The organism is Halopseudomonas sabulinigri, assembly GCF_900105255.1.
GTDB classification, from domain to species: Bacteria; Pseudomonadota; Gammaproteobacteria; order Pseudomonadales; family Pseudomonadaceae; genus Halopseudomonas; species Halopseudomonas sabulinigri.
The window spans coordinates 3,355,685-3,411,112 of record NZ_LT629763.1; the positions used below are offsets into that span (position 1 = coordinate 3,355,685).

The following is a 55,428-nucleotide window of genomic DNA, read 5'->3' on the forward strand; positions in this document are numbered from 1 at the left end:
GGGTAGTCGCCATGCGGCCAGACCTTGGTCAGGTCGAAGGGGTTGAAGCGATAGTTCTCAGCGTCGGCGAACGGCATGATCTGCACGTGCAACGTCCAGCTGGGGTGCTCGCCCTTTTTCAGCGCTTCATAGAGGTCGCGGGTATGGTAGTCGGCGTCTTCCCCGGCCAGCTTGTCGGCTTCTGCCTGGGTCAGGCATTCAATGCCCTGATCGGTCTTGAAGTGGTACTTGACCCAAAACTTCTCGCCCTGGGCGTTAACCCACATGTAGGTGTGGCTGCTGTAGCCATTCATGTGCCGCCAGGTTTTGGGTATACCGCGGTCGCCCATCAACCAGGTCACCTGATGCGCCGATTCCGGAGAAAGCGACCAGAAGTCCCACTGCATGTCATGGTCACGCAGATTGGTGTCGGCACGGCGCTTCTGCGAGCGAATGAAGTGCTGGAACTTCATCGGGTCGCGGATAAAGAACACTGGCGTGTTGTTGCCGACCATGTCGTAGTTGCCCTCGGTGGTGTAGAACTTCACCGCAAAGCCACGGGGGTCACGCCAGGTATCGGGGCTGCCGCGCTCACCCGCGACGGTGGAAAAACGCATTAGCACATCGGTTTTGGTCCCGGGCTGGAAGACGGCCGCCTTGGTGTACGCGCTGATATCGTGGGTTACCTGAAAGTGACCAAAACCTCCGCCTCCCTTGGCGTGAGGTTGGCGTTCGGGGATACGTTCGCGGTTGAACTGAGCCATCTGCTCGATCAGGTAATGGTCGTGCAGCAGAATCGGCCCGTTCGGGCCAACGGTGAGGGAGTGCTCATCACTGGATACCGGTATTCCGGCGTCGGTGGTGGTCGGTTTTACCTTGTTGTCGGTCATCATCAGGTCTCCATTGTCGTTGTGGCGGCGTGCGGGCCGCAGACAGGGTTTGCTCGTGGCCGCTGCAGCGACCGGCAAGCATCAGTTGCGCGGAGGTGCGCGAGAACGTGCAGGTACTTCCTTATTGGATGAGTCTGGTGAGGATAGTTCAGTGCTCATGTGTTGGTTAGGCTGCGCTGATTGAGTTTCCCTATCAGGGCGATTGATAATCCGCACCTATCAACGTGGCGGGCGGATCACAGGTATGTGGTTTTAGCGGCCAGGCTATTGCATTAACATGCAAGCGGTCCGCCGGTTTGGCGCGCGCATTTCCCGCGAGGAGGCTGAAATGAAAGTACAGAGCATGGAGCAACTACGCAGCGTACTGGGTGAGCCGCACCCGCTCACGGCGAGCAAGATTTACGATCACCTGAACCCGAGCATGTGTGAGTTTATTGCGCAGTCGCCGCTATTGATGATGTCGACCGTCGACCGCAATGGCTTTCCCACGGTTTCACCCAAGGGCGATGACCCTGGCTTCGTGATGGTCGACGATGATCTGCAGCTGCTGATCCCTGAGCGCAAGGGCAACAAGATGGCGCTCTCCTTTGCGAATATCCTTGCCGGTTCGCGTTTGGGCTTGCTCTTTCTGGTGCCGGGTGTGAGCGAGGTGCTGCGGGTGCAGGGCGAGGCGGAGATCCTGATTGATCCGGTGTTGAATGCGCGACTGTCGTCAAAAGGGCGCGAAGCGCTACTGGTTACGCGCCTGCGCGTAAGCGAGGCCTATTTCCATTGTGGCAAGGCGTTGCTGCGCAGCCGGTTGTGGGCCGAGGATCTGCAGCATTCTGGTCTGAGAATTTCATTTGGTGAACAGATTGCCGGCAATACAAGTTTGCGCGACAGCGAGGTACCGGCGTTTGATGCGGCCGTTCAGCAGCGCTACGACGTCGACGTATAGGGCGTTCGTTAATCCAATAAGCAGAGACGGTTCAAACCGTTCAGCCAGCAAGATGCCCGTGCAAGGCCTGACCGATCAATAAGGTCAGTATAAGGAAGAATAAGTTGACGATGAATTTGACACTGTTGGGCCAACTGGTCGCCTTTGTGTATATACCGCTTTGTGTGTTGCTGCCAGCGGTAGTGGGCTATTGGCTAGCGAGGAGCAAGTTTCGACGCCCAGGCCTTCTGGCGGCGAGCTGTTTGCTGCTGGGGTTGGTTTTCCCGCTGAATATTGTGTTGCTGCTGTTGGCCTGGTTCAAGGCGCCAGACCCAACTTTTTCAGCACGCTGACGCCAGCCCGGCCCTGCCTATAGAGGCAGGGCCGGAGGAGTGTCAGGCTGGTTTTTCCTCGTCCGTGACGGACTCTTCTTTCTCACTCTTCGCGACGCCGGCGGCGCTGGAAGTGGTGCTGCTCTGGCTGCTGCCTTGCAGGTTGTTCACGCGCTCCTTGCTGTCATCGGCCTGAGCAATCGGGCTGGAGGCCAGAAAGGATGCAACTATCAATGCAGAAAGATTTCTCATGGTGCTCTCCTAAGGTGTAAAGCAACCCCCTGGTAACACTGGACACAGGCTTGAAATATTATGAAACTGTTTCCTTTGCAAATGATTCGCATGGAGCCGGTCTCGCTTCTCAAGCAGCGTTTAATAAGGGGCTGATGTCCACTATAGGCAGCGTCAAAGTGTCGCAGTAGCACTCTGTTTTGCTACACAGAGTTTCATAATTGGAAACAAAGTGCCCGAGCCCGCATCAACTGCTGGTGTGTTCGCGGCCGGCGACGGCGTGTTGCTCTTGCTGTGAGCTATCAACGTTGCTGGTTTGGCTGCTCACGCGTTCGAGCATCTGGTTGTAACGATCACTGCCATCTTCTGCCTGTGCGAGGGGGGTGGCAGCGACAAAGGACGCAATGATCAAAGCGGATAAGTTTCTCATGATGTTCTCCTGTTGGGTGAAAGGCGGATCAGAGCAGCTGGTCTCAATCTACTGTTTCCAATAAGCCTTGACTGGGTGCGGAGTGAGTTTCTCTCGCAGGCTTATTTAATCGGCCTTTGGTTGTTATTTTATTTGTTCAATTCAGGTTTCTGTAGGCTAATATTTCCCTACTCATCGTTTCTTGATGGGAAACAAAAGGAGGTGTAATGCAGGACTTGAATGATCTGATCTGCTTCGCCCGGGTGGTGCGGTTTGGTGGCTTCGCCGCCGCAGAGCGGGCCACCGGTGAACGTAAATCCAAGCTCAGCAAGCGTGTTACCCGGTTGGAGCAGTATTTCGGCACGCGTTTGATTGAGCGCTCTACCCGCAGTTTCCGCGTGACCGATATGGGCCGCGAGGTGTATCGCCAGTGCGAAGCGATTGTCGACCGGCTGGAAGCGACAGAAGCGTTGGCAATGACCGCCAAGGACGAGGTGCGCGGTACGGTGCGGGTGAGCTGTTCTTCCGGGATGATGGAGTATCTCGGTCGCGATGCCTTGGTGGACTTCATGCGACGTTATCCGCAGGTGCGGTTGCAATTGCTGCTGTCCAGCCAGCGGGTCGACTTGATCAACGAACGCATAGATGTCGCCTTTCGGGTCGCCACCCGTTTTGATACCGACCAGTCACTGGCCATGCGCTCGCTCGGAGTGAGCGCGCGCATTCTGGTAGCCAGCCCGGAGCTGTTGGCCGCGCAGGGCGGCGAGCCGCTGCAGCTCGAGCAGTTGGCGGCGTTTCCGACCCTGTCGGTGGGCGAGTTGCTGGAGCGTGACCGCTGGGAGTTTGCCAACGACAGTGGTGAAACCCGCGCCCACGCGCACGTGCCGCATTTCAGCTGTGGCGACATGCAGTTGTTGTGTGAGTCGGCAGTTGCCGGCATGGGCGTGGTGCTGCTGCCGGAGCACGTCTGTGGGCCGGAATTGAAGCGTGGCAGGCTAGTGCACATTTTGCCGGAATGGCACGCGGTGGAAGGCAATATCCATATGGTATTCACCACGCCCAAAGGTATGCTGCCGCCAGTGCGGGCCTTTATCGACCACTGCGTCGAGGTGTTTGCCGAGCGGCGCTGACGCCTATTACAGCGCTGGCTGGCAGCAGCTCAGGTTGGCGCGAGGCCAGCGTAACGAAACCACGAAGCTGAACGGGAGCACACGCATGCAAGCAACACTACCCTGGATGCGCTGTACATTGCGCTATATGGGCGTTTATCTGCTGGTGGCATTGGTTATTGGCGCCGTTCAGGTGTTTTTCGACCTGAATCTGGGTAGTGGCGCCACCGCCGCCACGTTTGCGGCGGCGACTATTTATGCCGCTACCTGGGTAGTCCGCGAGCGGCAACAGGCGCTTGGTGGGGGCGAGGCCTTGGTGTTGTCGCTCTGCGCCATGCTAGCGACCCTGGCCTTCGCAGGCTTGGTGGTTGGCGGTTTACTGCTGGCGTTCATGGAGCAGGTGCGTGAATTCATGGCGCTGCTCGATCCCGACACCCTGCACTATGTTGCGCAGCTACTGGCGGCTTACCTGGTATTGCTGTTGCTACTGCAGTGGGCGCTGTATTACGGGTTTGCGCGATTGCAGTACCGTGCTTTGCGCAAGCAGCAGGTCGCCATATCCAAAGGAGAAAATGCATGAACTGGCTGCACGAAGTGGAGTTACATACCGAGCTGGTGCAGCTGCGACCCTTGCGGGCAGCGGACAAGCCGGCGCTGCTTGACGCCGCATCCGACGGACGGCTCTGGGAGCTGTGGTACACCCAGGTTCCCGGTGTCGACACCCTGGATGCCTACGTCGATTATGCGCTCAGCGAGCAGGCGGCGGGCCGGGCCCTGGCATTTGCCGTGATAGAGAAATCCACCGGCAAGGTGATAGGCACCACACGCTATTGCAACGCCGACACGGTCAATCGCCGCCTGGAGATTGGCTACACCTGGTACGCCAGCCGGGTGCAGCGCAGCGCCATCAACACCCAGTGCAAACTGGCGTTGTTGCAGCATGCCTTTGAGCAATTGGGCGCAATCGCCGTCGAGTTACGCACCCATTGGCACAACCAGGCGTCGCGCGCCGCTATTGCCCGGCTGGGCGCCAAGCAGGACGGCGTACTGCGCAACCATCGGCTGGAGCCGGACGGCGCGCGCCGCGATACCGTGGTGTTCTCCATCCTCGATAGTGAGTGGCCCTCAGTGCGCAAGTCGCTGCAGTTCAAGCTGGACCGCCGCGCCGCTGATTAATCGGCCGCTACCGCGTCCTGCTGCTTGACCACCTTGTGCTGGTCTTCGCTGCTGCCGAGTTTCCAGTAGCTTGAAATATACAGATCGCCACGCTCCACCTGGCGCTCCTCACGGAAGTAGCGGCGCAGCGCGCGCATGCCACTGAATTCGCAGGCGGCCCAGACACTGGGTCGGCCTTCCAGCCAGGGCAGTGGCTGTAAACGTTCAACCAGCAGGTCAGGCTGTTCACCCGGATGCGGGTTGACCAGCCAGATCAGTTCGACATTGGCCGGTACCTTGAGCGGCTGGATATCGGCCTCACTGATAACCTCCAGTACCGCATAACCGCGCGCTTGATCGGGCAGTTGCTCCAGGTTGACGCTGATGGCCGGCAGGGCTGTCATGTCGCCGGCAATCAGATACCAGTCGGCTTCCGGGTTCAGCGGCTTCTTGGGGCCTGGGCCGCCAATCAGGATGCTGTCACCCGGCTGCGCGTGCTGCGCCCAGGTCGCAGCGGGGCCACCGTCGTGGTGCAGGACAAAGTCGACGTCCATTTCCAGCTCACGCTGATGGCGAACGGTGTAAGTGCGCACGATGCCCTTGCCTTCGCCTTGCGGCGGGAACATCAGTTTGATGTAAGCGCCGTCCTGTTCGGCGGGAAAGGTGCTCATGCCGTTGCCGCCCAGGGTCACGCGCAACATGTTGGGGGTGACAGCGGCGCTGCGGATTACTTGCAGCAGACGGGATTCGGGTCGTTTCATGCGGATACCTCCAGCACAGTCAGTGGTCGGACGCGGGTGCGTCCAGATTGTCTGCCATGCGCCCGGCCAGGCGTATGAACAGGGCCACCTCATCGGCATTCATCTCACGGGTCATGCGTGCCAGAGTCTGCTGCTCCAGCTGTTTTATACGCTGCATCATCGCCATGCCGGCGGCACTGGGTTCCAGCAGTTGGCTGCGGCGGTCGGCGGGGTTGTCGCGTTTAGAGATCAACCCGCTGGTCAATAGTTCATTCAGTACGCGGGTGATTTGCGCCTTGTCGCGGCGCAGGCGCTGGGCTATTCGCTGTGCGGTGCAGTCAGGCAAATGGCTCACTGCCTTCAGTACGCGTACGTGGGTCACCGGCAATGGCACCTCGGCCTCGCGAATGGCGCTGGCCATGGCCGAACGGTAAGCATGGGTAACCCGTTGCAGGGCTTCATTGAGGGCGGTAGCTGGCATGATCGGAGCGGCGCTTTATGTTGACAGTGTCAACCTTATGCTTAATGGTTGACACTGTCAATCAGGTTGCCGCGCCAGAGGTTATCATCAGGCGGGTTGATAGCCGCCTACCTCGGGTGCGAAGCCCACACCAAAGCGATTCCAGGCATTGATGGCGGCGATGGCCAAAGTCAGGTCGCTGAGTTCACGGTCGCTGAAGCAGGCGCGTACCTGCTCGAATAGCGCCTCGGTCACCCGATTATCCGTGAGTTGGGTCAAGGCCTCGGTCCAGCTCAGTGCTGCGCGCTCGCGAGCATCGAAGAAGGGTGTCTCGCGCCAGGCATTGAGCGCGTAAATGCGTTGTTCGGTCTCGCCGGCGGCGCGAGCGTCCTTGGTGTGCATGTCCAGGCAATAAGCGCAGTGGTTGAGCTGCGAGGCGCGGATTTTGACCAGTTCAAGCAGCCGCTTGGGCAGTTTGTCGTCGCCCACCGCTTCCTTGTTCAAATAGCCCTCCAAGCCCAGCATGGCGCGGGCGACGCCGGGTGCCGCGGTAAAATAGTCGACTCGCATGGTGTTGCTCCTTCAGGTGAATGAGAGCCCAAACTAGCCGCGCTGGCGCCGGCGGTATTGTAGATTTCCGACATGCGCCGCACGGCGCTTTGCTATGCTGCGGGCATGACTTCGACCCTGGCTCAGTTCCCGCAGCAGGCTGCCTGGCAACGCAATCTGGCGCCCTTTGGTTACCGGCAGATATTGCCGGCGCGGGCGCTGGCGCCCTATGTGCAGCATTACTGGGAACTGGCGCTGCCCGCCGCGCAGCAGTCGCCGCACAGCGAGCTGTTGCACCACGATGGCGGCAGCTCGCTGCTGTTTCAGTTGGCGGGGGAGCTGAATATCAACGGAGTCCGCGCGCACCAGGGCGTGCTGTTCAGTCCGACCGCGGCGCACTCCGCGCAGCTCTCCCTGGCGGCGGGAGTGCAGGTGTTCGCTGTGCGCTTTCGTCCCGGTATGGGAGCCGCGTTCTGGCGCTGCGCGGCCAGTGAGTTTGCCGGTGAGGTGTTGGGGCTGGACGGCGCGCACTACCTGCGCTTTGACTTGCCAGCCGTGACTGAACAGCTGCAGGCGGCGCCGGATCTGCCCAGTCGCGTCGCCTTGCTGGAAGCCGCGTTGTGCGGTGCCTTGGCCGGGAGCGCAGGTATCGCCAGCACGTTACCGCAAACGCTTGCCCTGTTACGCGCGTCGCGCGGCCAACAGCCACTCACTCAGATAGTGGCGCAGAGCGGGTTGGGGCAACGTCAGCTGGAGCGATTGTGCAATCGTTATCTGGGCCTCACGGCCAAGCAGTTCAGTCGCCTGCACCGGGTGGCCTACAGCCGCGAGTTACTCAAGCAAGTGCAGCCTGAACCGCTGGCTGATGTGGCCTATGGGGCGGGCTACAGCGATCAGGCGCACTTCAGTCACGACTTCAAGTCAGTCGTGGGGCTCACGCCCGGGCAGTATCTGCGCCGGGTGCGGGCGCGCTATCACGACGTTGAGCAGGCCGATGCCGCGACTGTTCATCGGCCTTGAATTGCCCGCCGCACAGGCCCAGGCACTGGTCCCTCTGGCCGAGCCTGGCCCCGGCCTGCGCTGGCAAACCCCGGCGCAACTTCATCTGACGTTGCGCTTTCTCGGCGAGTTGAGCGCTGCGCAAACCAACGGAGTGCAACAGGCATTGGCGGCCTTGCGCTGGGACGGCTTCCGATTGCAAATAAATGGGGTGGGTTATTTCGGCTCACCCACCCGGCCCAGCATTCTCTGGGCTGGCCTTGCCGATACCGCTGCGCTGCAAAGGTTACGCGACAGACTTGATGCCCGGCTGGCCACTGAGTTGGCGCCCGACCCGCAGCGCTTCGTGCCGCATGTCACACTGGCACGCTGCAGCAGCGGAGCCGGTAGCCCGGCCGAATTCCTGGCCCGCCACCGTCAGCTGCAGTTGCCCGCCTGGGCGGTCACGGAGCTGTGTTTGTTCACCAGTGAGGCAAGCGATAACGGCTCGCGCTATCGAGTACTCGCTCGCTATCCATGCGTCTTGCCTTGGGGAGATACCGATTGTGCTACCGCTGATCAAACGCCTGGAGCCGGGCACTGAATACTACTTTGAAGAAGGTTGTTTTATCACCGAGCTGTCCAACAGCGAGCAGGACCCGGCTGTCTCGGTGGCCCGTGCGCGGGTGCCGGTGGGGGGAACGACCCGCTGGCATGCGCTCGGAGGGGTGGTAGAGCGTTATCTGATCGAGGCCGGGCAGGGCGACGTGGAACTCGGGGAGCTGCTACCGCAAAAGGTATCGCCGGGCGACATGGTGTTGATCCCTGCCGGTTGTGCCCAGCGCATTCGCAACATCGGCTCGGAGCCGCTGGTGTTTTTGGCGATCTGCTCGCCGCGCTTCCAGCCGGACTGCTATCAGGACCTGGAGGCCGAGGCTGGCTGATCGACCGAGGCGATTTCGGCTGCGGTAAGGGCGCGATACTGGCCCGGTAGCAATGCCTGATCGAGCACTATGTCGCCCATACTCTCGCGGTGTAGCGCCGCCACTTGATTCCCCACGGCGTGAAACATCCGCTTGATCTGGTGATAGCGCCCTTCATAGATGGTCAATCGGGCCTCGCAGGGGCCCAGTTGCTGCAGTTGAGCAGGTGAGGTGGTGAGCTGTTCGGTGGTCATGTAGATACCTACGGCAAAGCGCTCGGCGGTCTCGGCGCTGATCGGCCGCAGGGTGGTGACGTGGTAGGTCTTGGGTAGTTTGATGCCCGGCTCGGTCAGGCGCCGTGACCACAAGCCATCGTTGGTCAGGATCAGCAGGCCGGAGCTGCCGCGATCCAGTCGTCCGCCAATGTGCAGCTGCTCGCCCAGGGCCGCCGGCAGCAGCTCCATCACCGTGGGGTGCTGCGGGTCGCGGGTGGCGCTGAGATAGCCGACCGGCTTGTGCAGCATCAGAAAGTGCGCCTCGCGTGCCTGCAGCAACTGGCCGTCCAGGCTGATGGCCACAAACTGATCGACCTCATGCCGCGGATCGTGGGTGACCCGGCCGCCAACCTGCACGCGGCCGCTGGCAATCAGCAGGCGCGCGGCCTGCCGACTGTGTGCGGTGCGGTTGCTGATGAAGCGATCGAGTTTCATGGCCGGCGATTATACCCGCGGTGCCTAGGCGGCGGGTCAGTCGTCGCCGCGCTGCCATTCCGGCGGGCGCCAGAGGTGCCGTAGGCGCTGACGCAGCGGACCTGGTTTGCGCATGTCCCGCGCCAGATCGCGGTACTCGTGCAGCCAGTGCATCCACAGGCGATTGTTGTGCTGCGGCGGGCGGGTAATGCCGTATTCGATGGGCTGATCCGCCCGTTCGCAGGTGAAGGTGCCAAACAGCCGGTCGAAGACAATGAACACACCGCCGTAGTTGGTATCCACGTAATCCGCGTTGCGCGCATGATGCACACGGTGGTGATTGGGCGTGTTGAACACGAACTCGATGGCCGGGTGCAAGCGGCCGACGAGAGTGGTGTGGATAAAAAACTGGTAGACCAGCGAGAGGGCGTAGCACACGCCGATCCATACCGGATTGAAACCGATCAGCGCCAGCGGGACGTAAAACAGCCAGCCGCCATTGAAGATGTTGGTCGCATTCTGCCGCATGGCGGTCGAGAAATTCATCCGCTCCGAGGAATGGTGAGTGACGTGTGCCGCCCATAGCCAGCGCACCCGGTGCGAAGAGCGGTGCATCCAGTAAAAGCAGAAGTCGGTCAGCAGCCAGAGCAGCGCCGCGGTGAACAGAGTCAGCGGAATATCCAGCAGCCGATGGTGATAGGCAAAGGCATACACCGGGAAGGCGATCAGCCCGGCAAACAGCAGCTCGGTGGTCTGATAGCCGGCGCCCAGGGCGAAGTTGCGCAGCGCCTCGCGCCCCTCTACCAGGGCGGGATCGTGGCGGATCTTCAGGTATTCCCAGGCAAATACGCCGATAAACACCGGAGTAGCCAGCATGAACACCAATTGGCGCTCATCCAGGGCCAGCCAGCCCAGCCCGCTATCGGCCAGTACCTGTTGCAACATGTCAAACAAGCTCATCGCGGCGCCTCGCAAGCATCGATGTATTTTTATGCACTCAGCATGCGCTGCTGAAAACCAGCTATATTGACTTGATACGCCGTAGTTTTGACTTTAAGTGCCAATAAGGGAGGTGCAATGGCGACGCCGCTGCGGGTAACCGGCGCCTGGGTACAACTGCTGACCGATTGGCTCGACAGCCAACAGCTGCCAGCCCCCGGGCTGCGGCTGTTGCTCGACAGCCGTGCGCCTGCCGATCTGGTGCCCATGCCGCTGTGGCAATCCATGCTGGAACAAGCGGTAGCCTTGGCGCCATCGCGGTCGCTGGCCGCGCTGCAGGTCGGCGCGCAGATACAGCCGCGGCATGTCGGTGTGCTGGGTTATCTGCTGTTGGCGTGCCACGATCTGGCGCAGGGCATGGCCGCGTACCAGCGCTATGAGCGCTTGTTTTATGGTGAAGACCTGGTGCAGGTCGGCCTGAACGCAGATGAGGTGAGTCTGTGCTGGCCCGCCGAGGCGTCGACTGGTGAACTGGCAGATACCGTTGCCATTGCGGCGTTGCTGAGTCTGTTGCAGCGGCTGCTGGCGGCGTCATTGCGGCCTTGTCGGGTGAGTTTCGCCTTTGCCGCGCCGGCTGAGGCGCACGCCTATGAGGCGTTCTTCGGCTGTCCGGTCAGGTTTTCTGCCGGCACTACGCAAGTGGATTTCCCGATTGAGGTATTGGCGCTGCGTTTACCGCGCAGCGATCCCGGCGTCCAGCAGATGCTGGACCGCCAGGCGCAGGCGCTGCTGTTGGCGCTACCAGCCTCGGATGCCTTCGCCCGCGCCTTGCAGCAATGCATGCTGCGGCTGCTGCCGGAGGGAACGCTGAGCCTGAACCGGGTGGCCGCGGAGCTGCACCTGTCAGTGCGCAGCCTGCAACGCCGGCTGGAGGCGCGCGGGGACACCTGGAGCGGCCTGGTGGATGGCTTGCGCCAGCAATTGGCGCAGCAGTACCTGGCCGATCCGGCGCTGCTGCTCAGCGACATCGCGCTGCTACTGGGATTCTCCGAGCAAAGCGCATTCAATCGTGCCTTCCGGCGCTGGAACGGCGATACGCCAGCGCGTGCGCGTCGGCGTCTGTTGCTGCACAGCTGATTCGGTTTACAGTGTCGGCATAACCAACAAGGAATCACCATGTACAGTCTCGCGTCGTTCGTCACCCTGCTGGTCGCTTTGCTGCATGCCTACTTTCTGCTGCTGGAAATGTTCTTCTGGGACAAGCCGCTGGGGCTCAAGGCGTTCGGGCAAACGCCCGAGAGCGCCGCCGCGACCAAGGTCATGGCGATCAATCAGGGGCTGTACAACGGCTTTCTTGCCGCCGGCCTGATCTGGGGCGTGGCGTTGGGTCCGGCTGGTGATGGTATCAAGCTGTTCTGTCTGGGTTGCGTGCTGCTTGCCGGGATCGTCGGTGCGCTTACCGCCAGCCGTAAGATTCTCTACGTGCAGGCCGCGCCCGCCGCGCTGGCCTTGTTGCTGTTATGTCTGGCTTGAACCTGGTGCGCCAGTCTGCACTAGACTGGACGCAGGATAGGCCGCCGCGACGTCGCGCTTGAATGCAAACATACCTTCGCCCCCTGTTGCGCACGCTACTGCTGATACTGCTGTTGGGCGCGCTGCTGATCGAACTGCTGCTCTGGCAGATCGGCGTCTCTGCGCGCAGCCAAAGCTCGCAGGAGCTGCTGCTGCGCGGCGCAGAGGTGCGCAGCGCACTGGAAACCCGCCTGCGCGACGGCATTTATCTGAGCCGCGGTCTGGTGTCCTTTCTGCAAAGTCAGCGTGGCTTGCAAGAGCCTGAGAAGGTTGAAGCCTGGCTGGCCAGCATGAACCAGGAAGTCGACTACCTGATCAATATCGGCATAGCGCCGGACAACCGCATCGCCTTGATTTTCCCGCGCGAGGGCAACGAGGCGGCGCTGGGACTGTATTACCCCGATGTACCTAAACAGTGGGCCACGGTGCAGCAGATCATGCGTAGCCAGCAACCGGCGCTGGCTGGGCCGCTGCCACTGGTACAGGGCGGCATGGGCCTGATTTATCGTACGCCGGTTTATATGGACGGCGCGTACTGGGGGCTGGTCAGTACGGTAATGGATGCGCCTGCGCTACTGGGCATGGTGGATAGCGAGCCGCGCTGGCAAGATCTTAATCTGCAGCTGCAGCGCCTTGAGGGTGAGCAGTACACCCGCTTCTGGGGCGCTGACCTGCAACCAGGGCGTATGCAGCAGGCCATGCTCATTCCGCTGCCCGGGGTGACCTGGCGGTTGGTGCTGCAGCAGCGCGGTGAAGACGCGCAGTTGCTGCTCTACCGTCTGGGCCTATATGCGGCGTTATTGGTGCTGTTGTTGGCGGTTGGCTATCTGCGCGCCAGCAAGCTGCGCCAGCAGCGCGAGCATGAGGCGCTGCGCGCCGAGACCGAGCGGATAAAGAACGAATTCATCTCTACGATCAATCACGAGCTGCGCACGCCGCTGACCAGTATTCTCGGCACGCTGGGGCTGTTGCAAGGTGGCGCGGTTGGCACCTTGCCGACAGAGGCCCAGCGCATGGTGGCGCTGGCCAGGCGCAACGCCGACCATCTGCTCAAGCTGATCAGCGATCTGCTGGATATCGACAAGATTATCGCCGGCCGGCTGCAGTTGGAGCTGCAGGACATGCCGTTGGACGAACTGCTGCGTAGCGCGCTGCAGGAACTGGATGGCATGCTGGCTCAGCGCGAACTGCGTCTGGAGTACCACAACCCGTTCGAGCAAGCCCGGGTGCGGGTAGACGCCACCCGCTTCAAACAGGTGCTGGACAACCTGCTATCCAATGCCATCAAGTTTTCCCCCGCAGGCGGGCTGGTTATTGTGCAGGTGAGCCGGGTGAAAGCGGGCACGCACTGGCGCATCGAAGTGAGCGATCAGGGAGAAGGTATCCCCCCGGCCTTTCAGCACAAGGTGTTTGAGCGTTTCGCCCAGGCCGACAGTTCCTCGCAACGTAAAACCGGTGGCACCGGCCTGGGTCTGCCGATCACGCGCGGGCTGGTAGAGCAGATGGGCGGTGAGGTGGGCTTTACTACCTCGGCGGCCGGCACCTGTTTTTACTTGCTGTTTCCGGCGGCAGGCGCTGAACTCTAAGCCATGGCACGCCTACACAAGGAGCGTATATGAGTAAGCTGACTGCATCTGAAATCAAGGCCTTTATCCCCTCGCGAGACTATGCCACCAGCAAGGCCTTCTATCGTGACATGGGCTTCACCCTGGCCTCCGACATGGGCGATGTGGCCTATTTTCATTTGGGCGATTGCAGCTTCTTGCTGCAAGACTTCTATCAGGCGGCGCTGGCCGACAACTTCATGATGCACCTGCTGGTGGAGGATGCCGCTGCCTGGCATGCGGCGCTGAGCAAGGCCGATCTGTTGGGCAAATACGGGGTGCGCCTGAGCGCGCTGGAAGAGCAGCCCTGGGGGATGCTCGACTTCACCATCACCGACCCCTCCGGCGTGCTCTGGCGCATCGGCCAGAATACCTGAGCGGCTTGAAGATGGACTTGCGATCTTATCTGCTCAGCAAACCCGAAGCCGAAGAAGACTTCCCCTTTGGCCCTGAGCCGGCGGTTTTCAAGGTACAGGGCAAGCTGTTTGCGCTGGTTATGCAGCGTGAGGGCGCACTGTGCGTCAATCTCAAGTGTGATCCGCAGCAGGCGATCGGCTTGCGGGACCTGTTTCCCGCCGTAACGCCCGGCTACCACATGAACAAGCGTCACTGGAACACAGTTCGGAATGACGGCTCGATTCCGGTGGGCGAGCTGCAGCGCATGATTGATCATTCCTACGCGCTGGTGGTCAAGGGGCTGAGCAGGCCGCAGCGGTTGGGGCTGGAGGCACGGCATGGCAAGGCTTTGATATATGCCGGGCAGGGCGGCGAACATGACGGTTGACGAGGTCAAGGCCTACTGCGCCGCGCTGCCCGGGGCCAGCAGCGAGTTGCATGACACGCCGACCAATGTGCTGGTGTACCGGCTGGCGGAAAAACGCTTTGCCTACTTCAAGACCAGCCAACCGCAGCAGTGGCGTTTCAGCGTCAGGGTGATGCCCGAGCGCTATCTTGAACTGACCGACCAGCCCGGCATTCAGCCTGCGCGCTATCTGCAGCGGTTCCACTGGGTCACCCTGGTCAGTGTAGAGCAGATGCCCGCTGAGCAGTTGCGGGCGCTGATCGACTGGTCTTACCAGAAAGCCCTGCAGGCGTTGCCCCAAGGCCAGCGTGAAGCGCTGCTGCGTGGCTGAAGCACAAAACCGGGAAGGAGTAGCGGTGAATATTGGAATCTATCTTTACGAGCAGGCCGAAGTGCTGGATTTTGCCGGCCCCTTTGAGGTGTTCTCCACCGCCGCGCGGCTGAGTGAGCCGAGCGGTTGTTTCCAGGTGTCGCTGATTGCCGGCGTGGCGGCGCCGGTGACCGCACGCGGCGGCCTGCGCGTGATACCCGATCACGACCTGCGCAGCCATCCGCCGCTGCAGGCGCTGATTGTACCGGGTGGTGTGCACACAGCCGAGCTGCAGCATACCGAGATGCTGCAATGGTTGCGTGACCAGGCCGCGCAGGTACAGATCATGGCCTCGGTCTGCACCGGCGCCTTTTTGCTGGCCCAGGCCGGTCTGCTGGATGGCGAACAGGTGACCACGCACTGGGAAGACATCGCCGATCTGCGCGCCGCTTATCCGCAGCTCGAGGTGCTCGAACGCCAGCGTTGGGTCGATCGGGGCAAGCGGGTCACCTCGGCCGGCATCTCCGCCGGCATCGACATGAGCCTGCATCTGGTGGAACGTCTGCATTCGCGTGACCTGGCCGAGCGCACAGCGCGGCAGATGGAATTTGACTGGACTGGTAATGCGCCTGCGTGAGGGCACGGCCGCCGATGCGAAGGCCTGTGCCGCACTCTTCACCGCTGCCGTGCATGGCCTTGCTGGCCAGCATTATGATTCTGCGCAGCGCCATGCCTGGGCTCCGCTGACGCCCGACATCACGTTCTGGCAGCAGCGGTTGGCCGGCCTGCAGGTGTTGTTGGCCGAGGACGCAAGCGGGCTGCTGGGGTTTATCGGCTACGCGCAGGATGGGCACATCGACATGCTTTTCTGTGCCCCGCGGGTAGCGCGGCGCGCGGTGGCCAGTGCACTTTATCGTGAAGCCGAGACGCGCCTACGGCAGCGCGGGGTGGAGCGCCTGTGTACCGAAGCCAGCTTGCTGGCGCAGCCGTTTTTCCTGCGTCAGGGCTTTACCAGCGACGCGCGTGAAGAGGTCGAGCGCGCGGGAGTGCGGTTACCGCGCTACCGCATGAGCAAGATGCTCGACTGAGCGGCAAGGGGCGATTGCCGTCTGCGCGGGAGGCGGCTATCTTGGCCACTCCCGGTCCCAGGAAAACAACAAGATGACCACACACCTGATTCTGCTACCCCTGTTGCTGCAAATAGCACTGACCCTGGCGCTGTATGTCGCGCTCGCCCGTGCCAAGACCAAGGCGCTGGCGGCGGGCGCGGTCGACGAGACGCGCCGCGCACTGCACGATGATGCCTGGCCCGACAATGTCTTGCAGATAAACAACTGCATTCGCAACCAGTTTGAAGTCCCCATACTTTTTTACGTTCTGGTGCTGGCCCTGTTGCAACTGGGGGCGGCGGGGTGGCTGGCGCAGGTGCTGGCCTGGCTGTTCGTACTCAGCCGTGTTGGCCATGCGCTGGTGCACACTGGCAGCAATCAGGTACCGCTGCGCCGCCGACTGTTCAGCATGGGCTGCTTACTGCTCATGCTGATGACGGCGCTGCTGGCCTGGGTTGTGGTAGCGGCCTGATGAGCGGGTTTGTGGCGCTGTTGCGCGGCCGCGGACGGGTCTATCTGCTGGAGGCGATCGTCTGTTTCAGCGGTCCGGTACTGCTGCTGGGTCTGGGGCTGGTGGCCTTGCCACTGGCCTTTGCCGACAGCACTGAGCCGCTGTTGCGCTGGCAACTCACAGGCATGCTGCTGGGCGGCTTCATCGGTCTATGGGGCGTTATCCAGCTGGTGCTCAAGGTGGCCTACCCGAGGCGGGAGGTCGCTAGCCCCAGGGCTATCGTATTCGCCCTGTTGATCGGTATTGGCGCCGTGCTGGCGTTCTATCAGGGAATGCGGTTGTCGCCGGCGGCGACCATGTTGCTGGTGGTCATGCCACTGCTCGGCGCCGCGCACTTTCTGTTTCTCGGGCGGGACTACCTGACGCGCCGCGGGAGTTGACAGGCTGCGGCCGATCCGTTGCACTGCTGCCTCTGTCTTGTCCTGTTGGAGTGGGCCGTCCCATGTCTGTTTCTACCGATGAAGTGCATCTGGTTTCCATTAACGCTGGCGCGCCCAAGTCGCTGCTGGTCGGTCGCCGAGAGGCACGTACAGGCCATTTCAAGCAGCCGCTCAACGGCCGGGTGGCGATTGATGCCCAGGGGATCAGTGAGGACTTTATCGGCGACCTCAAGCACCACGGTGGCGCTGATCAGGCGATTTATCTCTATAGCCAGCAAGATATCGACTGGTGGTCGGCGCAGCTGCAACGCGAGCTGGGCCCCGGCTTCTTCGGCGAAAATCTGACGGTATCGCACTGGTGGCCGACCCTGCGTATCGGCGACCGCCTGCAGGCCGGCGAGCTGCTGCTGGAAATTACCGCACCGCGCATTCCCTGTTCCACCCTGGCGGCCCGGGTCGGCGACAAGCTGTTCGCCAAGCGCTTCGTCAAGGCTGAACGCTGTGGTGCCTATGCCCGCGTGTTGCAACCCGGTAGCCTGCAGGCCGGCGATGCCTTGACCGTGCTCAAGGCCGACGTGATCTACCCCACCATCAAGGAGGTATTTCGCTACTGCCACTCCAAGGGGCATAACCTGGATTTTCTGCAGCGCCTGCTGAGCGCCCCGCTAGCCGAGAAAATGCGCACCGAGATGGAGGAGCGCAAGGCGAGCGCTCTGCAGGCCAGCGGTCAGTTACCGGGCATCTGAGCGCGTCAGGCCGGTAATGTGGCCAGTAACAAGGCCCGGTAGGCGCGCTCGCGCAGCCCCGTTGCCTGTTCCAGCCGCATGCGTTTCAGCGCTGCCTGCTGGCGCGGCGTGGCGCTGCGCCGCCAACCTCGCCACAGCAGGGAAAGCATCGCCCTGTGGTTACCCTTGAGTGTTTTCAGCTCGCCAAGACCCTGCGCCAGGTCCTCTTCTTCGGCGCTCAGGCCGCTGCCCAGCGGAAAGGCGGGCAGCAACTGCTGCTGCGCTTCGGTCAGCAGGTAGGCCAATTGCTCTGGCGTGTTGCGCTGATAGGACGCCGGTAAGCGGTAGTCAGTTGGCAATTTCCCGGCCCGCTGCGCCTGGCCCATCAGTTCCTCTTGAAAGCGCGCATCACATACCGAGAGCATGGCGTCGATCACCTCGGCGTCGCTCTTGTCGCGCAGGTCGGCTACGCCGTATTCAGTTACTACCATATCGCGCAGATGCCGTGGGATAGTGGCGTGCGGGTACTGCCAACAGATGTTGGAGCTGACCCGGCCCTTGTGGGTGCGGGTGGCGGGTAAGGTGATGATGGCGCGGGCATCGTCCAGGGCAAAGGCCTGGGCGATAAAGTCGTACTGGCCACCTACGCCGCTGATCACCTGCGCATCGCTCAGGCCGTCGGAGGTCACCGCGCCGGTCAGGCTGACCATCAGCGCGCTGTTGATGAAGCGCGCCTGCTGACGGGCTGCACGCTTGGAATGCTCATCGCCATACAGACTGTTGGTAAATGAGACCGGCATCATGGCGATCCTGTCGCGGGTTTCAGGCGGCAGGCGCTGCAGCGTTTCGTAGAGTATCGGGCTGCCGATAAAGAAGCCGGCGTGGATCAGCCTGCCGTCGACGGCACGCTTGATGACACCGGCTTCGATCAGCGCCAGGAAGCCCTCTACCAGCATTTCAGTGACGCCGTACAGGCCGGTCTGAAAAGGCTCGCAGTGTCGCTCGAGCAAAGACTCAGGCGTTTCCAGACGTTGCAGCAGTTGCTGAAAGTCGAGCGGTTGCTGCTGGCGCAGCCGCAAGGCGTGCGCTATGGCATCGCCAATGGAGCCGATGCCGATTTGCAGGGTGCCGCCATCAGGTACCAGGCTCGCCACCCGCAGGGCAATGGCGTGGTGCTTGAGCGCCGCCGGGCTGTGCGGCGGTGTGAACAACGGAAAGTCGTATTGCGGGCTGTGCAGTAGCAGGTCGAAATCGCTCGCGGGGCGATCCGCTGCCCCGCCCATATAGGGCAGCGCGTGGTTGACCTGGCCTACGCTGAGTAGCTGCAGCTCACCGCGTTGGCGCCGGTCCAGCAGGTCGGCACTGATGTCGGGGTTGCAGCTTAGACTGTAGCGCGCGGGCTGGCCGTCGGCCGCGGGCTCGCCCGGTGCAACCAGTTGCAGGATAAGGTTTACCTGCCAGCGCAGCAGGGTGTCCAGCGCATGGGTGTAGTTGAGGCTGGTGTAGTCCTGCTGCATGCGCGGCACACCGCGCCAGCCGCCGGGGCGCAGGAAAAACTCGCGCACCTGGATATTGCCCGGCAGCTCGCCGCTGCGCATTGCCTTGGCGTACTCCAGTGCCGGGTACTCGGCAAACAGGCGCTGCGATAGCGGGCCAATAAAACGCTGTTCCAGATCGCTGCTGGCGCTGGGAGCTTCCAGGGTGAGCGCGGTACAGATGGTCAACGAAATCTCGGCGTTATCACGCGCGCGGAGGTAAAGCGCGTTGATCAGGTGGTTGGCCTTGCCGAGACCCAATGGCAGGCCAACCACCAGGGTGTTGCCCAAACGTTGCAGTATGGCATCGACCAGCGCCTCGGCATCGTCAAAACACGCAGGCTGTTCACTCATCGGCAACGGCGGTCCAGCCCGGATCGGGGGTAAAGCGCGGGCCGTGTTTCTCGCTCAGCTCCTGCAGCTGTGCGGCGACGTTATCGAAACCCAGTTGCTCGGCGTAGTGCATCGGTCCGCCACGGAAGGGCGCAAAGCCGGTGGCAAAGATCATGGCGCCGTCGAGCTGATCGGCGTCATCAATGACCTGCTCGCGCAGGCAGGCCATGCAGGCGTTCAGCATGGGCAACAGCAAGCGCTCCTGAGTGCCACGCGGCGCCTGCTTGCGGTGATACCGCTTGTGTACCTTGCCGTGCTTCCAGCGGTAGATGCCCTTGCCGCTCTTGCGCCCCAGCTCACCTTTTTCAACCTTGCGCCGCAGCCAGTCCGGGGTGTCGGGCAGATGGCTGTCGAGCTGCTCGCGCAGCATGTCGGCCACGCCCAGGCAAATGTCCCAACCCACCTGGTCAGCCAGTTCCAGCGGCCCCATCGGCATACCGAAGTCGATGGCGACCTGGTCGATGGCTTCAGCGCTGAGCCCCTCGTCCAGCAGGCAAATGGCCTCGACCAGATAGGGCGTCAACGCCCGGTTGACCAGAAACCCCGGCGCGCTGGCGACCGGTGCCGGCAGCCTGTTGATCTGGCCTACGAAGGTGGTAGCGCGCTCCAGGGCGCTGCTGCGTGCAGTGGAGTGGGCGACTACCTCCACCAGTTGCATTTGCGCCACCGGGTTGAAAAAGTGGATGCCCACCAGGCGCCCGGCGTCGGCCAGGCCCTCGCGCAATTTCTCCAGCGCGATACTGGAGGTATTGGTGGCCAGGATGGCGTCGCGCTTCATGCGCGGTTCAAGCTCTGCATACACCTTGCGTTTGATCTCCAGGTCCTCGGGCACCGCCTCCAGCACCAGGTCGGCCACTGCCACGCCGCTGTTGTCGGGGTCGGGTATCAGGTTGTCGAGAATCTCGCGGGTCTGGGCTGGGCTGCGGTGCTTTTGCCGGCAGAGCTGGCTCAGTTTCTGCACTGCCGCGCCTATGCTTTGCGGCTCGGTGTCGAACAGGCTGACGCGCAGCCCCTGCAGGGCGCACCAGCCGGCAATATCGCCGCCCATGGCGCCGGCGCCAATCACATGCACGTGGCGAACTGGCGCGGGTTTGTGCATGCCCTTGGCGGGGTCGCTCAGCGCTTTGAGTTGTTCGCGCAGGAAAAATACGCGCACCAGATTGCGTGAGGCGGGCGTGTTCAGCAGGTGCGCGAAGGAATAGATTTCGCGGTGCAGCATTTGATCCGGGCTATTGCCGTGCCGCTCCCACAGCTTGATCAGCGCGCGCGGCGCCGGGTAGTGCTGTGGTGGTGCCTTGCTGTCGGCCTGCTTGCGCATGCGCCAGGCGGCCAGGCGGCGTACCCAGTCCAGCCGGAAGGGGCGGGCGCGCAGGTTGCGGCGGTCAACGTCGAGCTGACCGGCGAGCACGGCGGTAACGGCATTTTGCAGGTGACGCTCTTCCAGCAATTGATCGATCAGTCCGAGCTTGCTGGCCTGGGCGTCGTGCACCGTGCGTCCGCTCAACATCATCTCCATCGCCACCAGCGGGTCGATCAGATCCGGCAGGCGAGCCGTACCGCCGAGCCCCGGATGCAGTCCGAGCAACACCTCGGGCACACCGAAAGTGGCGCCCTTGACTGCCAGGCGATAGTCGCAGCACAGCGCCAGCTCCAGCCCGCCGCCCAGTGCGGCGCCATGAATGATGGCAATGGTGGGGCAACTGAGATCGACTATTTTCTGTGCCAGCAGGTGTGCCTCAACCAGTTGGTTGATGACGTCCGGCTCGGTCTTGAGTTGCCGAAACTCGCTGATATCGGCGCCCACGCAGAAACTGCCGGGTTTGGCCGAGCGGATGACCAGAGCTGCGGGCATATCGCTTTTTAGTGCCGCGACTACCTCGCTGAGTTCGCGCAGTACGGCTTCGGATAACACGTTGGCGCTGCTGTCGGCCTTGTCCAGCAGCAGCCAGGCGACATTCTGCTCGTCGCGCTTGAGATGCCAATGTTGCCAGCGGCGCGTGGTCGGCTTCAGTTCCGCCGGGCTGAAAGGGCCCAGCTCCATGCGCCGTGGAGCCAGAGCTTCGAGGATGGGGGCGTTCATCGGGTCAGCTCCTTAAAGTGTTTCGATCAGCATGGCGCCTGACTGGCCACCGCCAATGCATTCCGTGGCGATACCGCGGCGCAGGCCGTGGCGCTGCAGGGCGTTGACCAGGTGCAGCACGATGCGATTGCCGCTGGTGCCCACCGGATGGCCCAGGCTGATGGCGCCGCCGTCCACATTCAACCGTGCCGGGTCAAGCCGACCCAAGGCGTCGTCGAGGCCCAGCACGCGCTTGCAGAAGGGCGCGTCCTGCCAGGCTTGCAGGCAGGCGAGCACTTGGGCGGCGAAGGCTTCGTTGATTTCCCAGAGATCAATATCGCCCAGCTGGTGGCCGTGGCGTTGCAACAGGGCGGTGCTGCTGAGTACCGGCCCCAGGCCCATGATTTCCGGGTCGAGCGCGGCCCAATGGCTGTCAATGATCACTGCTCTGGGCACCAGATTGTGTTTTATCAGCGCCTGCTCGGAGGCCAGAATCACCCAGCTGGCGCCATCGGTAATCTGTGAGCTGTTGCCGGCGGTGACCTGGCCGTAGGGCTTTTCAAACACGGGCTGCAGCTTGGCCAGTGCCTCCAGCGAGTTGTCGGGGCGCACGCCGTCGTCGCGGCTGTATTGCTTGCCCTTACCGTCGAACAGCGGCACCACTTCATCCTGCAACCAGCCGGCCTCCTGCGCTGCGGCGAGGCGCTGGTGGCTGGTCAGGGCGTAGGCATCGGCCGACTCACGGTCGATGTTGAACAGCTGGGCGAGCACTTCTGCCGTCTGACCCATGTTGAGGCCCACGATCGGGTCGGTCAGGCCGCGTTCCAGGCCGATCACCGGCTGCATCAGGCTGGGGCGCCAGCGCGCCAGTGCTTTCAGGCGGGCCGGCAGGCTGCGCGCCTGGTTGAGTTCGGCAAACCAGTCGACCGCGCTTTGCCTGAACAGCAGGGGTGCATGACTGAGTGCCTCGGCGCCGCCGGCAAGAATCAAGTCGGCACCGCCGTCGCGGATGTAGCGGTAACCGGTATCAATCGATTGCATGCCCGAACCGCAATTGATTTGTACGGTAAAGGCCGGCATTTGCGCGCCCATGCCCAGCCGCAGGGCGGCAACGCGCGCCGGGTTCATTTCTTCGGAGACGACGTTGACGCAACCCAGAATGACCTGATCAAAGGCCGTGGGGTCCAGTGCCTGGCGCATCAACAGTGGGCGGCCACACTGCACCGCGAGGTCGACCGGAGTAAAGGGGCCGGGTTTACCGCGCGCCTTGAGGAAGGGAGTACGAGCGCCGTCGACGATATAGACCGGCTGGTGTCGGGGGGCGGCTGAAAGCGGCTGGCTGTCCATGGGGAGCCCTTGTCTTGATGATGTACTAGTCACAATGGCGCGGTCATGGCGACGGCGCTGTAATCAAGCATAGGACAGAAGGCGGGGAGGTCAGTTCAGTGCGCATGTGCGCTTAGTCGCGGGTTTTGCCGCCGCTGCGGCGGTAAAGAAAACGGCTTGCGACGCAGCGTCGTGCGTAGCAAGCCGGGATGGTCTGGCGCCGGTGGAATCAGTCGCGTTCCAGCGCCAGGGCGACGCCCTGACCGCCGCCGATGCAGAGGGTGGCAAGGCCTTTCTTGGCGTCGCGCTCCAGCATGCTGTGCAGCAGGGTCACCAGCACGCGGCAGCCGGAGGCACCAATGGGGTGGCCCAGGGCAATGGCGCCGCCATTGACGTTGACCTTGTCCATGTCCCACTGCAGCTCGCGGCTGACCGCCAGTGCCTGGGCGGCGAAGGCTTCGTTGGCTTCGATCAGGTCCAGCTCGGCGATCTGCCAGCCGGCCTTGGCCAGGCAGCGTTGGGTGGCTGACACCGGGCCGATGCCCATGATGGCCGGGTCGACCCCGGCATTGGCGTAGGCGGCAATGCGCGCCAGCACCGGCAGGCCGAGTTGCTTGGCCTTGTCGGCGCTCATCATCAGCACGGCGGCGGCGCCGTCGTTCAGACTGGAGGCGTTGCCGGCTGTTACCGAGCCGTCTTTCTTGAACGCTGGCTTCAGGCGGCCGAGGCTTTCGGAGCTGGTGCCGTCACGCGGTTGCTCGTCCTGGGTGACGATCACGGCATCACCCTTACGCTGCGGGATGCTTACCGGGGTGATCTCACGGTTGAAGCGACCGGCTTGCTGCGCGGCGACCGCTTTCTGCTGCGAGGCGGCGGCAAAGGCGTCCTGCTCTTCGCGGCTGATGCTGTATTTGTCGACCAGGTTTTCCGCCGTGATGCCCATGTGGTAGTTGTTGAAGGCATCCCACAGGCCGTCCTGGATCATGCTGTCGATCATCTGACCGTGGCCCATGCGTTGGCCAGTACGGGAGGTGGGAATCAGGTGGGGAGACAGGCTCATGGATTCCTGGCCGCCGGCAATCATCACCTCGGCATCGCCGCAGCGAATGGCTTGGGCTGCCAGATGCAGCGCCTTGAGGCCGGAGCCACAGACCTTGTTCAGGGTGAGCGCGGGAACCGCATGCGGCAGGCCAGCATGGATCGCCGCTTGGCGGGCCGGATTCTGGCCGCAGCCGGCGGTCAGCACCTGACCGAGGATGACCTCGTCGACAATCGCCGGGTCGATCTGGCTTTGCTCCAGCAGGGCGCGGATAACAGTCGCGCCCAGTTCGTGGGCGGGAACATGGGCGAACTGGCCCCCAAAGCTGCCGATGGCAGTACGGGTGGCGGCGACAATCACGACCTCTTGCATGAACGGGCTCCTCTATGCGGCACTTTTTCGAGTGCACAAGCATAGAGGCGGGCCTCGTTCAGGACAAGCTTCAGGGCAAGTTGTCTCAGGCCTGATTCAATCGGTTGGCAATCAGCTCCTCGACGACCGATGGATCAGCTAGGGTGGATGTATCACCCAGGGTGTCCAGCTCATCGCAGGCGATCTTGCGCAGAATACGGCGCATGATCTTGCCGGAGCGGGTCTTGGGCAGACCGGGTGCCCATTGAATGAACTCCGGACGGGCAAAGGCGCCCACCTGATCGGCGACAAAGCTCTTCAGCTCCTTCACCAGCTCATCGGACGGCGTCACGCCGTTCATCGGCGAGACGTACACATACAGGCACTGGCCCTTGATATCGTGCGGGCAACCGACCACAGCCGCTTCCGCTACGGCGTCGTGCAGCACCAGAGCACTCTCGACCTCGGCGGTACCGATGCGGTGGCCGGAGACGTTGAGCACATCGTCTACGCGCCCAGTAATCCAGTAGTAGCCATCCTCATCGCGGCGCGCGCCGTCGCCGGTGAAGTAGACGCCTTTGTAGGTGCTGAAATAGGTGTCGACCAGGCGCTGATGATCACCGTAGACGGTGCGAATCTGGCTCGGCCAGGAGCGCTTGATCACCAGGTTGCCGCTGGTAGCACCTTCCAGTTCGTTACCCTCGGGGTCATAGAGCGCCGGCTCCACGCCGAAGAACGGGCGGGTGGCCGACCCGGGCTTGAGGTCGGTGCTGCCCGGCAGCGGCGTAATCATGGCAGCGCCGGTTTCGGTCTGCCACCAGGTATCGACGATTGGGCAGCGACGCTCACCGACGACATCGAAGTACCATTCCCAGGCCTCGGGGTTGATCGGCTCGCCGACCGTTCCCAGCAGGCGCAGGCTGGCGCGGGAGCTGCTCTTGACCGGCTCGTTACCCTTGGCCATCAGCGCGCGGAGGGCGGTGGGCGCGGTGTAGAAGATATTTACCTGATGCTTGTCGATCACTTGCCAGCAGCGCGAGGCGTCCGGGTAGGTGGGCACGCCTTCAAACAGTAGGGTGGTGGCGCCGTTGCACAGCGGGCCGTAAACGATGTAAGAGTGGCCGGTAATCCAGCCGACATCGGCGGTGCACCAGTAGACCTCACCGGGGTGGTAGTCGAACACGTAATGGTGGGTCATCGACGCCATCAGCAGGTAGCCACCGGTGGTGTGCAGCACGCCCTTGGGCTTGCCGGTGGAGCCGGAGGTGTAGAGGATGAACAGCGGGTCTTCGCTGTCCATCGCCTCGGCCGGGCAGTCGGCGCTGACAGCGTCAATGGCTTCGTGGTACCAGATGTCGCGATTTTCGTTCCACGGAATATCGGCACCGGTGCGCCGCACGGTAACCACGGTGTGAACGTTGGGACAATCTTTCAGGGCCTTTTCCACGCTGGTTTTCAGCGCCACGGCCTTGCCGCCGCGCACGCCTTCGTCAGCGGTGATCACAGCCTGACAGTCGGAGTCGAGAATACGGTCGCGTACGGCATCCGGCGAGAAGCCACCAAAGACCACCGAGTGCACCGCGCCAATGCGCGCGCAGGCCAGCATGGCGTAGGCGGCTTCGGGAATCATCGGCATGTACAGGCAGACGCGATCGCCTTTTTTAATGCCACGGGCCTTGAGGACATTAGCCAGGCGGCAGACTTTCTCGTGCAGTTGGCGATAGCTGATGTGCGCATCGTCTTCGGGGTTGTCGCCTTCCCAGATAATCGCCGTGGCATCGCCACGCTCAGCTAGGTGGCGGTCGATGCAGTTGACGCTGACGTTCAGCTTGCCGTCAATGAACCAGGCTGCTTCACCCTTGCTCAGATCGCTTTGGTGTACCTTGCTCCAGGGCTTTTCCCAGGTCAGAAAGCGCTCAGCCTGCTCGGCCCAGAACTGATCAGGCTGCTCCAGCGACTGGCGATACAGGCGCTCATAGCCGGCTTCATCGAGGTGACTGACCGCGCGCGCGGCGTCCGATACCTTATGGTTTTCGATCTTGTACATGGGTGATTCCCTGTTGTTATTGAAGTCAGGCAGTCGCAGCATTGACCGGTTTGGGCACGGCTAGCCGAGACCTGAACACGGGCCCTGAAGTATAGGCGGGCGTTCATTTCATGCCTTACAGCGTCGGATATCACCGGGTTGGTTTCAACCCTTCTTTGGTATGAGATGGTCTTGAGCGTGGTGCCAGGGCAGAGCAGGGATGGAAGGCACAGAGGGCGGGGAAGAACACCCGGCGGCGCGATCGCGCCGCCGGGGAGCAGGTTGTCTAGCTCAAGCTGAACTGCAGGTTGTCGATCAAGCGTGTGGTGCCAAGGAAGGCGGCGGCCAAGGCCACCACGTCTTTGGTCTGCACGTCAGCGGGTTGCAGGTTGTGCGCATCGCGCAGGTCAAGGTAATCAGGCTGCAGTCCGGCGGCGAGCAGCTGGACGCGGGCTTCCTCGATAACGGCGGAAAAGTCGCGTCGGCCAGCCTGCAGTTTGGCAGCGATCTGTTGCAGGGTCTGGTACAGCTGCGGCGCGTTGCTGCGCTGCTCGGCACTCAGGTAACCATTGCGCGAGGAGAGCGCCAGGCCGTCGGCGGCGCGCACCGTAGGCTCGCCCATGATCTGTACCGGCATGCACAGGTCGTGCGCCATCTTGCGGATTACCGCCAGCTGCTGGAAGTCCTTCTGGCCAAAGATTGCCAGGTCCGGCTGCACTATGTTCAGCAGCTTGCTGACTACAGTGGCCACGCCCTCAAAATGGCCGGGGCGGCTGGAGCCGCACAGGCCTTCCGACACCACCGGCACGGCCACGCGGGTGTGGCCTTCCATACTCTCGGGGTACATTTCGCTGACGTTGGGCGCGAAGATCATATGGGTGCCAATCTCATGCAGCTTGGCCTGGTCTTCCGGCAGCGTGCGCGGATAGCTGTCGAGGTCTTCGCCGGCACCGAACTGCATCGGGTTGACGAAGATGCTGACCACCACGTAATCGGTGCGCTGCAGCGCCTTTTCCACCAGTGCGATGTGGCCGGCGTGCAGGTTGCCCATGGTGGGGACCAGTCCAATTCGCTTGCCTTCCTGGCGGGCACGGCTAACCGCAGCACGCAGCTGCGCAATGGTGTGCAGGGTGTTCATGGATTCAGAACTCGTGTTCAGCTGCTGGGAATTCAACCTGTTTGACGGCGTCGACATAGGCGCGCACTGCGCTGGCGATGTCTGCCTGGCCGATCATGAAGTTTTTCACGAAACGTGGCAAGCGTCCGCTGATGGATAGCCCGAGCATGTCGTGTACCACCAGCACCTGACCGTCGGTGCCGCTGCCGGCACCAATGCCAATTACCGGAATGGACACTGCCGCGGTGATCTTGTTGGCCAGCGCCGGCGGCACGCACTCCAGCAGCAACAGGCTGGCGCCAGCGGCTTCGAGGGCCTTGGCATCATCGAGCAGAACCTGCGCCTGGGCCTCTTCGCGGCCCTGCACCTTGTAGCCACCAAGAATGTTCACGGTCTGGGGGGTCAGCCCCATATGCGCGCAGACCGGAATGCCGTTGCGGCTGAGCACGCTGATGCTCTCGGCCAGCCAGCCGCCGCCTTCCAGTTTCACTACCTGGGCACCGGCCTGCATCAACTGGGCGCTGTTGCGCAGTGCGTCTTCCAGGGTGGCGTAGGCCATGAACGGCAAGTCGGCCATGATCAGCGCGCCACGGTTGCCGCGCTTGACCGCGCGGGTGTGGTAAGCCATATCGTCAACGCTTACCGGCAGGGTGCTGTCGTGACCCTGCAGGACCATGCCCAGGGAGTCACCGACCAGCATCACCTCAACGCCGGCAACACTCTCAAGGTGGGCAAAGGTCGCGTCGTAGGCGGTCAGACAAACAATCTTCTCGCCGCTCTGCTTTAGCTTGTTCAGCGTCGTCAGGGTTACGTCAGGCATGGCAGATTCCAGTGGTTCGGCCTCACAGAGGCGCCAGTTCAGTGTCCGTCGCGCTGGTTAAACAGCGTCGCGACGCGCTGGAGTTTCAGGATTATAGAACCTGATTGAGTATAGTCTTGCTGCTGCAGGGTACGGCCGGTGGGTGCGCAGTATCTCGGCGCCAGCCACCCGGCAGAGAACGGCATCCTACGTCTCAGCCGCCGGGTGTCAAGCCTGTTTGCGCATCAGGCTGTTGTATAAAAGCTGCCAATGTTTGCAGATCACCGCGGGGGCAGGCGTTCAGCAGGTGCTGCAGCGGCGTGCCATCGGGCATCTGCAGCTCGGGCTGCAGTTCAGCCAGCGGGTAGAGTACGAAGGCACGGGCGTGCATGTGGTAGTGCGGCACTTGCAAGCGTGGGCTGCTGATCTGTTGATTACCGAACAGCAGAATGTCGAGGTCCAGAGTGCGTGGCCCCCAGCGCTCGGCCTTGCGTACGCGGCCCTGCTGCTGTTCGATCTGCTGCAGGGCATCGAGCAATTGCTCGGCGGTCAGAGCAGTATCGAGCGCGACCACGGCGTTGACATAGCTGGGCTGGTCCTGCGGCCCCATGGGGGCGCTGCGATACAGTGACGAGCAGGCGACAAACCGGGTGTCAGGAATACGCCCGAGGGCGGCGCAGGCAGCCTCGACCTGCGCCTGCGGGTCAGCCTGGTTGCTGCCCAGCCCGATGTAACACCGCGTCATCAGGCGTCCGGGGCGTTGTTGCGGGGCTTGCGCCGCGAGCGTGAGCGCGAACGCTTGGGGCTGCTGCTCTTGTCGCCGCCGAGTTCTCGAATCATGCGCCGACGCTCTTCCGGGCTGGCGTCCTGATACAGCGTCCACCAGTGACCCAGTCCGTCGGTTTGCTCGCCGGCGCTTTCACGCAGCAGCAGGAAGTCGTAGGCGGCACGAAAGCGCGGGTGCTCCAGCATCTGGTCGGCACGGCGCCCGCTGCGACGGGCCAGGCGCGGCTGCATGTCCCAGATTTCACGCATGGGAATGCTGAAGCGCTTGGGAATGGCGGTATGCCGGCACTGTTCCGCCAGCAGTTCATGTGCTGCTTGCTGATGCGCCGGAATGCTCGGGATACCCTGGGCTTCAAGGTCGCGCACGCGCTGCGGCAATGCGGGCCAGAGCAGCGCGGCAAACAGGAAGGCCGGCGTGACCGGTTTGCCCTGGGCGATGCGCTCATCGGTGTTGCTCAGCGCCTGGCGCACCAGCTGCAGGGTGTAGTCAGGGCGGTCGAGGATGGCTTCATCGGTATCCGGAAACAGCGGCGCGAACAGGTCATATTCATAGAGCAGATCGAAGGTGCGTTGCCCCTGACCACTCATCAGCAGCTTGAGCACTTCGTCAAACAGACGTGCGGCAGGAATGTCGTGCAGCAACGGCGCCAGTTTCTCGATCGGGGCGGCGGTATGTGGCTCAATCTCGAAGCCCAGCTTACCGGCAAAGCGGATCGCTCGCAGCATGCGTACCGGGTCCTCCTGGTAGCGCTGCTCGGGTTGGCCAATCAGGCGAATCTGCTGGTTGCGGATGTCGTGCACGCCGTTGGCGAAATCGTGTATCTGCCCACTGCTGACGTCGTAGTAGAGCGCGTTGATGGTGAAGTCGCGGCGCTGGGCGTCCTGCTCGAAGGTGCCGTAGACGTTATCGCGCAGCAGGCGGCCGGATTCGCTCTGGCGTGACTGCTCGGCGCTGGCCTCTTCCTCGTGGTTGGCACGGAAGGTCGCGACTTCAATGATCTCGCGCCCAAAATGAACATGTGCCAGCTTGAAGCGGCGGCCAATCAGCCGCGAGTTGCGAAAGGTGGCGCGCACCTGTTCGGGCGTGGCGCTGGTGGCGACGTCAAAGTCCTTGGGCTCGATGTTCAGCAGCAGGTCACGGACGCAGCCGCCAACGGCAAAGGCCTGATAGCCCGCCTGTTGCAGGCGCTCCACCACGGTAACTGCGTGCCGGCTCAGGCGCTCACGGCGCAGGCTGTGTTGGCTGGCGGGAATGACCGTCGGCGTGGTTCGCTTGCGCTGGGGCAAGCCGAACGGGGAGGGGATTTTCTGCAACAGCTTCCGAATCATAAAGGTTGGTTTTCCAACAGCCCGTCATTGCCCGGCTACCGCAATGCTGTCGGTGGAGGGCAGTAGAATGAATGTATGAGGCTCAGCAGGGTTCAGCGCAACCGCCGGTCGGCGAGAATCGGTGAGTGCTGGAGTGTCTCAATTGGCGAGCATTCTAGCCTGAAATGGCTTGAAAGGTAAGGAACAATAGGATATGGAGAAGGCGAATGCTGCGGGGGGAGGCTTGTTGCTGGAGATAAAGCTCAAGGGGAGCATTCACTCCCCCTAATGGTTTTTTTATTGTTGTTATTATCAGAGCTATATTTTTTTTAGACAGCAGCGGCAAATGCCGCTATTTGATTAACCCATCTCGGGTTGTCTAAAACAAACGGATTGCTTTGGAAGCTTAGGTTCAGTGTCGGCCTTCATGTGGCTATGGACGGTAGGTTGCTTGGGCAACTTTTATTTTTCTCTTGTCCAGTAGAGCATCCTGCTCGCGACCTGACTGCTATTCTCCAAAAAAATCAGTTTGCTACGTCTCGCACGTTTTGTTTTTGTTGTGTGTGGAGTCGAATATTATTTTTGTTATGTATTTTGGTTTTTATTGTTGTTGTACAAGAGATAAAGCATTTGCCGTGCCAGTTTTTTAAATTCCTTTTAAAACAACGGCTTGCTGTTTTTCATGGAAATCTCTCTGCGTGTTACCCGCCCAGTTGTTACCGTAAACCTCGCAAAAGTGTTACCGCCTGGGGTGGTGGGGGTAACAGTTTTGCGGGTGTGGGGTGGGTAACAGGTAACACTTGCTGGCACTTTGCTGTTACTCAGGCAAAAAACCGCTCTGGCTTATGGGTTGCTTGGGGGAGGGCTTGGCGATCATGACGACCGCCACGCAGAAGGGAAGGTGGCTTTGTGGCCTAGCTGTTGGCGGTTTTCTTGCGCGGAATGCCGAGCCGTTGGCGGCGTTCCCACAGGCATTTGCGGCTGATGCCCAATTTGTGCGCCAGCTGGGTTTCGGTCATGTGCTCCTGATGCTCAAGCACAAAGTGCTGAAAGTAGTCTTCCAGCGACAGGTCTTCGGCCGGCTCCTGGCCACTGCTGTCGCTGTGTTGCATGGTTTGCAGGGCGTTGGCTGCCTCGGAAGCGCGCTCGATCTCGGCGTCGAGCTCGATGCCCAGCAGGTCTGCAGTGATTTCATCGTGATCACAGAGAATGGCAGAGCGCTCAATGGCGTTCTCCAGCTCGCGCACGTTGCCGGGCCAGGTGTAATTGAGGATGGCGTGGCGCGCGTCCTGGCTGAAATGCAAACCTTCCTGCTTCATGTTGGCGGCGGCGCGCTGCAATAGCGCTTCAGCAATCAACAGCACATCCTTGCCGCGATCACGCAGCGGCGGCAGGCGCAGTTCGATCACGTTCAGACGGTAATACAAATCCTCGCGGAACAGCCCTTGGCGCGCCATGGTTTTCAGGTCGCGGTGGGTCGCGGCCACCAGGCGCACATCTACCTTGTGTGACTGCACCGAGCCGACCCGGCGAATCTCGCCTTCCTGCAGTACGCGCAGCAGGCGTGCCTGGGCTTCCAGTGGCAGCTCGCCGATTTCATCGAGAAACAGGGTGCCGCCATCGGCGGCTTCGACCAGACCGGTACGGCCGGCGGTGGCGCCGGTGAACGAGCCCTTCTCGTGGCCGAACAGTTCGGATTCGATCAGGGTTTCCGGAATGGCGGCGCAGTTGACCGAGATCAGGGGTGCCTTGGCGCGTTGCGAGCGCTCGTGCATTGCGCGGGCGACCAGTTCCTTACCGGTGCCGGATTCGCCCTGAATCAGGACAGTGGAGTCGGTGGGCGCTACCTTGCCGATGCGTTTGAACAGCGTCTGCATGGATTCACAGGAGCCGATGATGCCCATGTCGTGGCCGTCGCCCTGCGGCTGTACTGGTTCTGCCACGTTGGCGGCAGGCTTGCTGTTGGCTGCGGGGCTGCTCGGCGCGCTGGCCTGCGCCGCCTGGCGCTCGCTGCGCGCCGCGATGATACGCTGCACGGTTTCGACCATTTCGTCGTGATCAAAGGGCTTGGCGATGTAGTCGACGGCGCCGAGCTTCATCGAATCGACCGCCGAGCGCAGGCTGGCGTAACTGGTCATGATCAGCACCGGGGTATCCAGTGCGCGCTTGATCATCTCGGTGCCGGGTTCGCCCGGCAGACGCAGGTCGCTGATGATCAGGTCGAACGTATTGAGATCGTATTGTTCCGTTTCACTGACGGAGCCGGCTTCCTTGACCTGGTATTGGTGCCGCTCCAGCAGCCGCTTGAGTGCGGTGCGGATGATGGCTTCGTCTTCAACTACCAGTATGTGTGACATGTAAACCTCATGCGTGACGGCGCCCGACAGACTCAGGCGTGGGCGCCGTTACTGATGTTGCTGTAACGCGGCAGGGTAATGGTGAACCGGGTGCCGCGCTGGGATGTATGCTCGACCGGGCTGTCGATGGTTATCTGCCCATAATGCTCTTCGATGATGGAGTAAACCAGTGCCAATCCGAGCCCGGTTCCTGTCCCCGGCTCCTTGGTGGTGAAGAAGGGCTCGAACAGACGATCCATGATGGCCTTGTCGATGCCGCTGCCCTGATCCTCGATCTGCAGCAGTACCTGATGCTCGTTTTCCTGGGTGCTGACGGTAATGCTGTCGCCGTCGCGACTGGCGTCCCGGGCGTTGCCCAGCAGGTTGATCAGCACCTGCACCAAGCGCTGCGCATCACCGGATGCCAGGTGCTTGGGATCACAGAGGTTAACATACTTGACCTCCGGACCCTTGCGATTGAGCGACAGCAGGTGAATGGCCTCGTTGGTGCAAGCGGCCAAATCCACGGCTTCGTTGGGGTTCTGATGGCGGCTGCCAACGTGGGCAAAGTTGACCAGTGATTGCACGATGCGCGAGACGCGGCGGGTCTGTTCGATGATCTGCTCGGACGCCTCGCGCGCTTCCAGTTGCTCGGACTCATCGCGCAGGTTCTGCGCCAGACAGGCGATGCCGGTAATCGGATTGCCGATCTCGTGCGCCACACCGGCGGCCAGGCGGCCGATCGAGGCCAGGCGTTCGGAGTGCATCAACTCCTCTTCCAGCATCTGGTTTTCAGTCTGATCCTCAATCAGCAGCACCAGGCCGCTACCGCCGACGTAACCGGGCTCGTCGATGGCGGCCTTGTGCAGGCTCAGCCATTGGGTCTGGCCGTCGATCACCAGCTTCTGTTTGTGCAGGTGTGATGACTGATCCTCCACAAAACGCTCCAGCAGATCGCCCCAGGGGCCCGCCAGGCTGGTCAGGCGTGAGCCGATGACGCTGTCGGCCTCGATGCCGGTAAGCGCCTGCATGGCGCGGTTCCACATCAACACTTCGTTGTCCTGCGCCAGCGAGCAGACACCCATGGGCAGATCCTGCAGGGTTTGTCGATGATAACGGCGCAGTGCATCCAACTCGGCGGCAAGGCCGGTGAGGCGTGAGTGGTAGTCCTCTAGGCGGTTTTCGATGAAGTGAATGTCTTCGGTGACATAGCCGTCGCGGCCCATCTTGAACGGCAGGAAGGTCTCGATAATATCCTGGGCGACGGAGGGGCCCATCAGGCCCGACAAGTTGGCCTCCAGGCGGTCGCGCAGACGCCGCAGTGCATAGGGGCGGTGCTCGTCGAAGGGCAGCTTGAGGTCGCGCAGTGCTTGCTCTACCTCGTATTGCGCGGTCTTGTTACCCAACGGCTTGGCCAGTTGCTGGGCAAATTCCTGCGGGGAGGAGGCCATCAACTGCATACGCTGGGGGCGACTGACGTTATCGACCGAGCAGGCTTCGGCGGCGCTTTGCTCCTCGTTACTGCGCTGGGTGAACAGTGAAATCAGCGTCAACACCACCACGTTGACGGCCAGCGAGCTGATCGCCGCCAGGTGCCAGGTATCGGCGTTGAAGCTCAGCGTCAGGCCAAACAGCTGCAGCCCGGGCAGGCTGGTCACCAGCGGCAGCAGCAGGGTGATGGCCCACACCAGCATGCCGGCGATCAGACCGCTGATGAAGCCGCGGCGGTTGGCCTGCGGCCAATACAATACCGAGAGCGTGCCGGGGAGAAACTGCACGGTGGCCACGAAGGAGGCAATGCCCAGATTGGCCAGATCCTGTTCGGCGCCCAGCAGCCGGTAAAAACCGTAGCTGGCCATGATGATGGCGGCGATCAGCGTTCGGCGCGTCCACAGCAGCCAGCGGTAGATGTTGTTGTCGGCGCTGGGCTGATAGAGCGGCAGCACCATGTGGTTGAGCACCATGCCGGACAGTGCCAGGGTCACTACGATGATCAGGCCGCTGGCGGCGGACAGGCCACCCACAAACGCCAGTAGCGAGAGCCATTCGGAGCCGGCAGCCACGCCCAGACCCAGCGAGAAGTATTCCGGGTTGGTCGGTACGCCAAGATGCAGGCCCGCCCAGAGAATCGGCGGAACCGCCAGGCTCATCAACAGCAGAAACAGCGGCAGGCCCCAACTCGCGGTGCCGAGTGCGCGCGGGTTCAGGTTCTCGGTAAAGGCCATGTGGTACATGTGCGGCATGACGAAGGCCGCGGAGAAAAATACCAGCAGCAGGGTGCGCCAGGGGCCTTCCTGCAAGGGCGTGTGCAGGGTCTTGAGCGCTTCCTGGTTGCTGTCGAGCCAGAGTTGCAAACCGGCCGGTCCGTCGAACACCACATAGAGTGCGTACAGGCCGATGGCGGCAATCGAGATCAGTTTGACCAGCGACTCGAAGGCAATGGCGATGACCAGGCCCTCATGCTTTTCCCGGGCGGAGATGTGCCGCGCACCGAACAGAATCGCGAACAGAATGATCAGCACACAGAAGCCCAGCGCGACGGTGCCGTGGCCGGACTCCTGCGTCAGTATCTGTACCGAATCGGCGACCGCCTGAATCTGCAAGGCCAGCAGCGGCAGCACGCCAACCAGCATGAACAGTGTGGTCAGGGTGCCGGCCCAGGTGCTGCGAAAGCGGAACGAGAAGAGGTCGGCGAGGGACGACAACTGGTAAGTACGGGTGATGCGCAGGATCGGGCTGAGCAGCACCGGCGCCAACAGAAAGGCGCCGCAAACCCCCAGGTAATAGGTCAGAAAACCGTAGCCGTACTGGTAAGCCAGACCGATGGTGCCATAGAAGGCCCAGGCGCTGGCATAGACGCCGAGTGACAGTGTGTAGGTGGCGGGATGGCGCAGCACTGCGCGCGGCACCAGGCCGTGTTCGGTCATCCAGGCGACGCCAAACAGCAGGATCAGGTAAATAATGCTGATCAGCAGCAGCTGACTCAGATCAAAGCTCATCGGCATCTTTTGGGCTCTGTAGCAGCATGCCGGCGATGATCAGGATCAGCCACAGCACATAGGGACGGTACCAGGCACCCTGGGGTTCTATCCACCAATCCATGATGGCGGGGGAAAACAGGTAGATGCCGATTACCAGCAGCAGCACCAGGCGGTAGATATACATGGGTATCCGTTGATTTGCGGGCGGCTGCAGATCGCGTTGCCGCTTTGGTCAGGCCCTGATGGTAATCAGGCGGCTGCGGCTTGCCAAGGGCATCAATCAAAGCGTGCGTCGTAGGGTAGGCTCGGCGTGGCACTGAGGTGCTGCGGTTGCCAGTGAGCAATGGCCCAATTGAGCAACTCGTCGACACTGGCGCTGCGCAGACTGGCCGGAGGGTTCTGTGCCAGCGCCTGCAGTGCACGGAACAATTGCGTCGGCGCCTGAGCGGGGTCGAGCGGGGTGGAGCCCAGGCGTTTGCTCAGCTTCTCGCCATCGGCCCGCATCAGCAGGGGGATATGCAGGTAGCGCGGCAGCGGCTGGCCGAGCAGTTGGTAAATCCATTGCTGGCGCGGGGTCGAGTCAAGCAGGTCGGCCCCACGCACCACGTCGGTGATGCCTTGGGCGATGTCATCGAGCACCACGGCCAACTGGTAAGCGAAGATGCCGTCGCGCCGGCGGATGATGAAGTCGCCGAGGCTGGTCGCCAGATTTTGACTGAACGGCGGCTGCAATCGGTCAAGCGTGGTGATCTGCTGATCAGGCACGATCAGGCGTATCGCATGATCATCGGCGGGCGGCAGCTGACGCTGGCGGCAAGTGCCGGGATAGATGCCATCGAACTCCGCCAGGTCGCGCCGTGAGCAATCGCAATAATAGGCTTTGCCTTCGCCCAGCCATTGCGCCACCTGGGCTTGATAGCGCGCCAGGCGATCGTGCTGGTAGAGGATTTCCCCATCGCTGTGCATGCCGTAGCAAGCCAGGGTATCGATGATCTGCTGGCTGGCGCCGGGAATGCTGCGTGGTTGGTCGAGGTCTTCAACCCGTATCAGCCAGTGCCCCTGCTGCTGACGTGCGTCCAGGTAGCTGGCGAGCGCCGCGACAAGAGAGCCGAAATGCAGATGACCGCTAGGGGTGGGGGCAAAGCGTCCGACGTAGGGGGCTGCTGGGGGCATGGTAGCCGGTCAGGCGGGGAATGAACGCAGGCTGCACCGGGCAGCCTGCGGACGACAGGGAGGCTTAGCTGCCGACCTGCTTTTCCTTGATTTCTGCCAGCGTCTTGCAATCGATGCAGAGGGTAGCAGTAGGACGGGCTTCGAGACGACGAATACCGATCTCAACGCCGCAGGAGTCGCAGAAGCCATAGTCGTCTTCTTCGATGCGCTGCAGGGTCTGGTCGATCTTCTTGATCAGCTTGCGCTCGCGATCACGGGCGCGCAGCTCAAGGCTGAACTCTTCTTCCTGGCTGGCACGGTCGGCCGGATCAGGGAAGTTGGCTGCTTCGTCCTGCATGTGGTGCACGGTGCGGTCGACTTCTTCCATCAATTCCTTTTTCCAGGTATTGAGGATGTCGGCGAAATGCTTGAGCTGCTGCTCGTTCATATATTCTTCGCCCTTTTTTTCCACATAAGGGACGAAGCCGCGGATCAACATAGATGTTTTTTGCTTGGCATTGCTGGGCATGAGAACCGCCTCACTTTTTGCTCGATCTTCCTGTTTCAGGTCCCACATACACAACCTGAATGACTCGGCCATTGGCCTGCAAGCGGGCAAAGCTACCAGAACCTGATCACCTGCGCTACTGTTTAGCGCCAGAAGGTGCGGCGGCTGATATTGCCAGCACTGCAGGCCTGCGCCTGGCACGGTATGATCGCCGTTCACGTGCTTTAGTTCAGGACTTTTTATGCCTCAGCAACGCTGGACCCGACGGGTTCAGGATATCCAGCCGTTTCATGTCATGGCCGTGCTCGCAAGGGCGCGGGCGCTGGAAGCCGCGGGTCGCGACATCATCCACATGGAAATAGGTGAGCCGGACTTTGCGACCCCCGAGCCGATTGTCCGGGCGGGCCAGCAGGCGCTGGCGGATGGGCATACCGGTTACACGCCGGCGTTGGGGCTGCCGGCTCTGCGCGAAGCCATTGCCGGTCTGTACGCCCAGCGCTATGGCGTCAGTCTGGATCCGGCGCGGGTGGTCGTCACTCCCGGCGGCTCAGCGGCGCTCTTGTTGATCAGTGCGCTGTTGGTGGAGCCGGGTAAAAAGGTGCTGATGGCCGACCCGGCTTATCCGTGCAACCGACATTTTCTGCGCCTGGTCGAAGGGCGTGCGGTGCTGGTGCCGACCGGCCCGGAAACCGGCTACCAGCTGACCCCCGAGTTGATTGAGCAGTATTGGGACGCAGATTGCGTAGCCGTGCTGGCTGCCTCGCCGGCCAACCCGACCGGCACGCTCTTGAGCCAGCCGGAGCTGACCGCGCTGTCAGCCTGCTGCCGGCGTCTGCGGGCTGAGCTGATCGTCGATGAGATCTACCACGGCCTGACCTACGGCGTAGACGCTTGCTCGGCGCTGAATGTTGCCGATGACGCCTTCGTGCTCAACAGCTTCTCCAAGTACTTCGGCATGACCGGCTGGCGACTCGGCTGGCTGGTTGCCCCTGCAGAGGCGGTGCCGGCGCTGGAGAAGCTGGCGCAGAATCTCTATATATGTGCACCGCACATGGCGCAGCAGGCAGCGTTGGCCGCCTTTGGCGAAGAGGCGCGCGAGATTTGCGAGCTGCGCCGACATGCGTTTCAGGTGCGCCGTGACTTTCTATTGCCGGCGCTGCGTGAGTTGGGCTTTCGTATCCCCCTGACCCCACAGGGCGCCTTCTATCTGTATGCCGACATGCAGGGGCTGGGCGGCGACAGTCAGCAGCTGTGTCAGCACGTCATTGATAGCGAGTTTGTCGCCCTGACACCGGGGCTGGATTTTGGCCAGCACAGCGCCCATCAACACATACGCTTTGCCTACACCACCTCGCTCGAGCGCCTGGAGCAGGGTGTCGAGCGCGTGGCACGAGCGCTGCAAAGCTGGCCCGCATGCTGATTCCATTTGAGGTGCCGTTGACGCCAGCGCGGCTGATCAAGCGCTACAAGCGGTTTCTCGCGGATGTGGTGCTGGATGATGGCCGCGAGTTGACGGTGCATTGTCCGAACACCGGGTCCATGCGCAATTGTGGCCAGCCCGGCGACAGGGTCTGGCTGCGCCTTGAACAAAAGCCGGGACGCAAGCTGCCGGGCAGCTGGGAGTTGGTGGAGGTAGCACCCGGCGAGTTGGCCTGTGTGCATAGTGCGCGCGCCAACAGGGTGGTGGCGGCGGCGCTGCAGGCCGGTTTGCTTCAGCCGCTGGGTGGTTACGCGCAGCAACGCGCAGAAGTCAGCCTGCGTGCCGGCGGCAGCCGCTTCGACTTTCTGCTGTCTGAGCCCAGTGAGTGCGTGGTGGAGGTCAAGTGCGTGACCCTCGCCTTGGGCGGAGGCGAAGGCGCCTTTCCAGACGCCGTTAGCTTGCGCGGGCAAAAGCACCTGCTGGAACTCAGCGAAATCGCCGCCAGCGGCCGGCGTGCCTGCCTGCTGTTTTGCGTCATGCACTCGGGGATTGATCGGGTACGCCCGTCCGATGAAATCGACCCTGAATACGGGCGATTATTGCGCGCCGCAGTGGCGGCCGGCGTCGAGGTGTTGGCCTGGTCGGTCTGGCCGACGCCAGAGGGCTTGCAGGTGCGTGGAGAATTGCCGGTAATGCTCTAGTCGCAAGCTGATACGCCGAGCCAGAGCTGACCGTCGCGCAGGAAACAGGGTAATTGGCGTAGGGATTGGCCGACGCAGGGGCCGGCAACGCATTCTCCGGATTCCGGCAAGAACAGCGCGCCGTGGGTAGCGCACTGGATCAGCCGCTGGGAGCTGTCGAGAAACTGATCGGCTACCCACTCCAGCGGCACGCCGCGATGCGGGCAGCGGTTTTCATAGACAAAAAACCGATCGCCCTGGCGCACGGCAAACAGTGCCTGGCCTTGATGCATAATGCCTTTGCTACCGCGAAGCGGCAGATCGTCCAGGCGGCAAAGTGGAAGGGGGGCGAGCTGATCGTCGGTCATAGGGGGATTATCGCCGGCCCCAGGTTGCTTGACCAGCACGCTGGCTGTTGTTGCCACGACAGGGGTAGCGCTTAATGGGTACTGTGAGCACTTGCTCAGGATAAGGAAAAAGGATGGTTGCGGCCTACCGCTTCAAACCCTTGGTTGTTGTATTGCTGCTGGCGCTGTTACTGCTGGCGAGCTTGCTGTCACTCGCGCTCGGGCCGGTCGCCATCCCGTTGGACGACACCCTGCGAGTGCTGCTGCAGCGAATGACGGCGGCTGAGCTGCCGGCGGATCAGGTGCTGATCATCGAGCAGATCCGTATGCCGCGTACCCTCATGGGGCTGCTGGTAGGCGCTACGCTGGCGCTGACAGGGGCGGCCATGCAGGGGCTGTTCCGCAACCCGTTGGCCGATCCGGGTTTGATCGGTGTGTCCAGCGGTGCCGCCTTGGGTGCGGCGTTGGTGATTGTGCTGGGGGGCACGTTACTGGCGCAGTTGCCGACAGCGGTGCTGCCCTACGTCACGGTTCTGGGGGCGTTTCTCGGTGGTGTGGCGACAACCTGGCTGGTCTACCGACTGGGTCAATCGGTGCAGGGTACCTCGGTGGCCAGCATGCTGCTGGCCGGCATCGCGATAGCCGCCATCAGCGGCGCGGTTATCGGCCTGCTCAGCTACCTGGCGGATGATGCCATGCTGCGCACGCTTACATTCTGGAATATGGGCACCCTGGGCGGCGCGAGTTACGAGCGAGTGGCTGTGCTGGCGCTGTGCTGTGCGCTGGTCTGGTGGCGTTTGCCGCGCCAGGCCAGCGCGCTGAATGCGCTGCTGCTTGGCGAATCCGAGGCCCGCCATCTGGGCGTGGACGTCGAGCGGGTCAAGCGTGAGCTGGTACTGCTGACGGCGTTGGGCGTGGGTGCCTGTGTTGCGGTGGCGGGTCTGATCGGCTTTGTCGGGCTGGTGGTGCCGCATCTGGTGCGGCTGCTGCTGGGCGCTGATCACCGGCGTGTGCTGCCGGCTTCCATGCTGCTGGGCGCCGGTTTGTTGCTATTGGCCGATGTTGTAGCTCGGCTGGTGGTCTCGCCGGCAGAGTTGCCAATCGGAATTATCACGGCCGTGCTGGGCGCGCCTTTCTTTCTCGCGTTGCTGCTGCGCGCGCAGCGCCGGGGAGGTGTCTGATGCTCGAGGTCAGCGCCCTGGATTGCGCGCGTGGCGCCAGAACCATTCTGCAGGGTATCTCGTTCCAGCTGGCGGCAGGCGAAGTTCTGGCAGTGCTGGGGACCAACGGCGCGGGCAAAAGTACCTTGCTGGCCAGCCTGACCGGTGAGTTGGCACCGCGCAGCGGCAGCATCCTGTTGGCCGGACGCACACTGGCCAGTTGGCCGGCGCAGGAGCGGGCGCGGCAGATGGCTGTATTGCCACAGAGTTCGACGCTGGCTTTCCCCTTCAGTGTCGGTGAGGTGGTCGCCCTGGGGCGCCTGCCCCACGCCACCGGCACGCGGCAGGATGAGTTGATCATCGGGCAGGCGATGGCCGCGACCGATGTCACGCAGCTGCGCCAGCGCAGCTACCTGACGCTGTCGGGCGGCGAGCGCCAGCGGGTGCATCTGGCTCGGGTGCTGGCGCAAATCTGGGATGCCGGCGAGCAGGGTTGCCTATTGCTGGACGAGCCTACGGCAGCGTTGGATCTGGCACACCAACAGCTCATTCTGCAGCAGGCCCGTAACATGGCGCAGCGTGGTCTGGCCGTAGTGGTGGTGCTGCATGATTTGAATCTGGCTGCGCGCTATGCCGATCGCTTGCTGTTGCTGCATCAGGGCCGGGCCGTCGCCCTGGGGTCGCCCTGGCAGGTACTCAGTGCCGAGCGCATCGCCGAGGTATTCGGGGTGGTCGTGCGGGTGGAGAAGCATCCGCTGCAGGACAGCCCCCTGATCATTGTTTGAGGTCGTGATGAGAACCCTGATATTGCTGCTGGCGGGTATGTCGTTATCGGTTGCGTTGAGCGCCGCCGAATTGCCTGGCTGGCAAGCTACGGAACATCTGGACGCCGCGCATCTTGGAGAGGTCTGGAGTACCCGTGGGCAGCGCTGGATCGATGCAGATCAGCTAGTGGCTGAGTTGGCCGGCAGTGACCGGGTAGTGGTGGGAGAAAAACACGACAATCCGGATCATCACCACCTGCAGCTGTGGTTGTTGCAACAGTTGCAGGCCCGGCGCCCGCAAGCCGCTTTGCTCATGGAGATGCTGCAGCCCGGCCAGCAGGCAGCGGTAACGGCTCTGCAGCACCGCGAGTTGCCAGCGTCAGCCGCGTTGTCGGCGCAGCTCGACTGGCAGGATGGTTGGGACTGGTCGCTCTACGGCCCATTGGTGCGTTGGGGGCTGCAGGTACCGCAGCAATTGTTGGCAGCCAATCTGAGCGCCGAGCAAATGATGCATCGTTACCGCCGTCCGACGCCCATCAGTTCGCGTTACTCAGCCGCGGCGCGGGCCGAACTTGAGCAGACGCTGTTGGACAGTCACTGTGGCATGCTCGATGCCCAACGTGTGCTGGCGATGTTGGCGATTCAGCAGGGACGGGATGAGCAGATGGCCCGCGCCCTGGCTGAGGCGCCAGCGCCGGCGCTTTTATTGGCTGGTGGCTATCATGCTCGGCGCGACCTGGGCATGCCGCTGCACTGGCAGTCGCAGTGGGGCGCCGCGCCAGCCGTTGTGTTGCTTTGGGAAGCAGGGGCGGGCGAGCTGCCGGGGCATGCCCAGGCGGATTATGTGTGGCTGACCCCAGCATTGCCCGAGCAGGACTACTGCGCCGGCTGGCGCGAGCATTAAAGTGCGGCTTTGCCCGTGCGCATGGCCGGACTGAGTTTGAGCATATCCAGCGCCGCCGCCGCAACGTCACCCGCTCGTGCACTTAGGCTGATGCGCGTTGGCACCATCAGCCACTGATTGATCACGCCAACAATAAAACTGTGCAGGCACAGCAGTGCCAGTTCCATGTCCAGATCAGCGGGCAGCTCGCCGCGAGCGACCGCCAGTCGCAATGTGGTCAGCACCTGGTTGTCGTGCTCCTGGCGCATGGCTTGCAGGTGCTTTTTGGGACCGCAGGGTTCGTCGGTAAATTCACACTTGAGAAAGATGATCTCGTGTACCTGGCGATTGGTCGGGTCCGACTCTACCCGGCGAAAAACCTCGGTCAGCAGCTCGCGAAACAATTCCAGCGGGTGCAGTTCTTCCGGGTTGCGGGTCGCCTCGCTGAGCGCTTCAAGCGGCATGTGAATGCGCTGGAAGAGCGCATCGAGCAGGTCGGCCTTGTCCTGAAAGTGCCAGTAAATGGCACCGCGGGTCACGCCGGCGGCCTGCGCTATGTCGGTCAGTGAGGCGCGCGAAACGCCTTTTTCGTGAAAGCACTGTTGGGCCGCGTCAATAATACGCTGACGGGTTTCGAAGGCTTCTTCTTTAGTGCGTCTGACCATGTCTTTCCGGAGTTTTGGGTAAGGATTTCGGACCGCAAGAAACGGGTTTGTGAGCTAATGTTAACTGATGCCTAAAAGCACTTACAAACATTCATGAATGTAAGTATATTATCCGCCATTACTGCTGTCTCTCGCTTCGTGCTGAGCGAGTGTTTCGGTTAAAGATCAAAATTTCTGCCTTCACGAGGTTTCCCCATGCCGATCAAGCCAGCTCACGCTGCACTGATTCCGTTGTTAGCCGCCACCTTATTAATCAGTGCCTGCCAGGATCAGAACCAGGAGCAGGGTGCAGCCGAAGCGCAGCAGGGGTCGCCGAAGGTGGGCGTAGTTACCTTGCAGGCGGAACACTTTCTGCTGACCACCGAGCTGCCGGGCCGCACCACGGCCTATCGCATCGCCGAAGTGCGGCCCCAGGTCAACGGCATCATTGAAAAACGACTGTTCGAAGAAGGTGCCGAGGTCAAGGAAGGTCAGCAGCTGTATCAAATCGACGACGACGTTTATCAGGCGACTCTCAAAAGCGCCGAAGCCAGCAGCCTGGCCAGCCGTTCATTGGCTGAGCGCTACGGCATTCTGGTCAAGGAGCGGGCAGTGAGCCAGCAGGAGTTTGATGAGGCACGCTCCACCAGCTTGCAGGCGCAGGCGGCCTTGGATCAGGCGCGTATCAACGTACGTTACACCAAGGTGCTGGCGCCGATTTCCGGTCGCATCGGCCGCTCGGCAGTGAGTGAGGGCGCCCTGGTCAGCAATGGGCAAACTCAGGAGCTGGCGACTATTCAGCAGCTTGACCCGATTTACGTGGACGTGACCCAGCCCGCGCGCGACATGCTCAACCTGCGCCGCGATCTTGAGGCTGGGCGGCTGGAACGCAGTGGCGACAATGCGGCCAAGGTCACATTGAAGCTGGAAGACGGCAGCGTCTATCCGCTGGAAGGCAAGCTCGAGTTCTCCGAGGTATCGGTTGACTCGGGTACCGGGTCGGTCACCCTGCGGGCGGTATTCCCCAACCCCGACGAGCTGTTGCTACCGGGCATGTTCGTGCATGCGCAGCTGGTGGCAGGGGCCAAAAGTGATGCCATCCTGGCGCCACAGCAGGGCATCACCCGCACGCCTCGTGGGACTGCCACCGCCATGGTGGTCAACGCTGAGAACAAGGTAGAAGTGCGTGAGGTGGAAGCCGAGCGCACCGTTGGCAACCGCTGGCTGATCAACTCGGGGCTGAATGATGGCGATCGACTGATCACCGAAGGTCTGCAGTTCGTGCAGCCAGGGGTGGAAGTGCAGGTGAGTCCGGCCTCCAACGTTTCTGGCAACGCTCCAGAGCAGTCCGGGGCCGATGCGCCGGCTGCCAAAGATCAGGCCAACGCTGCCGACCAGGAAGGGTAATCGTCCATGTCCCGTTTTTTTATCGATCGCCCGATTTTTGCCTGGGTAGTCGCGCTGGTCATCATGCTGATCGGTGGGCTGTCACTACTCAAGCTGCCGATCAACCAGTACCCGAGTATCGCGCCGCCGGCAGTGGGCATTTCCGTTGCCTATCCGGGCGCCTCTGCGCAAACCGTGCAGGACACGGTGGTGCAGGTCATTGAACAGCAGATGAATGGTATAGACGGTTTGCGTTACATCTCCTCGGAGAGTAACTCCGATGGCAGTATGTCGATTACCGTTACCTTCGAGCAGGGTACCGATCCGGACATCGCGCAGGTGCAGGTACAGAACAAGCTGCAGCTGGCGACTCCCCTGTTGCCGCAGGAAGTGCAGCAGCAGGGTATCCGGGTTACCAAGGCGGTACGCAACTTCCTGCTGGTAATCGGTGTGGTGTCGCAGGACGGCAGCATGAACCGGGATGACCTCTCCGATTACATCGTCTCGAACATCCAGGATCCGATCTCGCGTACCGCGGGTGTGGGTGACTTCCAGGTATTCGGTGCGCAGTACGCCATGCGTATCTGGCTGGACCCGGCCAAACTGACCAATTTCAACCTGACGCCGATGGATGTCAGTGCCGCCATTCAGGCGCAGAACGTGCAGGTATCTGCCGGCCAGTTTGGCGGCCTGCCGGCGGTGCCTGGGCAGCAGCTGAACGCGACTATTCTGGGCAAGACGCGCCTGCAGCAGCCAGAAGAGTTCCGCAAGATTCTGTTGAAGGTGCAGAGCGACGGTTCGCAGGTACGTCTTGAAGATGTTGCCAAGGTTGAGCTGGGCGCGCAGGACGCCAGTATCTCTGCCCTCTACAACGGCAAGGCGGCCTCCGGTATGGCGATCAAACTGGCCACCGGCGCCAATGCGCTGGAGACCGGTAAGGCCATTCGCGCCACTATCGCTGATCTGGAGCCCTTCTTCCCCGAGGGCATGGAAGTCGTTTATCCCTACGACACCACGCCGGTGGTCGCCGAGTCCATTCTCGGCGTAGTGCATACGCTGTTCGAAGCCATCGTGCTGGTCTTCCTGGTGATGTACCTGTTCCTGCAGAATTTCCGCGCGACCTTGATCCCCACGCTGGCAGTGCCGGTGGTACTCCTGGGTACCTTCGGGATGCTCTCGGTATTCGGTTTCAGCATCAATATTCTGACCATGTTCGCCATGGTGCTGGCCATCGGTCTGTTGGTCGACGATGCCATCGTAGTGGTCGAGAACGTGGAGCGGGTGATGGCCGAAGAGGGGCTGTCGCCACTGGAAGCCACCCGCAAGTCCATGGGGCAGATTCAGGGTGCACTGGTTGGTATTGGTCTGGTGCTCTCGGCGGTATTCTTGCCCATGGCGTTCTTTGGCGGCTCTACCGGGGTTATCTATCGCCAGTTCTCGATCACCATTGCCTCGGCGATGGGGCTGTCGGTGCTGGTTGCCCTGGTATTTACACCAGCGCTCTGCGCCACCATCCTCAAGCCGATTCCCAAGGGCCACTCGCATGAAAAGCGCGGCTTCTTCGGCTGGTTCAACCGCACCTTTGATCGCGGCATCCATCGCTATGAGAAGGGCGTGGCCGGGATCCTTACCCGCAAGCTGCCCTATCTGATTCTGTACGCATTGATTGTCGGCTTGATGATCTTCCTGTTCACCCGTCTGCCGGCTGCATTCCTGCCCGACGAAGACCAGGGTGTACTCTTTGCCCAGGTGCAGACGCCGGTGGGTTCCACTGCCGAGCGTACCCAGCAGACGGTGGATGCAATGCGCACCTACCTGCTGGAAGAAGAGTCCGACACGGTCAATTCGGTGTTTACCGTGACCGGCTTCAACTTCGCTGGCCGCGGCCAGAACGCGGGTCTGGCGTTTATCGGGCTGCACCCCTGGGAAGAGCGCGGCGGCGACGGTGAGGATGTGTTCTCACTGGCGCAGCGTGCGCAGCAACACTTTGCCGGTTTCCGCGATGCCATGGTGTTCGCCTTCGCGCCGCCCGCGGTGATGGAGCTGGGCACCGCAACCGGTTTTGACCTGTTTCTGCAGGACAATTCCGGTGTCGGCCATGAGGTCCTGATGCAGGCACGCAATCAGCTCCTGGGCATGGCTTCGCAGAGCCCGGTGCTGACCAGCGTGCGACCCAATGGCATGGATGATCAGCCGCAATTCCAGTTGCTCATCGACGATGAAAAAGCGCGCGCCCTGGGCTTGTCCCTGAGCGATGTGAACCAGACATTGTCGATGGCCTGGGGCTCGAGCTACGTCAATGATTTTGTTGATCGTGGACGGGTCAAGAAGGTGTACATCCAGGGTCAGGCCGAGTCGCGCATGAACCCGGAAGACCTGCAGAAATGGTTTGTGCGCAACGACGCCGGCGAGATGGTGCCGTTCAGTGCCTTTGCCAGCGGCGAATGGGTGTATGGCTCACCGAAGCTGTCACGTTACAACGGCGTCTCCGCCATGGAGGTGCTGGGTGAGCCCGCGCCGGGCTACAGTACCGGCGATGCCATGGCCGAGATTGAGCAGATGGCAACCAAGCTGCCGAAGGGCGTTGGTATCGCCTGGACCGGGCTGTCCTATGAGGAGCGTCTGTCGGGTGATCAGGCGCCGGCACTCTACGCGCTGTCGCTGATCGTGGTGTTCCTCTGCCTTGCTGCACTGTATGAAAGCTGGTCGATTCCACTGGCGGTGATGCTGGTTGTGCCCCTGGGTGTGATTGGCGCACTGTTGGCGACCCTGGGTCGTGGGCTGTCAAATGATGTGTTCTTCCAGGTCGGCTTGTTGACCACCATCGGCTTGACGGCAAAGAACGCCATTCTGATCGTTGAGTTTGCCAAGGAGCTGCACGAGCAGGGCATGAGCATCTTCGACGCCGCCGTCGAGGCCTGTCGCTTGCGTTTGCGCCCGATCATCATGACCTCGCTGGCCTTTACCCTGGGCGTGGTGCCGCTGGCGCTGGCCACCGGTGCGGGTGCGGGCAGTTCGCACGCGATTGGTACCGGCGTGATCGGTGGCATGATCACCGCCACCGTGCTGGCGATCTTCTGGGTGCCGCTGTTCTATGTGATGGTCACCACCCTGTTCAAGGGCAAACAAACCCCGAGCACCGAGAAGAAGGAGGAGCAACAGTGAAGCGCTGTCTATTAAGCCTGGCAGTAATGGCGGCCCTGGGTGGTTGCTCGCTGATTCCTGATTACCAGCGCCCCGAGGCGCCGGTCGCGGCGGCCTGGGAAACCGGGGATCAAGCCAGCAGCAGCACTGCGCTGGTCGGTTGGAAGGCCTTCTTCAAGGACCCCGAGCTGCAGCAGTTGATTGCCATCGCGCTGGAGAACAACCGCGATCTGCGGGTGGCGGCATTGAACGTCGAGGCCAACCGCGCGCTTTACGGCATTCAGCGGGCTGAGGTTTACCCGCAAGTGGATATCAATGGTGACGGCAGCCGCATGCGCCTGCCGGCCGATCTGGCTGACGGCAACGACAGCATGATCACCAGTCAGTACTCAGCGACGGTGGGCGTGTCCTGGGAGCTGGATCTGTTTGGTCGCATCAGCAGCTTGCGCGAGCAGGCCCTGCAGGAGTTTCTGGCCAGTGACGAGGCGCGGCGCGGAGTGCAGATCAGCCTGGTCGCCAACGTCGCCAATACCTACTTTACCTGGCAGGCCGATCAGGCGTTGCTTGAGGTGACTCAGGAAACCCTGAAAACCTACGAAGAAAGTCTGGCGCTGACCAATCGCAGTTACGAGGTCGGTGTCGCCTCTTCGCTGGAGTTGTCGCAGGCACGCAGCGCGGTACAGAGTGCCCGGGTCAGCCTGGCTCAATATCGCCGCTTTGTTGCACAGGATCGCAATGCGTTGACTGCGCTGCTGGGTCAGGCGGCGCCCCGATTGCCGGCACAAAGTGCCTCGTTGAATCAGATCATGGTCGCTGAAGTGCCCGTGGGCCTGCCGTCTGAGGTGTTGTATCAGCGTCCGGATATTCTGCAGGCCGAGTATGAATTGCGCGCGGTCAATGCCAGTATCGGCGCGGCCAAGGCGGCGTTCTTTCCGAGCATCAGCCTGACCGGTGCTGGTGGTAGTGCCAGCAGCGATCTGGACGGTCTGTTCGATAGTGGCTCGGAATACTGGAGCTTCACGCCAAGCATCAGTGTGCCGATCTTCCGAGCCGGTGCCCTCAAGGCCAGCCTGGATTACGCCGAGGTTATCAAGAATCAGCAGGTGGCCCAGTACGAAGGGGCTATCCAGACCGCCTTTCAGGAAGTTGCAGACGGCCTGGTGGCGCGGGACACTTATGTGGAGCAGGTCACCGCGCAGCGTGCCTTGCTGGAGACCAGTGAAGACTACTACCGGCTTGCCGAGCGCCGTTACCGTACCGGTATCGATAGCTACCTGACGTTGCTGGACGCGCAGCGCCAACTGTTCGAGGTGCGCCAGGGCGTAGTGACAGATCGTCTCAGCCAGTTGATCAGTGAGGTCAATCTGTTCAAGGCACTCGGCGGTGGTTGGTATGCCGAAGAGCCGCCGGAGCAGCGCGAACCGGAAGCCTGATCGTCTGGCTTCAGATGCGCCATCAAACGCCGAGACCGTAATGGCCTCGGCGTTTTTTATGTCTGGAGAATGGTCACGGCCGGGTGCGCGGATTTCAGGCAAAAAAATGCCCGCTCATTGAGCGGGCGAAATCCGTGATTAGCCTGATGAGGAGATAACCGTTTGTCTCGCGACAATCTGTTATCAAAGCCATCTCGCGATGACTTGTTGCTAATGATAACGCATATCATTAGCACGTCAAGCGTAAATGAGAATTATTTTCCGTTAAGCTGTTTGTAGTGGGTCAATTCCTTGTTCATCAGGTCGATCCGCCGTGCCATGCTTTCGATCAAACTGTGGGCAATGCGCGGGTTGCTCTGCATCAGCGCGAGAAATTGTTCCTTGGGGATCATCATCACGGTGGTCGGCGCACTGGCGATGACGGTGGCGGAGCGTTTTTCGCGGGTGAACAGCGCCATGGCGCCAAAAATCTCGTCCTTCTGGACATCGCCGACCTTGATGCCCTCAACGAAGGCTTCTGCGTGCCCCTCAGTGATAATGAAGACGTGGTCGGCTTCATCCCCCTGCCGGATCAGTTCGGCGCCGGGAGCGAAATGCTGAAAGCCGGTCACGGGGCGTACTTCGGGCTGTTTGCTGTGCGCTAAAGCATCCGACATCAGCGCGGCCTGGCCAAGGATGTACTGGGTGAACTGCTCCTGACGCTGACTGTTGCCATGGATGTGCTTGAACAGTGCCTCGCGGTCATAGGGGATCAGCGTCAGCGGCTCTTCGCTCATATAGTTGCACGGCGCGGTATTGAGTCCCTGGCGCAGGCCAATCAGGTCGCCTTCCTGGATGTAGAACAGCGGCTTGCCATCGATCAGGGCGTGCAGCAGGCCGCTTTTGAGCAGGTACAGACGATGCTGGCCGATGTGCTCGTAAAGGTCATCGACGGCATCAAGCTGTATGGGTGCGTCGCAGGGCTCCAGCCCGTCCAGTAACTGTTCGGGAATGCGCTGCAGGGTGTTGATGAGTTTTTCAGCGTAGGGGGGCTGATCACCTATAAGGTACATAACGGAATTCCTTTTAATTAGATCCTGTTCCACCGCAGTGTAGCTTCGTACCGCTGGGCAGATACCGGCTGGGCCGCAGCGCCAGACATACATTACTGCAGGGTCCCCTCTGCACGTCAACATAAAAGCCTCCGCCCGCGTCTGACAACCGCTTTGCCTCCGGCCTGTGAGCTGTGTCGCGGAAAGGGCGCGCGACCCTAGGGCGGTGACTGCTCCTGCAGCTGCAACAGCAACTGTTCCTTGTATTGCGGGTCGAGGTCATTCCAGTGCACGTCCTGGAGGGCGCCGGCGATTGAGAACATCAATGCCTTGGAGGCATTGAAGCCGCGTGCGCGCACCGCATTGTAGGCTCCGACTGGCCCGAGCTGACGTAGTTGTTCGCGATTGTGAATGCCGGTGGCGTGCAGCCACTGGGCTGAAGTCTTGCCCAGATTGCGCAGTTCGAGAAGTTCATCCTGGCTCATGCACACCCCGCAGTCTGGGAGTCACGTAGAGAGGGGCAGGAGGTGGCCAGGCCAGCCGTTGTGGTGCCCGGCGTAGCAGCCGGGCGCTGATATGTTTGCTGCATGGTATCGGGCTTCTTTTTATTGGTATCCCGATACCAGTGTAGATTCCCCTGCTGAATCCGTACAGAAGGGCTCTGGCACGCGCTAGAGACGTTTTTTCAGCTGCTCTAGGAGTGCCTGCATGCTACTGGTACTCGAGGTGTCGACCTGTACGCTGATCTGCTGCTCTTGCTCGGTCAACGGCTCCAGGTGCTGCCGCTGCTGCTGCACTACCTGCATGTCGGCGTCGGACGGGTCAGCGCCCTCACGGCGGCGCTGCTCAATCCATTGTTCTACGGTCGGCAGCGGTACATCGCAGTGCAGGATAAGGCAGGGCGCACACTGCTCTTCAATCGCGTCGCGCATCTGCTGACGCTGGGCGTGCTTGAGATGAGTGGCGTCGACAATGACGGCGTAGCCATTGGCCAGAATGAGTTCGGCCAGCGCGGCCAGACGGTCGTAGGTTTTAACGCTGCGTTCCGGGGCGTACAGGCCGGAGTCCAGCGCCTGGTTATCGGCACTGCCGAACAGGCGCTTGCGTTCCATGTCGGAGCGCACGCGAATCGCGCCGACTTCACTGACCAGATTGTGTGCCAGGGTGCTTTTGCCGGTGCCAGACAGGCCAAACATCAAAATACCGAAGCGGGCGGGCACTTCGGTATAGCGTTCGGCCAGGTCGGCGTAGCTACGGTAACGCAGCATCACTTGTTCGCGCTCTACGTCGCTGCTGTTGTCGCTCAGGCCGAACAGTGCCACTTTGGCCCGCACCATGGCACGGTAGGCCTTGTAATAGTTGAGCACCGCGAGACCTTCGTAGTCACCGGTCTGTTCCAAGTAACCGCTGACGAACCGCAGTGCCATTCCGGTTAAGCCGCGGTCTTCGAGATCCATGGCCATGAAGCCAACATCACTCATAACATCGGTCCAGCGGAAGGCCTCATTGAACTCAATGCAGTCAAACAGGGTCACTTGTCCGTCGACCAAGGTGACGTTGTCGAGGTAAGTGTCGCCGTGGCATTCGCGCACCAGGCCGGCAGCCTTGCGTTCGGCCAGTTGGGGAATCAGGCGTTGATAGGTAGTATTCGCCCACTGTTCCAGCTGTTCGAGCTGTGCCAGGTCCTTGGGGTCATCGAGGAACGGGCGAATCTGATCGAAGTTTTGCGCAACAGGAGCATGTACCTGATCGGGGTTGCCGTAGGGCAACTCGATGCCGGCATGCGCGATCTGCCCATGAAAGCGCGCCAGGGTGCCGGCCAGTTCGTCGATATGCCGATTTTCCAGACGGCCTTCGCGCTGCATGTTGCTCAGCAGGTCCGGCTGCTGGAACTGGCGGGTCTTCACCAGGTACTCGATGATGGGGCCGTCGCCAGTGAGTGTGGGCGCTTCGGCGCTACCGCGTACCGGGACCACGTCGAGATACAGGTTGGGCGCCAGGCGTCGATTGAGCCGCACTTCTTCAGCACAGAAGTGCGCGCGCTGCTCGAGGTTTGAGTAATCAAGAAAACCGAAGTTAACTGGCTTCTTGATTTTGTAAACGTAGTCGCCGGTCAGCAGCACCCAGGAAATGTGCGTTTCCATCAGCGTGAATTCGCTCACCGGGTGATCGTAGAGCGCGGGGTTTTGCAGGGCTTGTAACAGAGTCTGGCTCACAGAGTTTCCTTGCTGGGGCTGGCAATGAGAACATTATGCGGGTTGGCCGGTCTCAGGCCAACCATGGCAACAGGCCGATAGTGTGCTGTCGGTCTCAACGGGTGTGAGGTAGAGCAGGGCAATATGGCTAAAAAACGCAAGGCGCGAGCAAAGAAGAAAAGCAGTATGAAGCAGCGCCTGGGAGGCTGGGTACTGAAACTCGGGTTGGTGTGTCTGGTGCTGCTGGCGGCATTGGCCATGTACCTCGATGCCATAGTGCAGGAAAAATTCTCCGGCAAGCGCTGGGCGGTACCGGCCAAGGTGTTTGCTCGCCCGCTGGAACTCTATGCCGGCCAACACCTTGGCCGAGACGATTTTCTCACAGAGCTCAAGGCGCTGGGTTACCGCCCGGTCAACTCGGTCAGCGGTCCGGGGCAGATGGCGGTCAGCGGTAACCAGATTGATGTGTATACCCGCGGCTTTCAGTTTTTTGAAGGTACCGAGCCCGCTCAGCGCGTGAGTGTGCGTTTCAATGGTGAGCAGGTTGCCAGTATTGGTGGCAGCGCCAATCTGGTCATGGCTCGCCTGGAGCCGATGATGATCGGCGGTATTTACCCTGCCCACAACGAAGATCGCATTCTGGTGCGGCTGGATCAGGCGCCGCCTTATCTGGTGGATTCGCTGGTGGCGGTTGAAGACCGTGAGTTCTTTCAGCACTTTGGCGTTTCGCCCAAGGGCATAGCGCGCGCCATGTATGTAAACCTGACGTCCGGTAGTCTGCGTCAGGGCGGCAGCACGCTGACCCAGCAGCTGGTCAAGAACTTCTACCTCAACAGCGACCGCAACATCATCCGCAAGGGCCTGGAAGCGATGATGGCAGTGCTGCTTGAGCTGCACTACTCGAAAGAGGAAATTCTCGAGGCTTACCTCAATGAGGTATTCCTTGGTCAGGACGGCAATCGTGCGATTCACGGCTTTGGCTTGGCCAGCCAGTATTATTTTGCCCAGCCGCTGCAGGAGTTGCAGCTGCATCAGGTCGCGCTGTTGGTGGGTATGGTCAAGGGTGCTTCCTACTACAATCCGCGTCGCAATCCGGAGCGCGCCACCGAGCGCCGCAATCTGGTACTGGACCTGATGGCCGAGCAGGGTATGGTCAGTGCCGAGCAGGCGGTGCAGGCCAAAAACAAGCCACTGGATGTATCGGTGGGTGGCAGCATGGCCGATACCAGCTATCCGGCCTTTATGGATCTGGTCAAGCGCCAGCTGCGCGCTGATTATCGCGATGAGGATTTGACCAGCGAGGGTCTGCGCATCTTTACCAGCCTCGACCCGCTACTGCAGCACAAGGCGGAAGAAGCGGTGAAAACCACGCTCAAGCGACTGGGGCCGGCAGCCGAGAATGTACCCTTGGAGTCCGCCATGGTGGTCTCCGGCGCGCAGACCGGTGAGGTGCTGGCGGTAGTCGGCGGCAGTGATCCGCGTTTCTCTGGCTTCAATAGAGCCCTGGATGCTTCGCGGCCGATCGGCTCGTTGATCAAGCCGGCGACCTATCTGACGGCGCTCGAGCAGGCTGACCGCTATTCGCTGGTCACCCCGATTGACGACGCACCCATCGAACTGGAAGCCGAGCCAGGTAAAACCTGGTCACCGCAGAACTACGGGCGAGAAAGCCATGGTCTGGTGCCGCTGTACCTGGCGTTGGCCAAATCCTACAACCAGGCAGCAGTACGCCTGGGTATGGATGTAGGGGTCGACAAGGTACTCAATACCGTGCGCCGCTTGGGCGTGGAGCATGACTGGCCGGCTTATCCGTCGATGTTGCTGGGCTCCGGTGCGATGACGCCAATGCAGGTGAGTGACATGTACCAGACGCTGGCCAACGGCGGCTTCAATACGCCGCTGCGGTCGATTCGCAACGTACTCACGGCGCAAGGCGAGCCGCTCAAGCGCTATCCTTTCGAGGTACGGCAGCGGTTTGACTCGGCCAGCATCTACCTGACGCAGGAGGCCATGTCGCATGTCATGACCGAAGGTACCGGCCGCTCGGCGTACAATCGGGTGCCATCCAGTGTCCGCCTGGCCGGCAAGACCGGTACTACCAACGATCTGCGTGATAGCTGGTTCGCCGGGTTCTCCGACGACCTGGTTGCGGTCGCCTGGGTCGGACGCGACGACAACGGGCGTACCCGGCTGACCGGTGCTACCGGAGCGTTGCAGGTGTGGAGTGCCTTCATGGGCGAAGCGCATCCGCAGAGTTTGTCGGCTATGCCGCCCGCGGGTATCGTCAAAGCCTGGGCTGATCCGAGTACCGGGTTGGGTAGCGATCCGTCCTGTGTCGGCAGTATTGAAGTGCCGTTTCGTCAGGGTTTTGAGCCGCTGCCAGGGCCCGGCTGCCGTCCGGTGATTGACACCGAGGCCCTGCAAGATGGTGCCAACAAGGTACTGGATACCATTCGCGGCTGGCTGCGCTAAGCAGCACTGCGTACACTGCCGCGATCAGGCTTGGAACACGAGCGGTTGTAACGAGAGGATGAAGCAGATGGGGAGCAGACAGATTGCGTCGCTGGCGGCCGTATTGGCGCTGCTGGGCGGTTGCGCGGGTTCAGGCGGCGCTATTCCGGTGGTCGACAGCGGGCGCCCGGTGTCCAATGAAGACATGCAGAGCGGCGCAGGGCGTGTCACTACGGCTACTCCGGTGACCGGTCAGTCGCGCGATAGTGGCGTCGTGGTCATGGTGCCCAACGCCGAGGGCGGTTCCAGTCAGGTGGAGTCCTACCCCTTGGATTCGCAGCCGTCACTGCAGACCGGCCCTGCGGTGAGTTCTACACCCAGTAACGGTGGGTTCGGCGCGAGCGGCAACGGTAGCGTGCTGCAACAGGACGAGCAGTTGGATGGTCCGGTACTCGCGTTGTTGACGACCGCGCGGCAACAGGAGAGCAATGGTGACCTGAACGGCGCCAATGCCAGTCTCGAGCGCGCCATGCGCATTGCTCCGCGTGAGCCCCAGGTTCTGTATCGCCTCGCGCAGGTGCGTTTGGGGCAGGGCGATGCGGCGCAAGCGGAGCAGTTGGCTCAACGTGGTTTGAGCTACGCTTCCGGCCGCCCGGAGCTGCAGGCGGGCCTGTGGGAGTTGGTCGCACAGGCGCGTGAGCAACAGGGTGATGCAGCCGGTGCCGAGCAGGCCAGGCAGCGAGCCAAAGTCTCGTCTTGAGCCCGCAGCAATGGCACGCGCTGGCAGACGCGCTGTTGCGGTTGGAGCAGAGTTTGCGTGCGCAGGGGCTTTGGTCGGATAGGCGTCCGGCAGCAGAACGGT

At 61.7% G+C, this 55,428-nt stretch carries 56 protein-coding genes (2 of these 56 only partly in view); 30 read left to right on the top strand and 26 right to left on the bottom strand.

The window, feature by feature from the left end:
• Positions 1–869, bottom strand: partial view of a catalase gene (locus tag BLU26_RS15185; protein WP_092288520.1) — the 5' portion only. The gene continues 586 nt to the left of window position 1, outside the view; 869 of the gene's 1,455 nt are visible here — the first part of the coding sequence; the start codon lies at positions 867–869; the stop codon falls past the left edge of the window.
• A 328-nt stretch (positions 870–1,197) separates the two neighbouring features.
• Between BLU26_RS15185 and BLU26_RS15190 the strand changes: the two genes are divergently transcribed.
• On the top strand, positions 1,198–1,806 hold the full coding sequence (locus BLU26_RS15190; RefSeq protein ID WP_157719375.1) for an MSMEG_1061 family FMN-dependent PPOX-type flavoprotein: 609 nt from the start codon (positions 1,198–1,200) through the stop codon (positions 1,804–1,806).
• A gap of 374 nt (positions 1,807–2,180) precedes the next feature.
• Here the strand turns inward: BLU26_RS15190 and BLU26_RS15200 are convergent, their stop codons facing one another.
• Positions 2,181–2,369 carry a hypothetical protein gene (locus tag BLU26_RS15200; RefSeq protein WP_092287709.1) on the bottom strand — a complete coding sequence of 63 codons (189 nt, stop codon included), beginning with the start codon at positions 2,367–2,369 and terminating at the stop codon, positions 2,181–2,183.
• 211 nt (positions 2,370–2,580) lie between these two features.
• On the opposite strand from BLU26_RS15200, the gene BLU26_RS18875 reads away from it, so the two are divergent.
• From BLU26_RS18875 to BLU26_RS15220, 4 genes are all read left to right on the top strand, one after another.
• Positions 2,581–2,646: a PEP-CTERM sorting domain-containing protein gene (locus BLU26_RS18875; protein ID WP_407920355.1), complete on the top strand. Its 66-nt coding sequence runs from the start codon at positions 2,581–2,583 to the stop codon at positions 2,644–2,646.
• Positions 2,647–2,984: 338 nt separating this feature from the next.
• Positions 2,985–3,887, top strand: coding sequence for a LysR family transcriptional regulator (locus tag BLU26_RS15210; protein WP_092287711.1), 903 nt, complete (start codon positions 2,985–2,987; stop codon positions 3,885–3,887).
• Between the two features lie 85 nt (positions 3,888–3,972).
• Entirely contained in the window at positions 3,973–4,446 is a 474-nt protein-coding gene (locus tag BLU26_RS15215) for an ABZJ_00895 family protein (protein WP_157719376.1), read from the top strand.
• Entirely contained in the window at positions 4,443–5,042 is a 600-nt protein-coding gene (locus BLU26_RS15220) for a GNAT family N-acetyltransferase (RefSeq protein WP_092287713.1), read from the top strand. The genes BLU26_RS15215 and BLU26_RS15220 overlap by 4 nt, the downstream gene beginning before the upstream one ends.
• Here BLU26_RS15220 and BLU26_RS15225 read toward each other — a convergent pair.
• The 3 genes from BLU26_RS15225 to BLU26_RS15235 form a co-directional block, all read right to left on the bottom strand.
• Positions 5,039–5,782 (bottom strand): siderophore-interacting protein, encoded by a 744-nt coding sequence (locus tag BLU26_RS15225; RefSeq protein WP_092287714.1) that lies wholly within the window; start codon positions 5,780–5,782, stop codon positions 5,039–5,041. The two genes, BLU26_RS15220 and BLU26_RS15225, sit on opposite strands and share 4 nt — an antisense overlap.
• A 19-nt stretch (positions 5,783–5,801) precedes the next feature.
• A complete protein-coding gene (locus BLU26_RS15230; RefSeq protein ID WP_092287715.1) occupies positions 5,802–6,242 on the bottom strand; it encodes a MarR family winged helix-turn-helix transcriptional regulator in 441 nt (146 codons plus the stop codon).
• A gap of 87 nt (positions 6,243–6,329) precedes the next feature.
• Positions 6,330–6,791 carry a carboxymuconolactone decarboxylase family protein gene (locus tag BLU26_RS15235; RefSeq protein ID WP_092287716.1) on the bottom strand — a complete coding sequence of 154 codons (462 nt, stop codon included), beginning with the start codon at positions 6,789–6,791 and terminating at the stop codon, positions 6,330–6,332.
• 105 nt (positions 6,792–6,896) lie between these two features.
• On the opposite strand from BLU26_RS15235, the gene BLU26_RS15240 reads away from it, so the two are divergent.
• From BLU26_RS15240 to BLU26_RS15250, 3 genes are read left to right on the top strand one after another with little or no spacing between them, the layout of a single operon-like run.
• On the top strand, positions 6,897–7,790 hold the full coding sequence (locus BLU26_RS15240; protein WP_157719377.1) for an AraC family transcriptional regulator: 894 nt from the start codon (positions 6,897–6,899) through the stop codon (positions 7,788–7,790).
• Entirely contained in the window at positions 7,765–8,352 is a 588-nt protein-coding gene (thpR, locus tag BLU26_RS15245) for an RNA 2',3'-cyclic phosphodiesterase (RefSeq protein ID WP_157719378.1), read from the top strand. Before BLU26_RS15240 ends, thpR begins: the two co-directional genes overlap by 26 nt.
• Positions 8,315–8,692 (top strand): cupin domain-containing protein, encoded by a 378-nt coding sequence (locus BLU26_RS15250; protein WP_092287719.1) that lies wholly within the window; start codon positions 8,315–8,317, stop codon positions 8,690–8,692. The genes thpR and BLU26_RS15250 overlap by 38 nt, the downstream gene beginning before the upstream one ends.
• On the opposite strand, the gene BLU26_RS15255 is transcribed toward BLU26_RS15250, so the two are convergent.
• Both BLU26_RS15255 and BLU26_RS15260 read right to left on the bottom strand, forming a co-directional pair.
• The gene (locus tag BLU26_RS15255; RefSeq protein ID WP_092287720.1) at positions 8,665–9,381 is read right to left on the bottom strand and encodes a pseudouridine synthase; all 717 of its coding nucleotides are present in this window, start codon (positions 9,379–9,381) and stop codon (positions 8,665–8,667) included. The two genes, BLU26_RS15250 and BLU26_RS15255, sit on opposite strands and share 28 nt — an antisense overlap.
• Before the next feature lie 36 nt (positions 9,382–9,417).
• Positions 9,418–10,320 carry a sterol desaturase family protein gene (locus BLU26_RS15260; RefSeq protein WP_092287721.1) on the bottom strand — a complete coding sequence of 301 codons (903 nt, stop codon included), beginning with the start codon at positions 10,318–10,320 and terminating at the stop codon, positions 9,418–9,420.
• 117 nt (positions 10,321–10,437) lie between these two features.
• Between BLU26_RS15260 and BLU26_RS15265 the strand changes: the two genes are divergently transcribed.
• The 11 genes from BLU26_RS15265 (at position 10,438) to BLU26_RS15315 (ending at position 17,333) form a co-directional block, all read left to right on the top strand.
• Positions 10,438–11,436, top strand: a complete 999-nt coding sequence (locus BLU26_RS15265; protein WP_092287722.1) for an AraC family transcriptional regulator — start codon at positions 10,438–10,440, stop codon at positions 11,434–11,436.
• Positions 11,437–11,475: 39 nt separating this feature from the next.
• Positions 11,476–11,832: a DUF1304 domain-containing protein gene (locus tag BLU26_RS15270; protein ID WP_092287723.1), complete on the top strand. Its 357-nt coding sequence runs from the start codon at positions 11,476–11,478 to the stop codon at positions 11,830–11,832.
• A 62-nt stretch (positions 11,833–11,894) separates the two neighbouring features.
• A complete protein-coding gene (locus tag BLU26_RS15275; RefSeq protein WP_092287724.1) occupies positions 11,895–13,457 on the top strand; it encodes a sensor histidine kinase in 1,563 nt (520 codons plus the stop codon).
• A 29-nt stretch (positions 13,458–13,486) separates the two neighbouring features.
• On the top strand, positions 13,487–13,852 hold the full coding sequence (locus tag BLU26_RS15280; protein ID WP_092287725.1) for a VOC family protein: 366 nt from the start codon (positions 13,487–13,489) through the stop codon (positions 13,850–13,852).
• Between the two features lie 11 nt (positions 13,853–13,863).
• Positions 13,864–14,259, top strand: a complete 396-nt coding sequence (locus tag BLU26_RS15285) for an MmcQ/YjbR family DNA-binding protein (protein ID WP_092287726.1) — start codon at positions 13,864–13,866, stop codon at positions 14,257–14,259.
• Positions 14,249–14,608, top strand: coding sequence for an MmcQ/YjbR family DNA-binding protein (locus tag BLU26_RS15290; RefSeq protein WP_092287727.1), 360 nt, complete (start codon positions 14,249–14,251; stop codon positions 14,606–14,608). The genes BLU26_RS15285 and BLU26_RS15290 overlap by 11 nt, the downstream gene beginning before the upstream one ends.
• Positions 14,609–14,633: 25 nt before the next feature.
• Positions 14,634–15,224 (top strand): DJ-1/PfpI family protein, encoded by a 591-nt coding sequence (locus BLU26_RS15295; protein ID WP_092287728.1) that lies wholly within the window; start codon positions 14,634–14,636, stop codon positions 15,222–15,224.
• Positions 15,211–15,675, top strand: a complete 465-nt coding sequence (locus BLU26_RS15300) for a GNAT family N-acetyltransferase (RefSeq protein WP_092287729.1) — start codon at positions 15,211–15,213, stop codon at positions 15,673–15,675. Before BLU26_RS15295 ends, BLU26_RS15300 begins: the two co-directional genes overlap by 14 nt.
• A gap of 73 nt (positions 15,676–15,748) precedes the next feature.
• Positions 15,749–16,168: an MAPEG family protein gene (locus tag BLU26_RS15305; protein WP_092287730.1), complete on the top strand. Its 420-nt coding sequence runs from the start codon at positions 15,749–15,751 to the stop codon at positions 16,166–16,168.
• A complete protein-coding gene (locus BLU26_RS15310; RefSeq protein WP_092287731.1) occupies positions 16,168–16,587 on the top strand; it encodes a hypothetical protein in 420 nt (139 codons plus the stop codon). The genes BLU26_RS15305 and BLU26_RS15310 overlap by 1 nt, the downstream gene beginning before the upstream one ends.
• 62 nt (positions 16,588–16,649) lie before the next feature.
• Positions 16,650–17,333, top strand: a complete 684-nt coding sequence (locus tag BLU26_RS15315; RefSeq protein ID WP_092287732.1) for an MOSC domain-containing protein — start codon at positions 16,650–16,652, stop codon at positions 17,331–17,333.
• A 5-nt stretch (positions 17,334–17,338) separates the two neighbouring features.
• Here the strand turns inward: BLU26_RS15315 and BLU26_RS15320 are convergent, their stop codons facing one another.
• From BLU26_RS15320 to dksA, 14 genes are all read right to left on the bottom strand, one after another.
• The gene (locus tag BLU26_RS15320; RefSeq protein WP_092287733.1) at positions 17,339–19,201 is read right to left on the bottom strand and encodes an acetyl-CoA hydrolase/transferase C-terminal domain-containing protein; all 1,863 of its coding nucleotides are present in this window, start codon (positions 19,199–19,201) and stop codon (positions 17,339–17,341) included.
• The gene (locus BLU26_RS15325; RefSeq protein ID WP_092287734.1) at positions 19,194–21,320 is read right to left on the bottom strand and encodes a 3-hydroxyacyl-CoA dehydrogenase NAD-binding domain-containing protein; all 2,127 of its coding nucleotides are present in this window, start codon (positions 21,318–21,320) and stop codon (positions 19,194–19,196) included. The genes BLU26_RS15320 and BLU26_RS15325 overlap by 8 nt, the downstream gene beginning before the upstream one ends.
• Positions 21,321–21,332: 12 nt before the next feature.
• On the bottom strand, positions 21,333–22,646 hold the full coding sequence (locus BLU26_RS15330) for an acetyl-CoA C-acetyltransferase (RefSeq protein ID WP_092287735.1): 1,314 nt from the start codon (positions 22,644–22,646) through the stop codon (positions 21,333–21,335).
• 208 nt (positions 22,647–22,854) lie between these two features.
• On the bottom strand, positions 22,855–24,036 hold the full coding sequence (locus BLU26_RS15335) for an acetyl-CoA C-acetyltransferase (RefSeq protein ID WP_092287736.1): 1,182 nt from the start codon (positions 24,034–24,036) through the stop codon (positions 22,855–22,857).
• Positions 24,037–24,121: 85 nt separating this feature from the next.
• The gene (acs, locus tag BLU26_RS15340; RefSeq protein ID WP_092287737.1) at positions 24,122–26,062 is read right to left on the bottom strand and encodes an acetate--CoA ligase; all 1,941 of its coding nucleotides are present in this window, start codon (positions 26,060–26,062) and stop codon (positions 24,122–24,124) included.
• Positions 26,063–26,327: 265 nt separating this feature from the next.
• Positions 26,328–27,179, bottom strand: a complete 852-nt coding sequence (gene panC / locus BLU26_RS15345; protein ID WP_092287738.1) for a pantoate--beta-alanine ligase — start codon at positions 27,177–27,179, stop codon at positions 26,328–26,330.
• A gap of 4 nt (positions 27,180–27,183) precedes the next feature.
• Complete coding sequence (gene panB, locus BLU26_RS15350) at positions 27,184–27,978, bottom strand: 3-methyl-2-oxobutanoate hydroxymethyltransferase (protein WP_092287739.1); 795 nt, start codon at positions 27,976–27,978, stop codon at positions 27,184–27,186.
• A 193-nt stretch (positions 27,979–28,171) separates the two neighbouring features.
• Complete coding sequence (folK, locus tag BLU26_RS15355) at positions 28,172–28,702, bottom strand: 2-amino-4-hydroxy-6-hydroxymethyldihydropteridine diphosphokinase (protein WP_092287740.1); 531 nt, start codon at positions 28,700–28,702, stop codon at positions 28,172–28,174.
• A complete protein-coding gene (locus BLU26_RS15360; protein WP_092287741.1) occupies positions 28,702–30,072 on the bottom strand; it encodes a polynucleotide adenylyltransferase PcnB in 1,371 nt (456 codons plus the stop codon). Before BLU26_RS15360 ends, folK begins: the two co-directional genes overlap by 1 nt.
• An 893-nt stretch (positions 30,073–30,965) precedes the next feature.
• On the bottom strand, positions 30,966–32,408 hold the full coding sequence (locus BLU26_RS15365; RefSeq protein ID WP_092287742.1) for a sigma-54-dependent transcriptional regulator: 1,443 nt from the start codon (positions 32,406–32,408) through the stop codon (positions 30,966–30,968).
• A 32-nt stretch (positions 32,409–32,440) separates the two neighbouring features.
• The gene (locus BLU26_RS15370; RefSeq protein ID WP_092287743.1) at positions 32,441–35,392 is read right to left on the bottom strand and encodes a sensor histidine kinase; all 2,952 of its coding nucleotides are present in this window, start codon (positions 35,390–35,392) and stop codon (positions 32,441–32,443) included.
• Positions 35,376–35,552: a hypothetical protein gene (locus BLU26_RS15375; protein ID WP_090475058.1), complete on the bottom strand. Its 177-nt coding sequence runs from the start codon at positions 35,550–35,552 to the stop codon at positions 35,376–35,378. The genes BLU26_RS15370 and BLU26_RS15375 overlap by 17 nt, the downstream gene beginning before the upstream one ends.
• Before the next feature lie 92 nt (positions 35,553–35,644).
• Positions 35,645–36,541 (bottom strand): tRNA glutamyl-Q(34) synthetase GluQRS, encoded by an 897-nt coding sequence (gene gluQRS / locus BLU26_RS15380; protein ID WP_092287744.1) that lies wholly within the window; start codon positions 36,539–36,541, stop codon positions 35,645–35,647.
• Between the two features lie 64 nt (positions 36,542–36,605).
• Positions 36,606–37,049: an RNA polymerase-binding protein DksA gene (gene dksA / locus BLU26_RS15385; protein WP_092287745.1), complete on the bottom strand. Its 444-nt coding sequence runs from the start codon at positions 37,047–37,049 to the stop codon at positions 36,606–36,608.
• Positions 37,050–37,269: 220 nt separating this feature from the next.
• Here dksA and BLU26_RS15390 point away from each other — a divergent pair, with 220 nt between their 5' ends.
• A complete protein-coding gene (locus BLU26_RS15390) occupies positions 37,270–38,448 on the top strand; it encodes a pyridoxal phosphate-dependent aminotransferase (protein WP_092287746.1) in 1,179 nt (392 codons plus the stop codon).
• Positions 38,448–39,149 (top strand): DNA/RNA nuclease SfsA, encoded by a 702-nt coding sequence (gene sfsA, locus BLU26_RS15395; protein ID WP_231702075.1) that lies wholly within the window; start codon positions 38,448–38,450, stop codon positions 39,147–39,149. Before BLU26_RS15390 ends, sfsA begins: the two co-directional genes overlap by 1 nt.
• On the opposite strand, the gene BLU26_RS15400 is transcribed toward sfsA, so the two are convergent.
• On the bottom strand, positions 39,146–39,496 hold the full coding sequence (locus BLU26_RS15400; protein WP_092287748.1) for a Rieske (2Fe-2S) protein: 351 nt from the start codon (positions 39,494–39,496) through the stop codon (positions 39,146–39,148). The genes sfsA and BLU26_RS15400 overlap by 4 nt on opposite strands.
• Positions 39,497–39,609: 113 nt before the next feature.
• Between BLU26_RS15400 and BLU26_RS15405 the strand changes: the two genes are divergently transcribed.
• Genes BLU26_RS15405 through BLU26_RS15415 form a run of 3 tightly spaced genes read left to right on the top strand, consistent with a single transcriptional unit; the run spans position 39,610 to position 42,303 of the window.
• The gene (locus BLU26_RS15405) at positions 39,610–40,656 is read left to right on the top strand and encodes a FecCD family ABC transporter permease (RefSeq protein WP_092287749.1); all 1,047 of its coding nucleotides are present in this window, start codon (positions 39,610–39,612) and stop codon (positions 40,654–40,656) included.
• Positions 40,656–41,420, top strand: a complete 765-nt coding sequence (locus BLU26_RS15410) for a heme ABC transporter ATP-binding protein (protein ID WP_092287750.1) — start codon at positions 40,656–40,658, stop codon at positions 41,418–41,420. The genes BLU26_RS15405 and BLU26_RS15410 overlap by 1 nt, the downstream gene beginning before the upstream one ends.
• 7 nt (positions 41,421–41,427) lie before the next feature.
• A complete protein-coding gene (locus BLU26_RS15415; RefSeq protein ID WP_092287751.1) occupies positions 41,428–42,303 on the top strand; it encodes a ChaN family lipoprotein in 876 nt (291 codons plus the stop codon).
• Here BLU26_RS15415 and BLU26_RS15420 read toward each other — a convergent pair.
• Positions 42,300–42,947, bottom strand: a complete 648-nt coding sequence (locus tag BLU26_RS15420) for a TetR family transcriptional regulator (protein ID WP_092287752.1) — start codon at positions 42,945–42,947, stop codon at positions 42,300–42,302. The two genes, BLU26_RS15415 and BLU26_RS15420, sit on opposite strands and share 4 nt — an antisense overlap.
• Before the next feature lie 195 nt (positions 42,948–43,142).
• On the opposite strand from BLU26_RS15420, the gene BLU26_RS15425 reads away from it, so the two are divergent.
• From BLU26_RS15425 to BLU26_RS15435, 3 genes are read left to right on the top strand one after another with little or no spacing between them, the layout of a single operon-like run.
• The gene (locus BLU26_RS15425) at positions 43,143–44,333 is read left to right on the top strand and encodes an efflux RND transporter periplasmic adaptor subunit (protein WP_092287753.1); all 1,191 of its coding nucleotides are present in this window, start codon (positions 43,143–43,145) and stop codon (positions 44,331–44,333) included.
• Between the two features lie 6 nt (positions 44,334–44,339).
• The gene (locus BLU26_RS15430; RefSeq protein WP_092287754.1) at positions 44,340–47,477 is read left to right on the top strand and encodes an efflux RND transporter permease subunit; all 3,138 of its coding nucleotides are present in this window, start codon (positions 44,340–44,342) and stop codon (positions 47,475–47,477) included.
• Positions 47,474–48,889 (top strand): efflux transporter outer membrane subunit, encoded by a 1,416-nt coding sequence (locus tag BLU26_RS15435; protein WP_092287755.1) that lies wholly within the window; start codon positions 47,474–47,476, stop codon positions 48,887–48,889. The genes BLU26_RS15430 and BLU26_RS15435 overlap by 4 nt, the downstream gene beginning before the upstream one ends.
• Before the next feature lie 254 nt (positions 48,890–49,143).
• Here the strand turns inward: BLU26_RS15435 and BLU26_RS15440 are convergent, their stop codons facing one another.
• The 3 genes from BLU26_RS15440 to BLU26_RS15450 form a co-directional block, all read right to left on the bottom strand.
• Complete coding sequence (locus BLU26_RS15440; RefSeq protein WP_092287756.1) at positions 49,144–49,941, bottom strand: cyclic nucleotide-binding domain-containing protein; 798 nt, start codon at positions 49,939–49,941, stop codon at positions 49,144–49,146.
• Between the two features lie 197 nt (positions 49,942–50,138).
• Entirely contained in the window at positions 50,139–50,405 is a 267-nt protein-coding gene (locus tag BLU26_RS15445; RefSeq protein WP_092287757.1) for a TfoX/Sxy family protein, read from the bottom strand.
• 186 nt (positions 50,406–50,591) lie between these two features.
• Positions 50,592–52,136: a bifunctional aminoglycoside phosphotransferase/ATP-binding protein gene (locus tag BLU26_RS15450; protein WP_092287758.1), complete on the bottom strand. Its 1,545-nt coding sequence runs from the start codon at positions 52,134–52,136 to the stop codon at positions 50,592–50,594.
• Between the two features lie 123 nt (positions 52,137–52,259).
• Here BLU26_RS15450 and mrcB point away from each other — a divergent pair, with 123 nt between their 5' ends.
• The 3 genes from mrcB to BLU26_RS15465 all read left to right on the top strand — a co-directional run.
• Entirely contained in the window at positions 52,260–54,587 is a 2,328-nt protein-coding gene (gene mrcB, locus BLU26_RS15455; protein WP_092287759.1) for a penicillin-binding protein 1B, read from the top strand.
• 67 nt (positions 54,588–54,654) lie between these two features.
• Positions 54,655–55,326, top strand: coding sequence for a tetratricopeptide repeat protein (locus BLU26_RS15460; protein WP_092287760.1), 672 nt, complete (start codon positions 54,655–54,657; stop codon positions 55,324–55,326).
• Positions 55,323–55,428 carry the 5' end (the start) of a YqcC family protein gene (locus BLU26_RS15465; RefSeq protein ID WP_092287761.1) on the top strand. 233 nt of this gene lie beyond the right edge of the window, so 106 of the gene's 339 nt are visible here — the first part of the coding sequence; it begins with the start codon at positions 55,323–55,325; the stop codon falls past the right edge of the window. Before BLU26_RS15460 ends, BLU26_RS15465 begins: the two co-directional genes overlap by 4 nt.

Bases quoted from the DNA above. Each gene is read 5' to 3' on its own strand.
- BLU26_RS15370 (WP_092287743.1), bottom strand. From the start codon at position 35,392: ATGCCGATGAGCTTTGATCTGAGTCAGCTGCTGCTGATCAGCATTATT.
- BLU26_RS15200 (WP_092287709.1), bottom strand. From the start codon at position 2,369: ATGAGAAATCTTTCTGCATTGATAGTTGCATCCTTTCTGGCCTCCAGC.
- BLU26_RS15220 (WP_092287713.1), top strand. From the start codon at position 4,443: ATGAACTGGCTGCACGAAGTGGAGTTACATACCGAGCTGGTGCAGCTG.
- BLU26_RS15405 (WP_092287749.1), top strand. From the start codon at position 39,610: ATGGTTGCGGCCTACCGCTTCAAACCCTTGGTTGTTGTATTGCTGCTG.
- acs (WP_092287737.1), bottom strand. From the start codon at position 26,062: ATGTACAAGATCGAAAACCATAAGGTATCGGACGCCGCGCGCGCGGTC.
- BLU26_RS15255 (WP_092287720.1), bottom strand. From the start codon at position 9,381: ATGAAACTCGATCGCTTCATCAGCAACCGCACCGCACACAGTCGGCAG.
- BLU26_RS15420 (WP_092287752.1), bottom strand. From the start codon at position 42,947: ATGGTCAGACGCACTAAAGAAGAAGCCTTCGAAACCCGTCAGCGTATT.
- BLU26_RS15375 (WP_090475058.1), bottom strand. From the start codon at position 35,552: ATGTATATCTACCGCCTGGTGCTGCTGCTGGTAATCGGCATCTACCTG.
- gluQRS (WP_092287744.1), bottom strand. From the start codon at position 36,541: ATGCCCCCAGCAGCCCCCTACGTCGGACGCTTTGCCCCCACCCCTAGC.
- BLU26_RS15445 (WP_092287757.1), bottom strand. From the start codon at position 50,405: ATGAGCCAGGATGAACTTCTCGAACTGCGCAATCTGGGCAAGACTTCA.
- BLU26_RS15310 (WP_092287731.1), top strand. From the start codon at position 16,168: ATGAGCGGGTTTGTGGCGCTGTTGCGCGGCCGCGGACGGGTCTATCTG.
- BLU26_RS15410 (WP_092287750.1), top strand. From the start codon at position 40,656: ATGCTCGAGGTCAGCGCCCTGGATTGCGCGCGTGGCGCCAGAACCATT.
- BLU26_RS15210 (WP_092287711.1), top strand. From the start codon at position 2,985: ATGCAGGACTTGAATGATCTGATCTGCTTCGCCCGGGTGGTGCGGTTT.
- BLU26_RS15215 (WP_157719376.1), top strand. From the start codon at position 3,973: ATGCAAGCAACACTACCCTGGATGCGCTGTACATTGCGCTATATGGGC.
- BLU26_RS15360 (WP_092287741.1), bottom strand. From the start codon at position 30,072: ATGATTCGGAAGCTGTTGCAGAAAATCCCCTCCCCGTTCGGCTTGCCC.
- dksA (WP_092287745.1), bottom strand. From the start codon at position 37,049: ATGCCCAGCAATGCCAAGCAAAAAACATCTATGTTGATCCGCGGCTTC.
- BLU26_RS15460 (WP_092287760.1), top strand. From the start codon at position 54,655: ATGGGGAGCAGACAGATTGCGTCGCTGGCGGCCGTATTGGCGCTGCTG.
- BLU26_RS15430 (WP_092287754.1), top strand. From the start codon at position 44,340: ATGTCCCGTTTTTTTATCGATCGCCCGATTTTTGCCTGGGTAGTCGCG.
- BLU26_RS15265 (WP_092287722.1), top strand. From the start codon at position 10,438: ATGGCGACGCCGCTGCGGGTAACCGGCGCCTGGGTACAACTGCTGACC.
- BLU26_RS15415 (WP_092287751.1), top strand. From the start codon at position 41,428: ATGAGAACCCTGATATTGCTGCTGGCGGGTATGTCGTTATCGGTTGCG.
- BLU26_RS15240 (WP_157719377.1), top strand. From the start codon at position 6,897: ATGACTTCGACCCTGGCTCAGTTCCCGCAGCAGGCTGCCTGGCAACGC.
- BLU26_RS15290 (WP_092287727.1), top strand. From the start codon at position 14,249: ATGACGGTTGACGAGGTCAAGGCCTACTGCGCCGCGCTGCCCGGGGCC.
- thpR (WP_157719378.1), top strand. From the start codon at position 7,765: ATGCCGCGACTGTTCATCGGCCTTGAATTGCCCGCCGCACAGGCCCAG.
- BLU26_RS15285 (WP_092287726.1), top strand. From the start codon at position 13,864: ATGGACTTGCGATCTTATCTGCTCAGCAAACCCGAAGCCGAAGAAGAC.
- BLU26_RS15230 (WP_092287715.1), bottom strand. From the start codon at position 6,242: ATGCCAGCTACCGCCCTCAATGAAGCCCTGCAACGGGTTACCCATGCT.
- BLU26_RS15260 (WP_092287721.1), bottom strand. From the start codon at position 10,320: ATGAGCTTGTTTGACATGTTGCAACAGGTACTGGCCGATAGCGGGCTG.
- BLU26_RS15425 (WP_092287753.1), top strand. From the start codon at position 43,143: ATGCCGATCAAGCCAGCTCACGCTGCACTGATTCCGTTGTTAGCCGCC.
- BLU26_RS15190 (WP_157719375.1), top strand. From the start codon at position 1,198: ATGAAAGTACAGAGCATGGAGCAACTACGCAGCGTACTGGGTGAGCCG.
- BLU26_RS15400 (WP_092287748.1), bottom strand. From the start codon at position 39,496: ATGACCGACGATCAGCTCGCCCCCCTTCCACTTTGCCGCCTGGACGAT.
- BLU26_RS15330 (WP_092287735.1), bottom strand. From the start codon at position 22,646: ATGGACAGCCAGCCGCTTTCAGCCGCCCCCCGACACCAGCCGGTCTAT.
- BLU26_RS15390 (WP_092287746.1), top strand. From the start codon at position 37,270: ATGCCTCAGCAACGCTGGACCCGACGGGTTCAGGATATCCAGCCGTTT.
- BLU26_RS15325 (WP_092287734.1), bottom strand. From the start codon at position 21,320: ATGAACGCCCCCATCCTCGAAGCTCTGGCTCCACGGCGCATGGAGCTG.
- BLU26_RS15275 (WP_092287724.1), top strand. From the start codon at position 11,895: ATGCAAACATACCTTCGCCCCCTGTTGCGCACGCTACTGCTGATACTG.
- BLU26_RS15300 (WP_092287729.1), top strand. From the start codon at position 15,211: ATGCGCCTGCGTGAGGGCACGGCCGCCGATGCGAAGGCCTGTGCCGCA.
- panC (WP_092287738.1), bottom strand. From the start codon at position 27,179: ATGAACACCCTGCACACCATTGCGCAGCTGCGTGCTGCGGTTAGCCGT.
- BLU26_RS15225 (WP_092287714.1), bottom strand. From the start codon at position 5,782: ATGAAACGACCCGAATCCCGTCTGCTGCAAGTAATCCGCAGCGCCGCT.
- BLU26_RS15235 (WP_092287716.1), bottom strand. From the start codon at position 6,791: ATGCGAGTCGACTATTTTACCGCGGCACCCGGCGTCGCCCGCGCCATG.
- BLU26_RS15335 (WP_092287736.1), bottom strand. From the start codon at position 24,036: ATGCAAGAGGTCGTGATTGTCGCCGCCACCCGTACTGCCATCGGCAGC.
- panB (WP_092287739.1), bottom strand. From the start codon at position 27,978: ATGCCTGACGTAACCCTGACGACGCTGAACAAGCTAAAGCAGAGCGGC.
- BLU26_RS15365 (WP_092287742.1), bottom strand. From the start codon at position 32,408: ATGTCACACATACTGGTAGTTGAAGACGAAGCCATCATCCGCACCGCA.
- BLU26_RS15270 (WP_092287723.1), top strand. From the start codon at position 11,476: ATGTACAGTCTCGCGTCGTTCGTCACCCTGCTGGTCGCTTTGCTGCAT.
- mrcB (WP_092287759.1), top strand. From the start codon at position 52,260: ATGGCTAAAAAACGCAAGGCGCGAGCAAAGAAGAAAAGCAGTATGAAG.
- BLU26_RS15315 (WP_092287732.1), top strand. From the start codon at position 16,650: ATGTCTGTTTCTACCGATGAAGTGCATCTGGTTTCCATTAACGCTGGC.
- BLU26_RS15320 (WP_092287733.1), bottom strand. From the start codon at position 19,201: ATGAGTGAACAGCCTGCGTGTTTTGACGATGCCGAGGCGCTGGTCGAT.
- BLU26_RS15280 (WP_092287725.1), top strand. From the start codon at position 13,487: ATGAGTAAGCTGACTGCATCTGAAATCAAGGCCTTTATCCCCTCGCGA.
- BLU26_RS15305 (WP_092287730.1), top strand. From the start codon at position 15,749: ATGACCACACACCTGATTCTGCTACCCCTGTTGCTGCAAATAGCACTG.
- BLU26_RS15440 (WP_092287756.1), bottom strand. From the start codon at position 49,941: ATGTACCTTATAGGTGATCAGCCCCCCTACGCTGAAAAACTCATCAAC.
- folK (WP_092287740.1), bottom strand. From the start codon at position 28,702: ATGACGCGGTGTTACATCGGGCTGGGCAGCAACCAGGCTGACCCGCAG.